Annotated in this window: 57 protein-coding genes (1 of these 57 cut by a window edge); 21 read left to right on the top strand and 36 right to left on the bottom strand. The window is 61.0% G+C overall.

Annotated elements, in window-relative coordinates; all coding sequences use genetic code 11:
* The 5 genes in view from AC07OJ_RS23860 to AC07OJ_RS23840 are tightly spaced (at most 11 nt apart) and all read right to left on the bottom strand, a layout consistent with a single transcriptional unit that may run on beyond the window.
* Window positions 1-238: the 5' portion of an STAS domain-containing protein gene (locus AC07OJ_RS23860; RefSeq protein WP_106805143.1), read on the bottom strand. It extends 68 nt beyond the left edge of the window; only the first 238 of its 306 coding nucleotides appear in the window; it begins with the start codon at window positions 236-238; its stop codon lies off the left edge, out of view.
* Window positions 235-882, bottom strand: coding sequence for an MlaC/ttg2D family ABC transporter substrate-binding protein (locus AC07OJ_RS23855; RefSeq protein WP_065900730.1), 648 nt, complete (start codon window positions 880-882; stop codon window positions 235-237). The genes AC07OJ_RS23860 and AC07OJ_RS23855 overlap by 4 nt, the downstream gene beginning before the upstream one ends.
* A gap of 11 nt (window positions 883-893) precedes the next feature.
* On the bottom strand, window positions 894-1,361 hold the full coding sequence (mlaD, locus tag AC07OJ_RS23850) for an outer membrane lipid asymmetry maintenance protein MlaD (RefSeq protein ID WP_003171814.1): 468 nt from the start codon (window positions 1,359-1,361) through the stop codon (window positions 894-896).
* Window positions 1,361-2,158: a lipid asymmetry maintenance ABC transporter permease subunit MlaE gene (gene mlaE, locus AC07OJ_RS23845; RefSeq protein ID WP_060754952.1), complete on the bottom strand. Its 798-nt coding sequence runs from the start codon at window positions 2,156-2,158 to the stop codon at window positions 1,361-1,363. The genes mlaD and mlaE overlap by 1 nt, the downstream gene beginning before the upstream one ends.
* Complete coding sequence (locus AC07OJ_RS23840) at window positions 2,158-2,967, bottom strand: ATP-binding cassette domain-containing protein (protein WP_065900728.1); 810 nt, start codon at window positions 2,965-2,967, stop codon at window positions 2,158-2,160. Before AC07OJ_RS23840 ends, mlaE begins: the two co-directional genes overlap by 1 nt.
* Before the next feature lie 311 nt (window positions 2,968-3,278).
* Between AC07OJ_RS23840 and AC07OJ_RS23835 the strand changes: the two genes are divergently transcribed.
* The 10 genes from AC07OJ_RS23835 (at window position 3,279) to AC07OJ_RS23790 (ending at window position 10,343) form a co-directional block, all read left to right on the top strand.
* Window positions 3,279-4,253, top strand: a complete 975-nt coding sequence (locus tag AC07OJ_RS23835) for a KpsF/GutQ family sugar-phosphate isomerase (protein ID WP_065900727.1) — start codon at window positions 3,279-3,281, stop codon at window positions 4,251-4,253.
* Window positions 4,254-4,778, top strand: coding sequence for a KdsC family phosphatase (locus AC07OJ_RS23830; RefSeq protein WP_034118123.1), 525 nt, complete (start codon window positions 4,254-4,256; stop codon window positions 4,776-4,778).
* A gap of 8 nt (window positions 4,779-4,786) precedes the next feature.
* A complete protein-coding gene (gene lptC / locus AC07OJ_RS23825) occupies window positions 4,787-5,359 on the top strand; it encodes an LPS export ABC transporter periplasmic protein LptC (RefSeq protein ID WP_065900725.1) in 573 nt (190 codons plus the stop codon).
* Window positions 5,346-5,921: a lipopolysaccharide transport periplasmic protein LptA gene (lptA, locus tag AC07OJ_RS23820; RefSeq protein ID WP_106805144.1), complete on the top strand. Its 576-nt coding sequence runs from the start codon at window positions 5,346-5,348 to the stop codon at window positions 5,919-5,921. The genes lptC and lptA overlap by 14 nt, the downstream gene beginning before the upstream one ends.
* Window positions 5,921-6,646 carry an LPS export ABC transporter ATP-binding protein gene (lptB, locus tag AC07OJ_RS23815; RefSeq protein ID WP_016974288.1) on the top strand — a complete coding sequence of 242 codons (726 nt, stop codon included), beginning with the start codon at window positions 5,921-5,923 and terminating at the stop codon, window positions 6,644-6,646. The genes lptA and lptB overlap by 1 nt, the downstream gene beginning before the upstream one ends.
* Window positions 6,647-6,844: 198 nt before the next feature.
* Window positions 6,845-8,338 (top strand): RNA polymerase factor sigma-54, encoded by a 1,494-nt coding sequence (locus tag AC07OJ_RS23810; RefSeq protein ID WP_065900722.1) that lies wholly within the window; start codon window positions 6,845-6,847, stop codon window positions 8,336-8,338.
* A gap of 75 nt (window positions 8,339-8,413) precedes the next feature.
* Entirely contained in the window at window positions 8,414-8,719 is a 306-nt protein-coding gene (hpf, locus tag AC07OJ_RS23805; protein WP_003171804.1) for a ribosome hibernation-promoting factor, HPF/YfiA family, read from the top strand.
* Window positions 8,720-8,729: 10 nt separating this feature from the next.
* A complete protein-coding gene (ptsN, locus tag AC07OJ_RS23800; RefSeq protein ID WP_065900720.1) occupies window positions 8,730-9,194 on the top strand; it encodes a PTS IIA-like nitrogen regulatory protein PtsN in 465 nt (154 codons plus the stop codon).
* Window positions 9,195-9,196: 2 nt separating this feature from the next.
* A complete protein-coding gene (gene rapZ / locus AC07OJ_RS23795; protein ID WP_025856309.1) occupies window positions 9,197-10,054 on the top strand; it encodes an RNase adapter RapZ in 858 nt (285 codons plus the stop codon).
* A 16-nt stretch (window positions 10,055-10,070) separates the two neighbouring features.
* Entirely contained in the window at window positions 10,071-10,343 is a 273-nt protein-coding gene (locus tag AC07OJ_RS23790) for an HPr family phosphocarrier protein (protein ID WP_016974292.1), read from the top strand.
* A gap of 87 nt (window positions 10,344-10,430) precedes the next feature.
* On the opposite strand, the gene AC07OJ_RS23785 is transcribed toward AC07OJ_RS23790, so the two are convergent.
* From AC07OJ_RS23785 to pmbA, 6 genes are all read right to left on the bottom strand, one after another.
* Window positions 10,431-11,324 (bottom strand): ZIP family metal transporter, encoded by an 894-nt coding sequence (locus AC07OJ_RS23785; RefSeq protein WP_065900716.1) that lies wholly within the window; start codon window positions 11,322-11,324, stop codon window positions 10,431-10,433.
* A 34-nt stretch (window positions 11,325-11,358) separates the two neighbouring features.
* Window positions 11,359-11,970 (bottom strand): superoxide dismutase, encoded by a 612-nt coding sequence (locus AC07OJ_RS23780; protein WP_065900714.1) that lies wholly within the window; start codon window positions 11,968-11,970, stop codon window positions 11,359-11,361.
* A 1-nt stretch (window position 11,971) separates the two neighbouring features.
* Window positions 11,972-12,415, bottom strand: a complete 444-nt coding sequence (locus AC07OJ_RS23775; RefSeq protein WP_065900711.1) for a DUF2753 family protein — start codon at window positions 12,413-12,415, stop codon at window positions 11,972-11,974.
* A gap of 27 nt (window positions 12,416-12,442) precedes the next feature.
* Complete coding sequence (locus AC07OJ_RS23770) at window positions 12,443-13,819, bottom strand: class II fumarate hydratase (RefSeq protein WP_106805146.1); 1,377 nt, start codon at window positions 13,817-13,819, stop codon at window positions 12,443-12,445.
* A complete protein-coding gene (locus AC07OJ_RS23765) occupies window positions 13,812-14,207 on the bottom strand; it encodes a FagA protein (RefSeq protein WP_065900706.1) in 396 nt (131 codons plus the stop codon). Before AC07OJ_RS23765 ends, AC07OJ_RS23770 begins: the two co-directional genes overlap by 8 nt.
* A gap of 145 nt (window positions 14,208-14,352) precedes the next feature.
* Window positions 14,353-15,699, bottom strand: a complete 1,347-nt coding sequence (gene pmbA, locus AC07OJ_RS23760; RefSeq protein ID WP_065900704.1) for a metalloprotease PmbA — start codon at window positions 15,697-15,699, stop codon at window positions 14,353-14,355.
* A 108-nt stretch (window positions 15,700-15,807) separates the two neighbouring features.
* Between pmbA and yjgA the strand changes: the two genes are divergently transcribed.
* Window positions 15,808-16,329 carry a ribosome biogenesis factor YjgA gene (gene yjgA / locus AC07OJ_RS23755; protein WP_065900703.1) on the top strand — a complete coding sequence of 174 codons (522 nt, stop codon included), beginning with the start codon at window positions 15,808-15,810 and terminating at the stop codon, window positions 16,327-16,329.
* 45 nt (window positions 16,330-16,374) lie between these two features.
* Here the strand turns inward: yjgA and tldD are convergent, their stop codons facing one another.
* The 8 genes from tldD to mreB all read right to left on the bottom strand — a co-directional run bounded on the left by tldD (window position 16,375) and on the right by mreB (window position 27,609).
* Window positions 16,375-17,817 carry a metalloprotease TldD gene (gene tldD, locus AC07OJ_RS23750; protein ID WP_065900701.1) on the bottom strand — a complete coding sequence of 481 codons (1,443 nt, stop codon included), beginning with the start codon at window positions 17,815-17,817 and terminating at the stop codon, window positions 16,375-16,377.
* 16 nt (window positions 17,818-17,833) lie between these two features.
* Complete coding sequence (locus AC07OJ_RS23745; RefSeq protein ID WP_106805147.1) at window positions 17,834-18,682, bottom strand: carbon-nitrogen hydrolase family protein; 849 nt, start codon at window positions 18,680-18,682, stop codon at window positions 17,834-17,836.
* A 48-nt stretch (window positions 18,683-18,730) separates the two neighbouring features.
* A complete protein-coding gene (locus AC07OJ_RS23740) occupies window positions 18,731-22,546 on the bottom strand; it encodes a YhdP family protein (protein WP_495095309.1) in 3,816 nt (1,271 codons plus the stop codon).
* 76 nt (window positions 22,547-22,622) lie between these two features.
* A complete protein-coding gene (gene rng, locus AC07OJ_RS23735) occupies window positions 22,623-24,080 on the bottom strand; it encodes a ribonuclease G (protein WP_010213134.1) in 1,458 nt (485 codons plus the stop codon).
* Window positions 24,081-24,151: 71 nt separating this feature from the next.
* Window positions 24,152-24,748, bottom strand: coding sequence for a Maf family protein (locus AC07OJ_RS23730; RefSeq protein ID WP_495095308.1), 597 nt, complete (start codon window positions 24,746-24,748; stop codon window positions 24,152-24,154).
* A gap of 51 nt (window positions 24,749-24,799) precedes the next feature.
* Window positions 24,800-25,288, bottom strand: a complete 489-nt coding sequence (mreD, locus tag AC07OJ_RS23725) for a rod shape-determining protein MreD (RefSeq protein WP_003171788.1) — start codon at window positions 25,286-25,288, stop codon at window positions 24,800-24,802.
* On the bottom strand, window positions 25,289-26,431 hold the full coding sequence (mreC, locus tag AC07OJ_RS23720) for a rod shape-determining protein MreC (RefSeq protein WP_495095334.1): 1,143 nt from the start codon (window positions 26,429-26,431) through the stop codon (window positions 25,289-25,291).
* Between the two features lie 140 nt (window positions 26,432-26,571).
* On the bottom strand, window positions 26,572-27,609 hold the full coding sequence (gene mreB, locus AC07OJ_RS23715; RefSeq protein WP_002555108.1) for a rod shape-determining protein MreB: 1,038 nt from the start codon (window positions 27,607-27,609) through the stop codon (window positions 26,572-26,574).
* 210 nt (window positions 27,610-27,819) lie between these two features.
* Here mreB and gatC point away from each other — a divergent pair, with 210 nt between their 5' ends.
* The 6 genes from gatC (at window position 27,820) to AC07OJ_RS23685 (ending at window position 33,032) form a co-directional block, all read left to right on the top strand.
* Window positions 27,820-28,107 (top strand): Asp-tRNA(Asn)/Glu-tRNA(Gln) amidotransferase subunit GatC, encoded by a 288-nt coding sequence (gene gatC / locus AC07OJ_RS23710; RefSeq protein ID WP_495095307.1) that lies wholly within the window; start codon window positions 27,820-27,822, stop codon window positions 28,105-28,107.
* A 16-nt stretch (window positions 28,108-28,123) separates the two neighbouring features.
* Window positions 28,124-29,575, top strand: coding sequence for an Asp-tRNA(Asn)/Glu-tRNA(Gln) amidotransferase subunit GatA (gene gatA, locus AC07OJ_RS23705; RefSeq protein ID WP_065900689.1), 1,452 nt, complete (start codon window positions 28,124-28,126; stop codon window positions 29,573-29,575).
* A 10-nt stretch (window positions 29,576-29,585) separates the two neighbouring features.
* Window positions 29,586-31,031: an Asp-tRNA(Asn)/Glu-tRNA(Gln) amidotransferase subunit GatB gene (gene gatB / locus AC07OJ_RS23700; RefSeq protein ID WP_106805151.1), complete on the top strand. Its 1,446-nt coding sequence runs from the start codon at window positions 29,586-29,588 to the stop codon at window positions 31,029-31,031.
* Window positions 31,032-31,175: 144 nt separating this feature from the next.
* On the top strand, window positions 31,176-31,547 hold the full coding sequence (locus AC07OJ_RS23695; protein ID WP_213550577.1) for a septal ring lytic transglycosylase RlpA family protein: 372 nt from the start codon (window positions 31,176-31,178) through the stop codon (window positions 31,545-31,547).
* Between the two features lie 58 nt (window positions 31,548-31,605).
* Window positions 31,606-32,652, top strand: a complete 1,047-nt coding sequence (locus tag AC07OJ_RS23690) for a calcium/sodium antiporter (protein ID WP_177343924.1) — start codon at window positions 31,606-31,608, stop codon at window positions 32,650-32,652.
* Window positions 32,649-33,032: a carboxymuconolactone decarboxylase family protein gene (locus AC07OJ_RS23685; RefSeq protein ID WP_065900684.1), complete on the top strand. Its 384-nt coding sequence runs from the start codon at window positions 32,649-32,651 to the stop codon at window positions 33,030-33,032. The genes AC07OJ_RS23690 and AC07OJ_RS23685 overlap by 4 nt, the downstream gene beginning before the upstream one ends.
* Window positions 33,033-33,295: 263 nt before the next feature.
* Here AC07OJ_RS23685 and AC07OJ_RS23680 read toward each other — a convergent pair whose 3' ends face one another.
* From AC07OJ_RS23680 to kdgD, 5 genes are all read right to left on the bottom strand, one after another.
* Window positions 33,296-34,237 (bottom strand): AEC family transporter, encoded by a 942-nt coding sequence (locus AC07OJ_RS23680; RefSeq protein ID WP_021491890.1) that lies wholly within the window; start codon window positions 34,235-34,237, stop codon window positions 33,296-33,298.
* 187 nt (window positions 34,238-34,424) lie between these two features.
* Window positions 34,425-35,978, bottom strand: coding sequence for a galactarate dehydratase (garD, locus tag AC07OJ_RS23675; protein ID WP_106805154.1), 1,554 nt, complete (start codon window positions 35,976-35,978; stop codon window positions 34,425-34,427).
* Window positions 35,979-35,989: 11 nt separating this feature from the next.
* Window positions 35,990-37,354, bottom strand: coding sequence for an MFS transporter (locus AC07OJ_RS23670; protein ID WP_065900680.1), 1,365 nt, complete (start codon window positions 37,352-37,354; stop codon window positions 35,990-35,992).
* A 182-nt stretch (window positions 37,355-37,536) separates the two neighbouring features.
* On the bottom strand, window positions 37,537-38,982 hold the full coding sequence (locus AC07OJ_RS23665) for an aldehyde dehydrogenase family protein (protein WP_065900678.1): 1,446 nt from the start codon (window positions 38,980-38,982) through the stop codon (window positions 37,537-37,539).
* Between the two features lie 54 nt (window positions 38,983-39,036).
* On the bottom strand, window positions 39,037-39,948 hold the full coding sequence (gene kdgD, locus AC07OJ_RS23660) for a 5-dehydro-4-deoxyglucarate dehydratase (protein WP_034102171.1): 912 nt from the start codon (window positions 39,946-39,948) through the stop codon (window positions 39,037-39,039).
* Window positions 39,949-40,193: 245 nt separating this feature from the next.
* On the opposite strand from kdgD, the gene AC07OJ_RS23655 reads away from it, so the two are divergent.
* Complete coding sequence (locus tag AC07OJ_RS23655) at window positions 40,194-41,351, top strand: phospholipase (RefSeq protein ID WP_495095306.1); 1,158 nt, start codon at window positions 40,194-40,196, stop codon at window positions 41,349-41,351.
* 128 nt (window positions 41,352-41,479) lie between these two features.
* Here AC07OJ_RS23655 and AC07OJ_RS23650 read toward each other — a convergent pair whose 3' ends face one another.
* The 8 genes from AC07OJ_RS23650 to rplM form a co-directional block, all read right to left on the bottom strand.
* The gene (locus tag AC07OJ_RS23650; RefSeq protein ID WP_025856285.1) at window positions 41,480-42,229 is read right to left on the bottom strand and encodes a FadR/GntR family transcriptional regulator; all 750 of its coding nucleotides are present in this window, start codon (window positions 42,227-42,229) and stop codon (window positions 41,480-41,482) included.
* Between the two features lie 158 nt (window positions 42,230-42,387).
* Window positions 42,388-42,807 (bottom strand): ClpXP protease specificity-enhancing factor, encoded by a 420-nt coding sequence (locus AC07OJ_RS23645; protein ID WP_065900671.1) that lies wholly within the window; start codon window positions 42,805-42,807, stop codon window positions 42,388-42,390.
* A 17-nt stretch (window positions 42,808-42,824) separates the two neighbouring features.
* Entirely contained in the window at window positions 42,825-43,442 is a 618-nt protein-coding gene (locus tag AC07OJ_RS23640; protein WP_010213164.1) for a glutathione S-transferase N-terminal domain-containing protein, read from the bottom strand.
* Window positions 43,443-43,588: 146 nt separating this feature from the next.
* Complete coding sequence (locus AC07OJ_RS23635; RefSeq protein ID WP_065900669.1) at window positions 43,589-44,368, bottom strand: cytochrome c1; 780 nt, start codon at window positions 44,366-44,368, stop codon at window positions 43,589-43,591.
* Window positions 44,368-45,579 (bottom strand): cytochrome b, encoded by a 1,212-nt coding sequence (locus tag AC07OJ_RS23630; protein WP_065900667.1) that lies wholly within the window; start codon window positions 45,577-45,579, stop codon window positions 44,368-44,370. The genes AC07OJ_RS23635 and AC07OJ_RS23630 overlap by 1 nt, the downstream gene beginning before the upstream one ends.
* Window positions 45,579-46,175: a ubiquinol-cytochrome c reductase iron-sulfur subunit gene (gene petA, locus AC07OJ_RS23625; RefSeq protein ID WP_065900662.1), complete on the bottom strand. Its 597-nt coding sequence runs from the start codon at window positions 46,173-46,175 to the stop codon at window positions 45,579-45,581. Before petA ends, AC07OJ_RS23630 begins: the two co-directional genes overlap by 1 nt.
* Before the next feature lie 266 nt (window positions 46,176-46,441).
* Window positions 46,442-46,834 carry a 30S ribosomal protein S9 gene (rpsI, locus tag AC07OJ_RS23620; RefSeq protein ID WP_002555064.1) on the bottom strand — a complete coding sequence of 131 codons (393 nt, stop codon included), beginning with the start codon at window positions 46,832-46,834 and terminating at the stop codon, window positions 46,442-46,444.
* Between the two features lie 14 nt (window positions 46,835-46,848).
* A complete protein-coding gene (gene rplM, locus AC07OJ_RS23615) occupies window positions 46,849-47,277 on the bottom strand; it encodes a 50S ribosomal protein L13 (protein WP_003171742.1) in 429 nt (142 codons plus the stop codon).
* 248 nt (window positions 47,278-47,525) lie between these two features.
* Here rplM and AC07OJ_RS23610 point away from each other — a divergent pair, with 248 nt between their 5' ends.
* Window positions 47,526-48,566 (top strand): NADP(H)-dependent aldo-keto reductase, encoded by a 1,041-nt coding sequence (locus tag AC07OJ_RS23610; protein ID WP_101266500.1) that lies wholly within the window; start codon window positions 47,526-47,528, stop codon window positions 48,564-48,566.
* 183 nt (window positions 48,567-48,749) lie between these two features.
* On the opposite strand, the gene AC07OJ_RS23605 is transcribed toward AC07OJ_RS23610, so the two are convergent.
* A complete protein-coding gene (locus tag AC07OJ_RS23605) occupies window positions 48,750-49,886 on the bottom strand; it encodes an acyl-CoA dehydrogenase family protein (protein ID WP_065900659.1) in 1,137 nt (378 codons plus the stop codon).
* A 220-nt stretch (window positions 49,887-50,106) separates the two neighbouring features.
* Here AC07OJ_RS23605 and AC07OJ_RS23600 point away from each other — a divergent pair, with 220 nt between their 5' ends.
* Complete coding sequence (locus AC07OJ_RS23600; RefSeq protein WP_177343923.1) at window positions 50,107-51,027, top strand: GlxA family transcriptional regulator; 921 nt, start codon at window positions 50,107-50,109, stop codon at window positions 51,025-51,027.
* 191 nt (window positions 51,028-51,218) lie between these two features.
* Here AC07OJ_RS23600 and zapE read toward each other — a convergent pair whose 3' ends face one another.
* The 3 genes from zapE to AC07OJ_RS23585 all read right to left on the bottom strand — a co-directional run bounded on the left by zapE (window position 51,219) and on the right by AC07OJ_RS23585 (window position 54,402).
* Complete coding sequence (zapE, locus tag AC07OJ_RS23595; protein WP_065900657.1) at window positions 51,219-52,313, bottom strand: cell division protein ZapE; 1,095 nt, start codon at window positions 52,311-52,313, stop codon at window positions 51,219-51,221.
* A 79-nt stretch (window positions 52,314-52,392) separates the two neighbouring features.
* Window positions 52,393-53,748, bottom strand: coding sequence for a tryptophan--tRNA ligase (locus AC07OJ_RS23590; protein ID WP_495095305.1), 1,356 nt, complete (start codon window positions 53,746-53,748; stop codon window positions 52,393-52,395).
* A gap of 24 nt (window positions 53,749-53,772) precedes the next feature.
* Entirely contained in the window at window positions 53,773-54,402 is a 630-nt protein-coding gene (locus AC07OJ_RS23585) for an alpha/beta hydrolase (RefSeq protein ID WP_495095304.1), read from the bottom strand.
* 147 nt (window positions 54,403-54,549) lie between these two features.
* Here AC07OJ_RS23585 and AC07OJ_RS23580 point away from each other — a divergent pair, with 147 nt between their 5' ends.
* Window positions 54,550-54,987 carry a Z-ring associated ZapG family protein gene (locus AC07OJ_RS23580; protein ID WP_017138275.1) on the top strand — a complete coding sequence of 146 codons (438 nt, stop codon included), beginning with the start codon at window positions 54,550-54,552 and terminating at the stop codon, window positions 54,985-54,987.
* The last annotated feature ends 377 nt before the right edge of the window (window positions 54,988-55,364 follow it).

Genomic DNA, 55,364 nt, shown 5'->3' with positions numbered 1-55,364 from the left:
CACGGATGCTGACCGGCTTTTTGGCCGCCTCGGCATCGCGCATGAAGCACAGCAGCAACGACAAACCGACACTGCTGGACTTGGTCACCGCCGAACAATCCAGCACCAGTGCAGGCGCGGTGCTGGTCTTGATCAGCGCCTGGCCCTGCTTGCGCAGGTCAGGCCCGGTGCGGTAATCCAGCACGCCGCTGATGAACAGCTCGCCAGCGTCGCCGAGACGAACAGCCGACTCGGTCATTGCGCGGGCTTCCCGGCGGCTTTGTCGGTCTCTTCCTTGGCCTTGGCGACTTCACCGGCCCAACCATTGATGGTTTTGTCCAGGTCGTTGCCATTGCGCTGCATCGCGTCAGCGAACTGGTCACGGAACAGCTTGCCGATGTTGATACCGTTGATGATCACGTTGCGCAGTTTCCACTCGCCGTTGACCTTCTCCAGGGTGTACTGCACAGGATAGACCGCGCCGTTGTTGCCCTTGACGGTCATGCCAACGCTGGTGCGATCGCCCGACTCATCCTTGGCTGGATCAACGGTGATGCCCTGGTTGTTGTACTCAAGCAGTGCATTGCCGTAGAACTGGAACAGGCCTTTCTTGAAGTTTTCCTGGAACGTCTGCATCTGCGCAGGCGTCGCCTTGCGCGAATACTTGACGGTCATGATGCTGCGCGAAATACCTTCGGCGTCGACAACCGGGCCGACGATGGTGTTGAGCGCGTCGTAGAACTTGCTGGGATCCTGCTTGTACTGCTCTTTATGGGCAGTCAGGTCGGCCAGCATCTTGTTGGTCGTGTCCTGCACCAGATCGTGCGCAGAACCCGCCGCGTTAGCCATCAACGGCAGCGCCGCCAGCAGTACCAGGAGGCCACGTCGCAAGGTAGAGATCATGTACAGATTCCTCATTTGGCGTCTTTATTGACCGTATTGAGCAGGAATTTACCGATCAGGTCTTCAAGTACCAACGACGACTGTGTGTCGTGGATTGTCGAGCCATCCTTGAGCAAGGCTGTTTCCCCGCCCACGCTGACACCGATGTACTTCTCGCCCAGCAGACCCGCAGTGAGGATAGATGCAGTGGAGTCGGTCGGCAGATTATCTACCTTCTTGTCCAGTTGCATCGTCACTCGACCGGTGAAGCTGTCGCGATCCAGATCGATTGCCGTGACCTTGCCGATGGTGACACCGGCCATGGTCACTTTAGCTCTGACAGTCAAACCGGCGATATTGTCGAAGTACGCGTAAAGTTTATAAGTGTCGGCGGTGGGGCTCGCCGAAAGACCACTGACTCGCAGGGCCAGCAACAATAAAGCCAGGATGCCAGCCAGCAAGAAAAGGCCGACACCGATTTCCACAGTGCGGTTTTGCATCAGAAATCTCCAAACATCAAGGCGGTCAAAATGAAGTCAAGGCCCAGTACCGCCAGCGAGGCGTACACAACGGTCTTGGTGGTGGCGCGACTGATCCCTTCTGAAGTGGGCTCACAGTCGTAGCCTTGGAATACGGCGATCCAGGTCACTACAAAGGCGAAGACGATGCTTTTTATGATGCCGTTGAGCACGTCGCCGCTGAAGGTCACGCTGTTCTGCATGTTGGCCCAGTAGGAACCGTCATAGACGCCCAGCCAGTCCACCGCCACCCACGAACCGCCCCAGATACCCACCACGCTGAAGATCATCGCCAGCAATGGCAGGGAAATGAAGCCGGCCCACAGGCGCGGGGCAACAATGTACTTGAGCGGGTCCACGCCGATCATTTCCAGGCTGGACAACTGCTCGGTGGACTTCATGTTGCCGATTTCAGCCGTCAGCGCCGAACCCGCACGCCCCGCGAACAGCAGCGCGGTAACCACCGGCCCGAGTTCACGCAGCAACGTCAGGGCAACCATCTGCCCTACCGCCTGCTCCGAACCGTAGCTGGAGAGGATATTGAAGCCCTGCAGCGCCAGCACCATGCCGATGAACACACCGGAGACCACGATGATCACCAGGGACATGACGCCCACGGCATGCAGTTGCTTGACCAGCAGGCCAAAGCCGCCACCGATGCCGCCGCGGCCGAGCAAGGCGTGGAACAGGAAAATCGTCGAGCGGCCCAGGACTTCGACAATGTCGATGCCGGAGCGACCGAAAAGGCGGACCTTTTCGATAAGAGATGTCTTGCGCATCAGCGCTTCCCCAGAAGATCTGAGCGGTAATCCGCTGCCGGAAAGTGAAAAGGCACCGGGCCATCGGGATCGCCGGTCATGAATTGGCGAATGCGCGGATTGTCTGCGTTCATCAGTTCTTCTGGCGTGCCCTGGCCCAGTACCTGGCCATCGCCAACTACATAGAGGTAATCGGCAATGCTCGCGGTTTCTGCAAGGTCGTGGGACACCACGATGCTGGTGATGCCGAGGGCGTCGTTGAGCAGGCGAATCAGGCGTACCAGCACCCCCATGGCGATCGGGTCCTGGCCGACGAAGGGCTCGTCGTACATGAGGATCTGCGGATCGAGGGCAATCGCGCGCGCCAGGGCGACCCGGCGCTTCATGCCGCCGGACAGTTCGTCGGGCATCAGGTCGATGGCACCGCGAAGGCCGACGGCCTGCAGCTTCAGCAACACGATGTCACGAATCATTTCGTCAGACAGCTGCGTATGCACCCGCAGCGGAAAGGCCACGTTCTCGAACACATCGAGGTCGGTGAACAGCGCGCCGCTCTGGAACAGCACCCCCATGTGCTTGCGCGCATCGAACAGATCGCTGCGCGACAGCGTCGGCAGATTCTGGCCGTTGACCCACACTTCGCCGGCGCTGGGACGCAATTGCATGCCCATCAGGCGCAACAGGGTGGTCTTGCCGCAACCGGAAGGCCCCATGATGCCCGTGACCTTGCCGCGGGGAATGCGAATATCGACGTTCTCAAAGATGCTGCGCGTCCCGCGCTTGAAGGTCAGTCCCTTCAGCTCGACCGCGTAGGCGTTATCGGCACTCATCTAAACTCCTTGGGATGCAGCCTCTCACTCAGACACCACGCTTGCGACAAACGTTTGCAACGATTGCGCAATTGATAGCCACATGGGCTGGGCGGACCGAACTGGCGGCGAACTATATCACTGCTGGTACAACGCGCCCAAGGCCGGAACTGCGCTTGTTCAGATTGGGGACAGCGAAAAAACGTTGCCGGCTGTGTTACTGAAGAAGGAATCTCAGGCATCAGGTGAATAAAGCCTGACGAACTTGCGTGAGGGAATCGATCATTACCGTTATAATCGCCGACTTTTCGTCAGGCTATACGATTTCAGACATGAGCCAATCCAGCGACCTTATTCAATCCGCACAACGCACCATCCGCCTAGAGCTTGAAGCCGTGGAAGGCTTGCTGGCGCATATCGACGCGGATTTCGTACGCGCTTGCGAGATGATTCTGGCCAGCAAGGGCCGCGTTGTCGTGGTCGGCATGGGCAAATCGGGTCACGTCGGCAACAAGATCGCCGCGACCCTGGCCAGCACCGGGACCACCGCATTTTTCGTGCACCCGGCCGAAGCCAGCCACGGCGACATGGGCATGATCACCAAGGATGACATCATCCTGGCACTGTCCAACTCCGGCACCACCAACGAAATCGTGACCCTGCTGCCGCTGATCAAGCGCCTCGGCATCCAGATGATCAGCATCACCGGCAACCCGGAGTCGACGCTGGCCAAGGCCGCCGAAGTGAACCTCAATGTTCACGTGGCCCATGAAGCCTGCCCGCTGAACCTGGCGCCGACCTCCTCCACCACCGCGGCCCTGGTGATGGGCGATGCGCTCGCCGTGGCATTGCTCGAAGCACGTGGTTTTACCGCGGAAGACTTCGCATTTTCCCACCCAGGCGGCGCCCTGGGCCGGCGCCTGCTGCTCAAAGTGGAAAACGTCATGCATTCGGGCGATGAATTGCCCCACGTCCCGCGCGGCACTCTGCTGAAGGACGCGCTGATGGAAATGACCCGCAAGGGCCTGGGCATGACGGTCATCCTGGAAGCCGACGGGCGCCTGGCCGGGGTCTTCACCGACGGCGACCTGCGCCGCACCCTGGACCGCACCATCGACATCCATACAGCGACCATCGATGCCGTGATGACACCCCATGGCAAGACCGCGCGCCCTGACATGCTGGCCGCCGAAGCCCTGAAGATCATGGAAGACCACAAGATTGGCGCACTGGTGGTGGTCAATGCCGACGACCGCCCGATCGGCGCCCTGAACATGCACGACTTGCTGCGTGCAGGAGTGATGTAAATGACCAGCGACCTGTTGCAACGCGGCAAAAACATCAAGCTCGCGATTTTCGACGTTGACGGCGTGCTGACCGATGGCCGCCTGTACTTCCTCGAAGACGGCAGCGAATTCAAGACGTTCAACACCCTCGACGGCCAAGGCATCAAGATGCTGATGGCAGCGGGCGTGCAAACCGCGATTATCAGCGGCAGAAAGACTCCCGTTGTGGAACGCCGCGCACAAAACCTGGGGATTCCTCACCTGTATCAGGGCCGCGAGGATAAACTGGTGGTCCTGGACGAGCTTCTTGGCCAACTCAACCTAAGCTATGAGCAGGTCGCCTACTTGGGCGATGACCTGCCTGACCTGCCGGTCATTCGCCGAGTGGGCCTGGGCATGGCCGTCGCCAATGCGGCGGCCTTTGTCCGCGAGCACGCCCATGGCATCACCACCGCGCGTGGTGGCGAAGGTGCCGCCCGCGAGTTCTGCGAGCTGATCCTGCGTGCCCAGGGCAGCCTTGAAGCGGCCCACGCCGCCTACTTATAGAGCGTTTTATGCTGAGTAAAAAGATTCGCAACTTCCTGCTATTCGGGGTCATCGCCGCGCTGTTCCTGGCGGTGGGCTACTGGAATATCAGCCCGGAGCGCTTTCTCGACCAGCCTGCTGCGCAGGTCGACGAAGGGGCTATCGACTACTACGCCATCAATGCCAAGAGCGTGCAGTTCCTGCCCGATGGCAAGGTGCAGTACGAGATGACGTCGGACAAGGTCGAGCATTTGAAGGCCACCGAAGTGACCCTGCTGACCAACCCGGACATGAACATCTACCGTGGCACCGAGTTTCCATGGCACGTCACCAGCAAGCGTGGCGAGGTCAACCCGGACGGCACCCAGGTAGAACTGATCGACTCGGTACGTGTTGCACGCACCGATGCGAAAAACCGCGACACCGTGATTACCAGCAGTCGCATGACCGTATTCCCGCAGAAGCAATATGCGCAGACCGAGCAAGACGTTAGAATCGACGGCGCTGGCGGTGTATCGACTGGCAAGGGAATGAAAGCGTATTTGAAAGAAAGCAGGATACACCTGCTATCGAACGTAAGAGGACAGTATGAGGCTCGTTAAAACTCTCCCTATTTTGCTCGGTCTGGGCGCAGCACTGGGAAGCGTGAGCGCCTGGGCTCTGCCGAACGATAGCCAGCAACCGATCCACATCTCGGCCGACGATGCGCAACTGGATGACAAGCAAGGCGTCGCCACCTACACCGGCGGCGTGATCATCACCCAAGGCTCGATGAAGATCACCGGCAACACGGTGACGCTGACTCGCACCCAATCCGGCGACATCGACGTGGTGACGTCAGTGGGCAACCTGGCTTACTTCGAACAGAAGCAGTCCGCGACCGATACCGGCCCGATGAAAGGCTATGGCAAGACCATCCAGTATCACGCCCAGCAGAATCGCATCGTGCTGATCGACCAGGCCAAGGTGCTCAGCCCTGACGGCAACTCCACGGAAGGTGAAAAAATCACCTATGACACCGTGAAGCAGGTCGCCAACGCCGGCCGCGCCACGGGCAGCAAGCTCAGCGCACCGCGTCCACGCATCGACATGGTTATCCAGCCGAAGAAGAAAGACGGCGCTGCCCAGCCTGCGCCTAAACCCGATGCGAAGAAGGCGAACTAATGGCAACCCTGAAAGCCCAGCATCTGGCCAAGGCTTATAAAAGCCGCCAGGTCGTGCGCGACGTCAGCCTGTCGATCGACAGCGGCCAGATCGTCGGCTTGCTCGGCCCCAACGGCGCCGGCAAGACTACCTGCTTCTACATGATCGTCGGCCTGGTCCAGGCGGACCAGGGTCGCGTCCTGATCGACGACCTCGACGTCAGCCACCAGCCGATGCACGGCCGCGCCCGTGCGGGCATTGGCTATCTTCCGCAAGAAGCGTCGATCTTCCGCAAGCTGTCGGTCTCCGACAACATCATGGCGATCCTCGAGACCCGCAAGGAACTCGACCGTGACGGCCGTCGCAAGGAGCTGGAAAGCCTGCTGCAGGAATTCCATATCAACCACATCCGCGACAACCTCGGCATGAGCCTGTCCGGTGGTGAGCGTCGCCGCGTGGAAATCGCCCGGGCGCTGGCCACTGCACCCAAGTTCATCCTGCTGGACGAACCGTTTGCCGGTGTCGACCCGATCTCGGTGGGTGATATCAAGCAGATCATCCACCACCTCAAGGCCAAGGGCATTGGCGTATTGATCACTGACCACAACGTCCGTGAGACCCTCGATATCTGCGAAACCGCGTATATCGTCAACGATGGCCAGCTGATCGCCGAAGGCGACTCCGCCACTATCCTGGCCAACGAACTGGTCAAGGAAGTGTACCTGGGTCACGAGTTCCGCCTGTAAGCCTGCCTGTTTGAAAAAGGCGGTGGCAGGCCGTTCGCCAAGGTGCGCGGGAGTCAATGAAAACCTCCGGATTTTTATTGTTACCGCGCTCTAGGCAAAGCCCCCGATATCAGGCATATAATTTGCTTATGTTTGGCGCTCACGCGCCCTGTCGTGGATGGCGCATTGCGCCGGCGAATAAGGTGTTAAGCCCCTGCCATGAAACCATCGCTAGTCCTGAGAATGGGCCAGCAGCTGACGATGACACCGCAGCTGCAACAGGCCATCCGCCTGCTCCAATTGTCGACCCTGGACCTGCAACAGGAAATCCAGGAGGCCCTGGAGTCCAATCCGATGCTCGAACGCCAGGAAGAAGGCGACGACTTCGATAATGCAGACCCGCTGGCCGACAACATCGAGCAAAAACCCAATTCCGACGTGCAGGAACCCTCCTACCAGGAAACCGCCCCAACGGTGGATAACCTTGAGGAAGGCGACTGGAACGAACGCATCCCCAACGAACTTCCCGTGGACACCGCCTGGGAAGACGTCTACCAGACCAGCGCCAGCAGCCTGCCCAGTAACGACGATGACGAATGGGACTTCACCACGCGCACCTCAGCCGGCGAGAGCCTGCAGAGCCATCTGCTGTGGCAACTGAACCTGGCGCCGATGTCGGACACCGATCGCCTGATCGCCGTGACCCTGATCGACTGCATCAATAACCAGGGTTATCTGGACGAAACGCTCGAAGAGATCCTCGAAGCCTTCGATCCGGAGCTGGATATCGAGCTGGACGAGATTGAAGCCGTCCTGCACCGCATCCAGCAGTTCGAGCCCGCCGGCATTGGCGCGCGCACCCTCAGTGAATGCCTGTTGCTGCAACTGCGCCAACTGCCAGCCAAGACCCCTTGGCTGGTCGAGGCCCAGCGCCTGGTGACCGACTATATCGACCTGCTCGGCAGCCGCGACTACAGCCAGCTGATGCGCCGCATGAAGCTCAAGGAAGACGACCTGCGCCAGGTCATCGAGCTGGTGCAGAGCCTCAACCCGCGTCCGGGCTCGCAGATCGAGTCCAGCGAAGCCGAATACGTGGTGCCTGACGTGATCGTGCGCAAGGACAACGAGCGCTGGCTGGTGGAGCTGAACCAGGAATCCGTGCCACGCCTGCGGGTCAACCCGCAATATGCCGGTTTTGTGCGCCGCGCCGACACCAGCGCCGACAACACCTTCATGCGCAACCAATTGCAGGAAGCGCGCTGGTTCATCAAGAGCCTGCAAAGCCGCAACGAAACCCTGATGAAAGTCGCCACCCAGATCGTCGAGCATCAGCGCGGCTTCCTGGAATATGGCGACGAAGCAATGAAACCGCTGGTCCTGCACGACATCGCCGAGGCGGTGGGCATGCACGAATCGACGATCTCGCGGGTGACCACGCAAAAATTCATGCATACCCCACGCGGTATATATGAGCTGAAATACTTTTTCTCCAGCCATGTCAGCACCTCTGAAGGCGGCGAATGCTCGTCCACGGCGATTCGCGCGATCATCAAAAAACTGGTTGCCGCGGAAAATCAGAAAAAGCCGTTGAGTGACAGCAAGATCGCTGGTTTACTGGAGGCACAAGGCATTCAGGTCGCCCGTCGAACCGTCGCCAAGTACCGCGAATCCCTTGGGATCGCGCCTTCCAGCGAGCGAAAGCGTTTGATGTGACGGGCGGGCCAAAGCGTTCCAGTGGCAGGCACCCCGGCCTGCCGCTTTATGCACTGGCAACGAAGGAGAAGCTGTATGCAAGTCAACATCAGTGGACACCAGCTGGAAGTCACCAAGCCCCTGCGTGAGTACACCGAGAGCAAGTTGAACAAACTTGCGGGGCATTTTGACAAGATCACCAACGTGCAGGTCATCATGGAGGTCGATAAGCTCAAGCAGAAAATCGAGGCCACCCTGCACGTACCGAATGCCAAGCTCGTCGCCAATGCGGAACATGAGGACATGTACGCGGCGATCGACTCGCTCTACGACAAGCTGGACCGCCAACTCATAAAGCATAAGGAAAAGAATCTGCACCTGATGCAAGGTACAGGTCGTTAACTCTCCCCCCATGATCCGACTTGAAACCATCCTGACCCCCGGCCGTTCCCTCGTGAACGTGCCGGGCGGCAGCAAAAAGAAAGCCCTCGAAGAAATTGCCAAACTGATCCATGGCCAAGTGCCTGAATTGGATGAGCAAGTTGTCTATGAGTCGCTGATCGCCCGTGAAAAACTGGGTTCGACCGGTTTTGGTAACGGCATCGCCATTCCACACTGCCGCCTGCAAGGCTGTGAAACACCTGTCAGCGCCTTGCTGCACATGGAAAAACCTATCGATTTCGACGCCATCGACGGCGCCCCGGTCGACCTGCTGTTTGTACTGCTGGTCCCACAGGCTGCCACCGATGCGCACCTGGAGCTGCTTCGGCAGATCGCCAGCATGCTCGACCGCAAGGAAGTACGCGACAAACTGCGCAGCGCTGCCACCAGTGAGGCGCTCTATCAGGTTGTCCTGGATGAACAAAACGGGCAGTAATCATGCGTTTGATCATCGTCAGCGGCCGCTCCGGCTCGGGTAAAAGCACCGCCCTCAATGTTCTTGAGGACAACGGTTTCTATTGCATCGACAACCTGCCCGCCGGCCTGCTGCCGGAATTGGCGGAACGTGCGTTGATCCACACCGAACTGGCGCAACCCCTGGTCGCTGTTTCGATTGACGCCCGCAACCTGCCCAGCCACCTTGAGCGCTTCCCGCAATTGCTCGAGGAAGTGCGCGCCAAACACATTCATTGCGATGTGCTGTACCTGGACGCCGACGAAGAGACGCTGCTCAAGCGCTTCTCCGAAACCCGCCGACGCCACCCGCTCAGCAGCCCTCATCGCTCGCTGGCTGAAGCCATCGAAGATGAGACCACGTTGCTGGGGCCGATCATCGACCTCGCCGACCTCAAGATCAACACCACCAGCCTCAACCTGTACCAGCTGCGCGATGCCATCAAGCTGCGCCTGCTGAATCAGCCGGAGCCTGGCACCGCATTTCTCGTGGAGTCTTTTGGCTTCAAGCGGGGCATGCCGGTGGACGCCGACCTCGTGTTCGATGTGCGTTGCCTGCCCAACCCCTATTGGAAACCGGAACTGCGTGATCAGTCCGGGCTGGATCAGCCGGTGGCCGATTACCTGGCAGCGCAGCCGGATGTGGAGGAGATGTTCCAGGACATCTCCAGCTACCTGCTCAAATGGCTGCCGCGCTTTGCCGCGAGCAACCGCGCCTATGTCACCATCGCCATCGGCTGCACCGGCGGCCACCACCGTTCCGTCTACCTGACCGAGCGCCTGGGCCAGGTGCTGCAACAAACCCTCAAGAACGTCCAGGTTCGCCACCGCGACCTTAGCTGAAAGGAACACCCCCGCGATGCCCGCTCTGGAAATTGAAATCATCAACAAGCTGGGCCTGCACGCCCGCGCCTCGGCCAAATTCGTCGGTGTTGCCGGGCAGTTTCCCTGTCAGATCCGCGCCGGGCGCACCCCGGAATCCATGGTCGACGGCAAGAGCATCATGGCCATGATGATGCTGGCTGCCGGCAAGGGCACCAAGATTCATCTGAAGACCGAAGGTGAGCAGGAAGACGAAGCAATGGCCGCACTGGTGGCATTGATCAATAACTTCTTCGACGAAGGCGAATAACCTTCCGTAGGAGCCCGGCTTGCCGGCGATAGCGTCCTTCAAGACCGCGACCGAGCGCCGGCGAGCCAGCTCTTAACAGGGAGCGGTTTACCCCAGGGCTGTATCCATCACCATCATCAAGCAGAACCCGATGCACAACCCCAGGCTGGCGAGCTTCTCATGACCATTGCGCCGCGACTCCGGGATCACTTCGTGGGTCACCACTAACAGCATCGCGCCAGCAGCCAGGGCCAGGCCCAACGGCAACAGCACCTCGGCCAAACTCACCAGCCATGCGCAAAGCACTGCAAATACCGGCTCCACCAAGCCTGACGCGGCTCCGATCAGGAAGGCCTTGACCCGCGACATCCCGGCCCCGGCCAATACCAACGCAATCACCAGCCCTTCGGGCACGTCCTGCAAGGCAATGCCCATGGCCAAGCTATCGGCGTCCGGCATGCCGCCGCCGGCGGAAACGCCCACCGCCATGCCTTCCGGAATGTTGTGGGCAATAATGGCAAACACGAACAGCCAGATGCGCGGCGGGATCACCGGGTTGTCCGGCGTGCCCACCAACATTTCCGGGCTTGCGCCGGAGACCTTGCGGTCAACCAGATACAACCCGAATGCACCCAGCATGATGCCGAAGCTGATCAAGCCACTGGCGCCCCAGGGCGAGAGCCCGAGGCCTTCAGCCGCGGCAATGCCCGGCACGATCAGCGAAAACGCCGTCGCCGCCAGCATTACCCCGGCGCCAAAGCCCAGCAATGTATCGCTCAACGCCACCGGCATGCGCCGAATCACCAACACCGGCACCGCGCCGAGTGCCGTGCCGAGTGCACAGATTGACCCGCCCTGCAGGGCGCGCAAGATACGCGGCTCCAGGTCCAGCCAGGCCAGCCCATGGGCCACCAACAATGCAGTACCTGCCAATAGCAGCAGCGAGCCAAACGCATAACGAAACATTCGTCCGCTGCTGATCGCCAGTGTTTGCGTGCCCATAGTCGGCCTTAGATCGGGTTATGAAGGGTGAAGATCAGGCCAGGGCGGCCTGATAGCGCGCGGCAACTTCCGGCCAGTTGATAACACTGTAGAAGGCATTGATGTATTCCGGGCGACGGTTCTGGTACAGCAGGTAGTAAGCGTGTTCCCAGACGTCCAGGCCCAGGATCGGCGTATTGCCGTTCATCAGCGGGCTGTCCTGGTTACCACTGCTTTCCACCACCAGGGTCTTTTGCGGTGTCACGCTCAGCCAGGCCCAGCCACTGCCGAAACGCGTCAACGCGGCTTTGGTGAACGCCTCCTTGAAGCTGTCGAAACCGCCCAGTTGCTCGTCGATGGCCTTGCCCAGAGCGCCTTCTGGCTTGCCGCCGCCCTTGGGCGACATCACTGCCCAGAACAACGAGTGGTTGGCGTGGCCACCGCCTTGGTTGATGACCGCCGCACGCAGTTTTTCCGGCAGTTGTTGCACGCTGGAGACCAGTTTCTCTACCGGCCAGCCGGCGAACTCAGTGCCCTCGACCGCAGCATTGAGGTTATTGATGTAGGTCTGGTGGTGCTTGGTGTAGTGAATCTCCATGGTTTGCGCATCGATATGCGGTTCCAGGGCATCGTAGGCGTAAGGCAAGGCAGGCAAGGTGTAGGACATTTCAATGTGCTCCGTAATAAGGACTGTTGCGAGTCGACGCATCCGAGGGCGCCGCCGTGCTGCCCAGCAGCCGATGAGTACGCGGGTACTCGCCGTGGTCGCTGATGAAATTCAACAGCTCAACGTAGGTCTTGCTGCTCTGGCGCAGGGCCGCTTCACGCAATTGCGGGCTCAGGCGCGGGTCCTGCATGGTCTGCAAGAGGCGCTGGTGGATGGCGCAAAGGTATTCGGCGCTCTCCTCCGGCTGGTTCAGGCGCAGGTGCAGGTCCGCCAGGTTGTGATGGGAAATGACGCAAGCCGCCACCGCTTCGTCGGCATCCGCCCAGCGCTCGAACAACACCTGAGCCAGGGCCAGGGCCTGCAGATAGGCCTCGCGAGCGTCTACCAGCTCGCCCTGCATAAAGCAGCGATTGGCCCGTTCGATCGTGCGTTTCCAATGCTCCATGGTGAGCCTCCAAAGCAGTGTCGGTGATTACACGCCGCCGGCCGTGAGCTTTTCCGGGTCCAGCAGGACCTCCAGTTGGCTGCGCGGCAAGTCGGTGTGCTCGAGGGCGACATCAATCACCGGGCGGCCTTGCTGATAGGCCTTCTTGGCGATTTCAGCGGCCTTTTGGTAACCAATGATCGGGTTGAGTGCGGTGACCAGGATCGGGTTGCGCGAGAGCGCTTCCTTGAGCTTGGCCTCGTTGACCTTGAAGCTGGCGATGGCCTTGTCCGCCAACAGGCGACTGGAATTGGCCAGCAGCTCCAGGCTGCCGAGCAGGTTCTGCGCGATGATCGGCAACATCACGTTCAGCTCGAAATTGCCCGACTGGCCGGCGATGGTGATCACACTGTCGTTGCCGATCACCTGCGCGGCGACCATCGCAGTCGCTTCCGGGATCACCGGATTGACCTTGCCGGGCATGATCGACGAGCCAGGCTGCAGGCCCTCCAATTCGATTTCACCGAGGCCGGCGAGCGGGCCGGAGTTCATCCAGCGCAGGTCATTGGCGATTTTCATCAGCGAGACGGCAACGGCTTTCAACTGGCCCGAGACGGCGACGGCGGTGTCCTGGGAGCCAATCAACGCGAACAGGTTCTTGCCCGGGGTGAACTTCACGCCGGTCAGGCTGCTCAGTTGCTGGCTGAAGCGCGCAGCAAATTCCGGGTGCGCATTGATCCCCGTGCCCACCGCCGTACCGCCCTGGGCCAGAGCCTGCAGGCTCGGCAGCAGGTCCTGCAAATGACCGATATTGGCCTTGAGCTGCTGCGCCCAACCGTTGAGCACCTGGCTCATGCGCACGGGCATGGCGTCCATCAGGTGAGTACGGCCAGTCTTGATGAACGGATGGACTTCTTCGGCCTTCTGCTCAATCACCTGTACCAGGTGCAGCAGTGCCGGCAGCGTTTGCTCGTGCAGCACCAGCGCGGCGCTGACGTGGATCGTGGTCGGGATGATGTCGTTGCTGCTTTGCCCGCAGTTGACGTGATCATTGGGATTGACCGCTTCGCCGAGCAAACGGCTGGCGAGGGTCGCGATCACTTCGTTGGCGTTCATGTTGGAGCTGGTGCCGGAGCCGGTCTGGAAGATGTCCACCGGGAAGTGCTGCATGAAATCGCCTTCGAGCAAGCCCTGGGCGGCATCGACGATGGCCTTGCCCTGCCCTTCGCTGATTTGCTTGAGGTCGACGTTGACCTTGGCGGCCGCGGTCTTGGCCAGGATCAGGGCGCGGATGAACTGCGCCGGCATGCGCTGATGGCTGATCGGAAAGTTGTTCACCGCGCGCTGGGTTTGCGCACCGTACAAGGCCTCGGCCGGCACCTGCAGTTCGCCCATGCTGTCGCGTTCGATACGGGTGTTACTCATCGTTAGATCCTTGCACCAGGTCGGAGTGAGAAATAGACGGCAGCAATTCGCAGGTCGCCAATTGCCAGGCAAAGGTCTGCCAGCGCTTGAGGCGGCAGGCACAGCGGGAGAGTTTTTCCAGGTCGCGCAGCGGGCGCCAGGCTTGGTCCAGGCACAGGGAACGCCAGTGCCAGGGCAAGGCGATATCGCTGGCGGTGTCGATCAGCAGCCGGAACGACGTTTCAGCGATCGTCCACGGATGGGTGGCCGTGCAACAGGCCAGGTATCGACCTTCGTTGAGGTAATGTTCGATCAGGCGAGGTTCATTCGGATCCAGGCCACAGCGAATCTGACGACTCATCCAGCGCCAGCTCTCCAGGTACGGATCCTCATGCAGGACAGAACTCATGATCGACACTCATTCGGTAATGATATTTATTATTAAATGATATTGAGAATCAACGCAATGGCGGCGGAGTAATCCACCTGTCAGGCAGGCATAAAAAAAGCGCGCTATCCGTGGGATAACGCGCTTTGGTTGAACCTCGCTACGGTCAGCTGCCGGCGACGGTCATCCGTTCGATCAATACCGAACCCGTGCGAATGTTGCTGCGCAGTTCCAGATCATTGCCGACCGCCACGATCTGCTTGAACATGTCGCGCATATTGCCGGCAATGGTGACTTCCTGGACGGCAAATTGAATCTCGCCGTTTTCGACCCAGAACCCCGCCGCACCGCGCGAATAATCCCCGGTGACCATGTTCAGGCCCTGTCCCATCAACTCGGTCACCAGCAGGCCACGGCCCATGCGCCGCAACAACGCCGCCTGATCTTCGTCGCCGTGGGTGACGAACAGGTTGTGTACGCCACCGGAGTTTGCAGTGCTCGGCAGGCCGAGTTTGCGGCCCGAGTAGGTGCCCAACACGTAGGACACCAACTCACCTTTCTCGACGAACGGCTTGGCATAAGTCGCCAGGCCATCGCCGTCGAACGCCGAACTGCCCATGGCCCGCATCAAGTGCGGACGTTCGTCGATGGTCAGCCACTCCGGAAACAGCTGCTGGCCGATCGCGCCTTCCAGGAACGATGATTTACGGTACAGGTTGCCACCGGAAATCGCCCCCAGGAAACTGCCGAACAAGCCGCCGGCCAGCTCCGCGGAAAACAGCACTGGCACTTCGCACGTCGGCACCGGGCGCGCGCCCAGGCGGCTCGCGGCACGTTGTGCAGCGCGCTGGCCAATACTGGCAGGATCCGCCAACAAATCGCCCTGGCGGTTCACGTCGTACCAGTAGTCACGCTGCATCTGGCCATTGGCCTCGGCGATCATCACGCAGCTCAAGCTGTGTCGAGTGGATGCATAACCGCCGATAAAACCATGGCTGTTGCCATACACGCGGCAGCCCTGATGGGTGCTCAACGTGGTGCCATCAGCGTTCTTGATGCGGGCATCAGCGTCGAACGCCGCCGCCTCACAGGTCAGTGCCTGCTCGATGGCTTGCTCGGGGGTGATGTCCCAGGCATGGAACAGATCGAAGTCCTTCAGGTCCTTGGCCATCAGCGCTTTATCGGCCAGGCCCGAGCTTTCATCCTCGGAGGTGTGCTTGGCGATTGCCAAAGCGGCGGCCACGGTTTCGCGAATCGCCTCCGGGCCACTCGCCGAAGTGCTGGCCGAACCCTTGCGCTGGCCCACGTACAAGGTGATGCCAAAGCCCTGGTCACGGTTGAATTCGACGGTTTCGACTTCCCGCTGGCGTACCGAGGTCGACAGCCCCTGCTCCAGCGACACCGCAACTTCACAGGCGCTGGCCCCCTGGCGCTTGGCCTCGGCAAGGATCTGCTCGACTTGTTCCTGCAGTGCCGGTAACGCTTGCGGACCGACGCTTTGGGCTGCACTCATGGTTTTCTCCACTCAAATTCTGCTTTCGGTTAAGGCCATCGAGCGACCGGGCCGGACAAGCGGCCCCCGACTGGTTATCATGGCGGCGTTTCTTTGCGGACTGCCACCATGGTTGATTCTTACGACGACTCCCTCGATGGGGAGAAAAGCAAATCCCAGGTCAAACGTGAGCTGCATGCTCTGGTTGACCTCGGCGAGCGCCTTACAACGCTCAAGCCGGACTTGATTGCAAAACTGCCACTGACCGACGAAATGCGCCGGGCCCTGGCGGATGCGCCCAAGCACACCGCGAATATCGCGCGTAAACGGCACATCTCGTTTATCGGCAAACTGATGCGCGACCAGGACACTGACGCCATTCTGACCTTGCTCGATCAACTCGATGCCTCCACTCGCCAGTACAACGAACGTTTCCATAACCTGGAACGTTGGCGTGACCGCCTGATCTCGGGCGATGACGCAGTACTGGAGAAGTTTGTAGTGGATTATCCGGACGCGGACCGCCAGCAACTGCGCTCCCTGATTCGTCAGGCCCAGCACGAACTGGCGCAAAACAAGGCTCCGGCCACCAGCCGTAAAATCTTCAAGTACATCCGTGAGCTGGACGAGACTCAACGCGGCCTGCGTTGATCCTCTTCCCCGGGTGGCGACCTTCGCCACCCGGCGCTTCACGGCTTACGACCCCGTGCCACCCACGGTGATCGCATCAATCTTCAGCGTTGGCTGGCCGACACCCACCGGCACCGACTGCCCATCTTTCCCGCACGTGCCCACGCCGCTGTCCAGCGCCAGGTCGTTGCCGACCATCGACACCTTGCTCATGGCTTCCGGGCCGTTGCCAATCAACGTTGCCCCCTTGACCGGCGCCGTAATCTTGCCGTCTTCGATCAGGTACGCCTCGCTGGTGGAGAACACGAACTTGCCACTGGTGATATCCACCTGGCCGCCACCGAGGTTGGCGCAGTAGATACCGCGTTTAACCGAGGCGATGATTTCCGCCGGATCGCTTTCGCCACCGAGCATGTAGGTGTTGGTCATGCGCGGCATTGGCAGGTGCGCATAGGACTCGCGACGGCCGTTACCGGTGCGCGCCACGCCCATCAGGCGGGCGTTGAGCTTGTCTTGCATGTAGCCCTTGAGCACGCCGTTTTCGATCAGGGTGGTGCACTCGGTCGGAGTGCCTTCGTCGTCGACACTCAGCGAGCCACGGCGACCGGCCAGGGTGCCGTCATCGACAATCGTGCACAGCTTGGACGCGACCATCTCGCCCATGCGCCCGCTGTAGGCGGAGCTGCCCTTGCGGTTGAAGTCGCCTTCCAGGCCATGGCCGACCGCTTCGTGCAGCAACACACCGGACCAGCCCGACCCCAGCACCACCGGCAACGTGCCGGCCGGTGCCGGAATCGCCTCCAGATTGACCAGCGCCTGGCGCAGCGCCTCGCGGGCATACCCCATGGCGCGGTCATCGGTGAGGAAATATCGGTAGTCGGTACGCCCGCCGCCGCCATGGCCGCCGCGCTCGCGACGGCCGTTCTGCTCGACGATCACACTGACATTGAACCGCACCAGCGGGCGCACATCCGCCGCCAGGCCGCCGTCGGTGGAGGCCACCAGGATGCGCTCCCACACACCGGCCATGCTCACGGTGACTTGCTGGATACGCGGGTCGAGGGCGCGGGTGGCCGCATCGATACGCTTGAGCAAATCGACTTTTTCCGCGCGGCTGATCACTTCCAGGGGGTTATCCGGCGCATACAATTGCGCCACATCCTGGGTGCTGAACGCCTGCACCGTGCCGTTCTGGCCGGCGCGGGAAATCGAACGCGCAGCACGCGCGGCCAGGCCGAGGGCCTCCAGGGTGATTGCGTTGCTGTAGGCGAAGCCGGTTTTCTCACCGGACTGCGCACGTACGCCCACGCCTTGGTCGAGGTTGAAACTGCCTTCCTTGACGATGCCATCTTCAAGCGCCCAGGACTCGGAAATCTGCCCCTGGAAATACAGGTCGGCGGCGTCGATGCCGGGTCCGGCCAGATCGCCGAGCACGGTTTGCAGACTTTCGATGGTCACGCCACCGGGTGCCAGGAGGTGTTCACTGACTGAGGACAACAACTCGCTCATAGGTTTGGCCTTAAATTCATCGTTCTGAAGCAGGTCGCTGCGCGCCCTGCGAGAAAAAGCGCCGATGGTTGACCACCGGCATGCGCGCCCGTATCGACGCCTGTTCACTGCTGTCGCGTGCGGCCAGCAACACCGCTTCGCCTTGATCCTGTTGTGTCAGCACTCGCCCCCACGGGTCGACGATCGCCGCGTGGCCGTAAGTTTCCCGAGGGCCCGGATGTACGCCCCCCTGGGCTGCCGCCAGCAAGTAGCACTGGGTCTCGATGGCGCGTGCGCGAATCAGCACGTCCCAGTGCGCGGCGCCGGTCACTGCGGTGAAGGCCGAGGGCGCCGTAATCAATTCAGCCCCCGCCGCACGCAACTCGCTGTACAACTCCGGGAAGCGCAGGTCGTAGCACACAGTCAGGCCCAACCGGCCCACCGGCGTATCCGCCACCACCACGTTGCCACCGAAAGCATAGTCGTCGGATTCGCGATAACGACCCCGGGCATCCGCCACATCCACATCGAACAGGTGCAACTTGTCGTAGCGGGCAACGATCTCGCCCTGATCATCGATCAGCAGCGAGCAGGCATTGACCTTGGCATCCGGATGGTCCCTGGGCGGCAACGGCACAGTGCCGGCCACTATCCATAAGGTGAGGTCGCGGGCGGTCTGTTTCAACCATGGCAGGATCGGGCCTTCACCCAATGCCTCGGCGCGACCGATAGCGGCCACGTCGCGGCGGCCCATGGCGGCAAAGTTTTCCGGCAATACCGCCAGCTTCGCACCGCCTGCCGCCGCTTGCTCCAGCAAACGCCGGGCCTGGGCGAGATTGGCCAGCACATCACTCTGGCTGACCATTTGAATTACCGCAAAGGACATGGGCCGCTACTCCATAGAAGGCATGCGGCCATGCTACTCCACAGGCTCTCAGTTTGGTTTTTCAAATGGCTTGTCGAAGGTGATTTTTGGATCCTTCCACGGGCCTTCCACCTTGTATTGAACGCTGGCAAAGCGCGCCACACGGTCGCCGATCAGCTTGTCGATCAGGAACAACGCGCCGCCAATGGCCGGCGCCCCCACGATCAGCGCAGCAATCGGCAGGTTATTGGTGACGGGCAGGGTCACCAGCAACTTGGCGTCGACCCGATCGGCCACCAGGTCCAGGGTGCCGTTGAGCTCCAGGTTGGTCGACGGCCCGGTCATGGTGATGGGCTCACGGGTCACGAACACGCCATTGCTGGCGGCCAACAAGCCTTTGACCCGGTCATAGCTCAGGCCTTTGCCGAGCAGGTCGGAGAAGTCCAGGCGCAAACGGCGGCCGATGGAGTTGAAGTTAAGCAGGCCGAACACCCGCAGCGCCTGGGCGCCGCCTTCCACTTCAACGAACTGGCCGGTGCGGAAAGCCGCGTCCAGGCTGCCGGAGAAACGCTTCGGCCCGACATAAGCCGGCGAACCGGGCCAGCGACCGTCCACATCCAGGTGAAAGTCCTTGCTGGTGACCGTCGGCGCGTAGCCCCAGCCCTTGAGCACATCACCGATGTTCTTGCCATCCAGGCGGCCCTTGTACCAGCTGCCGCTGGCTCCCGGCGCACCTTCCCAGCCACCGGCGCCCTTGAGCTGCATGCCCTTGAGCCCCAGGTCCAGGTTGTTGAAGGCCAGGCCCTTGGCGGTCGGACGAATTTTCAGTGACCACGCCCCGACAAGGTCGGGCCCTTGGAACAGTTGATCAATCGCGATATCCAGGGCCGGAATGTCCTTGGGGTCGACGTCGGCCAATGGGTCCGGGGCGTTCTCGTCGGCCTGCACCGTCGGGTCCACCGCCGGCAGTTTCACGTATTGCAGGTTGACCGCAATCGGAGCGCCCTTGGCGTCCGGCAGGTTCACCGTGCCTTTGGCTTGCTGGCTGTCGAGCTGCAGGCCCCAAGCGGCAGGCTTGCGGTCCAGTTGCAGGATGACCTGATCAAACTGGGTGCCAAAGCCGGTCAGTTTGCCCACCTTGAAGTCTGCGCCGCTGAGCAATTGCTTGGCGCTGCCGCCCGGGTCCTTGCCCGCATAGCGGTCGACCAGTTTTTTCCACGGGTCGATATCCAACTCGGAGAGCACACCGCGAATCCGCAGGCCCTTGCCTGCGGGCAGCACCGCATCGCCATCGCCGAGGAACAACTCGCCGCGCCCGTCATTGAATTTTTCCGGCGGCGCGGCAAAGGTAAAGTTCGCCAACTCGCCATAGTCAAACCAGTAGCGCCGCTCGGCACCCTGCAAGGTCATGCGGAACGTGCTGTCGCGGCCCTGGCTGGCCGGCATGCCGAACGGGGCCGGCAGGTCCACCACCACGCCCTTGAGGTTGGAACTGACCATCAACTGGCTGTCGGCGCCGTCCAGGTTGACCTGCAGCTGGTACGGGATATCCCCGGATACCGGCAATGGCTGGCTGATTTTCAGCCAATCGGTCAGCCGCTTGACCGTGACCTGCCCCTTGGCCGTCACACGGGTGCTGATACTACCCGGCTTGCCATCGGCGAAAATCTGCGCGGTGATCGGCCGGTCGAACGCCTGCGCCGTGATGTTCTGGCCGCTCAGGCCCTTGGCACTGTCAAAACGGAAATCGCCCTTGAGCTGGGTCAGGTCCAGGGTCGGCTCAGCCAATTGCAGGCGCGCCTTGTCGGTCTGGAAATCCACCACGATCTTGGGCTCGGTGCCCTTGGCCAATGGAATATCCAGGTCGAGCTTGCCTTTCAGGTCGCCCTCGCCTTTCCAGCCGGCAAAGGTCGATGCCGTACCGATCGGAGCTTCCTGCAGGATCTTCAGGCCATCGCCAAGCCCGCCGGCAAATTCGCCGGTGAGCAACAGGTGGCTGTCCTTGCCCTCAGGCGCGTGCGGAATATTGACGTAGACGTCCTTGACCTTGGTGTCGAGCAGTTGGCCCTTGCTGGCCAGGATGCGCACCCCGCTCTCTTCGACGAACACTTCGCCCTTGACCTTGCTCACATGCGGCCAGCCAGGCTGGAACGCCAGCTCGGCGTCGTGCACCTTGAAGAACAGGCTGATGTTGCGTGAAGCCGGCAATGCGTCGTGGTTCAGCGAACCCTGGTACTGGAAGAAACCCTGGTCGACCGCGCCCTTGAGAATCGCCGTGCGCAGCCATTCGTCCAGGGCCGGGCTCAGCACCGCGGGCAAATACTTGGGGGTGAAACGCCCATCGCCGTCGACCATGCCGACCCGCAGGTCCATGTAGTCTTCCTGGGTATGGTCGAAATGCAGGCGAATCAGGAAATCCGCCGCGATCTTGCCCTCCTCACCCAGCACCTTGATATACGGGGCGATCAGGGTGAAACCCTGCTTGTCGAGTTTCCAAGTCAGGCGTGCATTGGCCTGGAGGTATTGCCAGGGCTTGGCGAAAATCGGGTCGAGGTGCAGGGAAAAGTCCTTGCTGTCCATGCGCAGCTCGCCATGGCCCAAGTCACCGCTGATGCTGCCGGACACGTTGCGCGCAGCCGGCGCGCCGAAGTACGCATCAAAACCCACACGTTCGAGATTGGCGGCGAAGCTGACCTTCTGGTCGGTGCTGTCCTGGGGACGGAAATCCACCAGCACATTACGCAGCAAGCCGGTGGCCTTGAGGTGTTCGATAGTCTTGGCGAAGCCTTCGGGCAGCGGCGCCAGGGCATTCAACAGTGGGGTGATCGGCGTGAGGTCCAGGCGGTCAGCCTGCAGCTTCCAGACCTCCTGCGCCGTGTCGGTGGGCAGGCTTTGCTGCAGCTGCAGGCGCGACTCCCAGCGGGTGTCCCCCAGGTTCATGGCCAGCGAGTCGAACAACACCTTGAGACCGCTCTCGCTGCGTTGCACGTACGCTGTCAACGCGAGGTTTTCGATATGCACGGGCTTGCGGTCGGCGTAGCTGCCCTTCACCTGTGGCGAGTTAAGGCGCACCACCGCGCTCTGCACGGTGCGCTGGCCCCAGCTCAACCAGAATTCGCCGCCGGCCTTGAATTGGGTGAGTTTCCACTGCTGGGTCAGCCGGGCCGGAATCCACTTGGCCCAGTCGCTTTGTGGCAGGCTCAGGTAGGCATCGACGGCACCGTCTTTCCACTGGCTCGCGCGAATGCGACTGCGCAGGCTCAGGGCCAGCGGCTGGCCGTCGGGCAGTGTCAGGCGGGCATCCAGGCGCTGGCGTGTGGCACCCGTGTGCAGGCTCAGACCTACGTACGTCAGGGTCAGCGGTGCCTGGCCGTACGGCTGCAACGTGACCTGGCTGTCGAGCAAAGACACGCGCTTGACCCTTTGCATGCGCGTGAGCACCTGCTCCGGGTCCAATGGCTGGTCATCCTGCACCGGCAAGCCTTGCAAGGCCCAATGGCCGTCCTTGTCTTCCTTGACGCTCAATTGCAGGCCACTGACTTCCAGATGGGCAATGCGCACTTCGCGCGCCATCAGGCTGGCCCAGAGGTCCGGCACCACTTCGACCTGGTCCAGGCGCAAGGCACTGCTGCCCTCGCCGACCATCACGTCATGGGCCAGCAGCACCGGCGCAAAACCGCTCCAACGCCCTTCGAGGCTGCCGATCTGCAGCGGCATGTCCACCGCGGCCTGGGCCTTGGCTTCAATTTCTGCGCGGTATTCAGCCACCAACGGGGTCAATTCACGACCCAGGCTCACGTACACCGCCGCCAACACCAGCAGCAAAGCGCACAGGCCCAGGCCCCAACGGGTCAAAGCGGCAAAAAAGCGTATCAGACGCTCCATGTCAGGCGACCCTCAAGGCAGTAGACGGACAGCAGATCAAGGTCTGCAGGTCTCGTAAAAAGAAAACGATTGGGGATCAGAGCAGCACCACGTCGTATTGTTCCTGGGAATACATGGTTTCAACCTGGAAGCGGATCGTGCGCCCGATAAAACCTTCCAGTTCTGCCACGTTGCCGGACTCCTCGTCGAGCAACCGGTCGACCACTTTCTGGTTGGCGAGCACTCTATAGCCTTCGGCCTGGTAGGCACGCGCCTCCCGTAGGATTTCGCGGAAAATCTCGTAGCAAACCGTTTCCGGGGTCTTTAACTTGCCGCGCCCCTGGCAACTGCTGCAAGGCTCGCACAGCACTTGCTCCAGGCTTTCGCGCGTGCGTTTGCGGGTCATCTGCACCAGGCCCAGCTCGGTAATGCCGATGATGTTGGTCTTGGCGTGATCGCGTTCCAGCTGTTTCTCCAGGGTGCGCAACACCTGGCGCTGGTGCTCTTCGTCCTCCATGTCGATGAAGTCGATGATGATGATGCCGCCCAGGTTGCGCAGGCGCAGTTGACGGGCAATCGCGGTGGCCGCTTCGAGGTTGGTCTTGAAGATGGTTTCTTCGAGGTTGCGGTGACCGACAAACGCCCCGGTGTTGACGTCGATGGTGGTCATGGCTTCCGCCGGGTCCACCACCAGGTAGCCGCCCGACTTGAGCGGGACCTTGCGCTCCAGGGCTTTCTGGATTTCGTCTTCGACGCCATACAGGTCGAAGATCGGCCGCTCGCCCGGGTAATGCTCCAGGCGGTCGGCAATTTCCGGCATCAATTCGGCAACAAATTGCGTGGTTCGCTGGAAGGTTTCCCGCGAGTCGATGCGAATTTTCTCGATCTTCGGGCTGACCAGGTCGCGCAAGGTCCGCAGGGCCAGACCGAGGTCTTCGTAGATAACGCTCGGCGCACCGATGGTCTTGATCTGCGCGCCGATCTGGTCCCACAGGCGCCGCAGGTAGCGGATATCCATGAGGATTTCATCGGCACCGGCGCCTTCGGCAGCCGTGCGCAGGATAAAACCGCCGGCTTCCTTGATACCTTCGGCCGCCACACAGTCGCTGACCACCTTTTTCAGGCGCTCGCGCTCGGCTTCGTCTTCGATCTTCAGGGAAATGCCGACATGCGCGGTACGCGGCATGTACACCAGGTAGCGCGACGGGATCGACAGCTGGGTTGTCAGCCGTGCGCCCTTGGAGCCGATGGGGTCCTTGGTGACTTGCACCACCAGGCTCTGCCCTTCGTGCACCAGGGCGCTGATGCTTTCGACTGCCGGGCCCTCGCGCAGGGAAATTTCCGAGGCGTGGATAAACGCAGCACGGTCCAGGCCGATGTCGACGAATGCGGCCTGCATCCCCGGCAGTACTCGCACCACCTTGCCTTTGTAGATATTGCCGACGATCCCGCGCTTCTGGGTGCGCTCGACGTGCACTTCTTGCAGAACACCGTTCTCTACCACCGCCACGCGCGATTCCATCGGCGTGATATTGATCAGAATCTCTTCACTCATGGCTGGGTCTCGTTCAGGCATTTTCACAATAGTGACCGATCGCTTAAGGCTGGGCGCGCAATTAAAGGCGTTCAGCGCGCGGTAAGGTGTTGCCAACAGGGTATGCCGAATTCGGCGAGCAGTTGCGCGGTTTCGCACACCGGCAGGCCCACCACGGCGGAATAACTGCCATTGAGACCGGCAACGAACACCGAACCCAGGCCCTGGATAGCATAGCCGCCCGCTTTGTCCTGGGGTTCGCCACTGTGCCAGTAGGTTGTAGCCTCTTCGACAGAAATCCCGCGAAACCGTACGCGACTGCTTACACAGTGGGTTTCGCAGCGCTGGCCGTCAGTCAGGGCAATGGCGGTCAGCACTTCATGCTCACGCCCCGCCAGGGCCATCAGCATCGCCAGCGCGTCGGCCTGGTCTACCGGCTTGCCGAGGATCTTGCCGTCCACAATCACGGCGGTGTCGGCGCCCAGCACACAAGCGCCGGTGGTGTGTTCAAGCGCAGCAAAACCCGCCGCTGCCTTGCCGCGAGCAAGACGCTCGACGTAGGCAACGGCGGTTTCGTTGGTAAGAGGGGTTTCATCAATGGCGGCGCTGACCACGGTGAAAGGCACACCGATCTGGGTCAGCAGTTCACGCCGCCGCGGGGAGCCCGAGGCCAGGTAAAGCGAATTCATTGCAGACTCTCCCTGTAGAGTTCGATAACCAGGCAGAGCCTCGCAATCCATTCAATTGATTTTATAGCGACGACGTAACCCACGCAGGCCGAAACTGATCCACGGCCACAACAAGGCGCTGACCAGGGCCGGCAGCACCAGTGCCAGGGTTGGCTGGCGATTGCCGGTCAGGGCGCTCAGCCAGAGTTGCACCAGCTGCGCCAGACCGAAGATCACCAGGATCACCAGGCATTGCTGCCACATGGGAAACATGCGCAGGCGTTGCTGCAACGACAGCACCAGGAAAGTGATCAGCGTCAGGATCAATGCGTTCTGGCCCAGCAAGGTGCCATACAGCACATCTTCCGCCAAGCCCAGAAACATGGCCGTGACCATGCCGACTTTGTGCGGCAGGTTCAGCGACCAGAAAGCCAGCAACAACGCCAGCCAGAGCGGACGCAGGATTTCCATGAATTGCGGCAGTGGCGAAACACTGAGCAACAAGCCGATGGCGAACGTCAGCCAGACGATCCAGCCATTGCGCGAATGAGTACCGGCCATTTATTCCTCCCTCTGCCGTGTGGTCGCCGGAGCGGTGGTCGCTGGGCGGGCGGCCGGTGCCGTCACGGGCGGCTTGGTCGCCGGTGCAGCAGCTGGCGCTGACGCAGGGGGTTTGGTCGCCGCCGGTTTAACCGGGTGCGCGGTGTGCGTCGCGGGCTTCACGGCGGTCGCCACAGGCGCTGCAGCCGGGGCCACCGCGGGCGTAACCGGTGCAGCAGCGGCAGGCTTGGGCACGGTCGCAGGAATGATGGGCGTGGTGCCATTCTTCTTGTCTTCCGCTTCCTGGGCCTGGGCAGCTTCGTTGGCGCGCTCTTCCGGGGTACGGTTGTCGCTGAACACCAGCAGCAGGTAGCGGCTGCGGTTCAAGGCGGCAGTCGGCACCGCGCGCACAATGGCGAAGGGCTGGCCGGAATCGTGGATCACTTCCTTGACCGTCGCCACCGGGTAACCCGCCGGGAAGCGCTGGCCCAGGCCGGAACTGACCAGCAGGTCGCCTTCCTTGATGTCGGCCGTATCGGCGACATGGCGCAATTCAAGGCGTTCCGGGTTGCCGGTACCGCTGGCAATCGCGCGCAGGCCGTTACGGTTGACCTGCACGGGAATGCTGTGGGTTGTGTCCGTCAGCAACAGCACCCGCGAGGTGTAGGGCATCAACTCGACCACCTGCCCCATCAGGCCACGCGCATCGAGCACCGGCTGACCGAGCACCACGCCATCGCGCTCACCCTTGTTGATGATAATGCGGTGGGTAAAGGGGTTGGGGTCCATGCCAATCAACTCGGCCACTTCGACCTTTTCGTTGACCAGTGCGGAAGAATTGAGCAACTCGCGCAGCCGAACGTTCTGCTCGGTGAGGGCCGCGAGCTTTTGCATGCGCCCCTGCAACAGCAGGTTTTCAGTCTTGAGTTTTTCGTTCTCGGCGACCAGCTCGGTGCGGCTGCCAAATTGGCTGGCCACGCCCTGATACAGACGTTGCGGCAGGTCGGTGATCCAGTATGTCTGCATCAACACCAGCGACATCTGACTACGCACAGGCTTGAGCAGTGCAAAGCGGGCATCGACCACCATCAGCGCGACCGAAAGCACGACCAGCACCAGCAGGCGCACGCCCAATGAGGGGCCTTTGGCGAAAAGCGGTTTAATAAGCCGCTCCTCCCAGGCAAATGTTCTCTTTATTCATACGGCATCTAACCGGCCTGGATGCAGATTGAAGAAGATAAACGCCAACAGGCAGCACTGCAAAGTGCTGCCTGCGGGCGAAACATGGGCAAACCAGCAAACTCTTATTCGCTGGAGAGCAGGTCCATGGTGTGTTTATCCATCATTTCCAGTGCACGGCCACCGCCACGGGCGACGCAGGTCAGCGGGTCTTCGGCAACGATCACCGGCAGGCCGGTTTCCTGGGCCAGCAGCTTGTCGAGGTCGCGCAGCAAGGCGCCACCACCGGTCAGCACCAGGCCACGCTCGGCGATGTCGGAAGCCAGTTCCGGCGGCGATTGCTCCAGGGCGCTCTTCACAGCCTGAACGATGGTGGCCAGGGACTCTTGCAGAGCTTCCAGCACTTCATTGGAGTTCAGGGTGAAGGCACGTGGAACGCCTTCGGCCAGGTTGCGACCGCGAACATCGACTTCGCGAACTTCGCCGCCCGGGTAAGCGGTACCGATTTCCTGCTTGATGCGCTCGGCGGTGGATTCGCCGATCAGGCTGCCGTAGTTGCGACGCACGTAGGTGATGATCGCTTCGTCGAAGCGGTCGCCGCCAACCCGCACGGATTCGGCATACACCACACCGTTCAGGGAGATCAGGGCGATTTCAGTGGTACCGCCACCGATATCCACCACCATCGAACCGCGGGCTTCTTCAACCGGCAGGCCGGCACCGATCGCAGCGGCCATTGGCTCTTCGATCAGGAACACTTCGCGGGCACCGGCACCGAGCGCCGATTCACGGATGGCACGACGCTCCACCTGGGTGGACTTGCATGGAACGCAGATCAGCACACGAGGGCTGGGCTGCAGGAAACTGTTTTCGTGAACCTTGTTGATGAAGTACTGCAGCATCTTCTCGCAGACACTGAAGTCGGCGATCACGCCGTCTTTCATCGGACGAATGGCAGCAATATTGCCTGGTGTACGGCCGAGCATGCGCTTGGCCTCGGTGCCAACGGCAACGACACTTTTCTGATTACCATGGGTCCGAATGGCCACAACCGATGGCTCATTCAGGACGATACCGCGCTCGCGCACGTAAATAAGGGTGTTGGCAGTGCCCAGGTCAATGGAAAGATCGCTGGAAAACATGCCACGCAGTTTCTTGAACATGGGAAAGGGACCCTAGGCAACGCGTGGGTAAAAAAGTGCGGCAAACTCTAACAACGACAGGGATTTTGGGCAAGGCGCCAATGTGCTAAATTGGCCGACTTTCTGTGCACCAACCCCCACAATCGCGGCCGTAAGACCGTAGAAATGCGGTAGTGTTCCGACAATCTAACACACGGACAGCCTCCGTTCTGTTTTCCACTGGAGATTCCCATGGCGCTTGAACGCTCCGACGTGGAAAAAATCGCTCATCTGGCCTCGCTTGGCCTGAATGAAGCCGATCTTCCACAGACCACCGCAGCCCTGAACAGCATTCTCGGGCTGGTTGACCAAATGCAGGCCGTGGACACCAACGGCATCGAGCCCCTGGCTCACCCGCTGGAAGCCAGCCAGCGCCTGCGCGCAGACGTCGTGACCGAGAGTAATAATCGCGAGGCCTACCAGTCCATCGCGCCAGCGGTCGAAAACGGCCTGTACCTGGTTCCGAAAGTCATCGACTAAAGGGAAAGAGCCTGCAATGCATCACATGACTCTGGCCGAGATCGCCCGCGGTCTCGCCGATAAAAAGTTTTCTTCCGAAGAGCTGACCAAGACCCTGCTGGCGCGCATCGCCGAGCACGATCCAAAGGTCAACAGCTTCATCAGCCTCACCGAGGAACTGGCCCTGAGCCAGGCCAAGGCCGCCGACGCACGTCGCGCCAACGGTGAGAACGGTGCCCTGCTGGGCGCGCCGATCGCCCACAAGGACTTGTTCTGCACCCAGGGCATTCGCACCAGCTGCGGCTCGAAGATGCTCGACAACTTCAAGGCGCCCTACGACGCCACCGTGGTGTCCAAGCTGGCTGCCGCCGGGGCCGTGACCCTGGGCAAGACCAACATGGACGAATTCGCCATGGGCTCGGCCAACGAGTCGAGCTACTACGGCGCGGTGAAAAACCCGTGGAACCTGGAGCACGTGCCCGGCGGTTCGTCCGGTGGTTCGGCTGCGGCCGTGGCGGCTCGCTTCCTGCCGGCTGCCACCGCCACCGATACCGGCGGCTCGATCCGCCAGCCGGCGGCCTTCACCAACCTCACCGGCCTGAAACCGACCTACGGTCGTGTTTCCCGCTGGGGCATGATCGCCTACGCATCCAGCCTCGATCAGGGCGGCCCCCTGGCTCGCACCGCTGAAGACTGCGCGATTTTGTTACAAGGCATGGCAGGCTTCGATAAACAGGACTCCACCAGCATCGATGAGCCGGTGCCGGACTACAGCGCCAGCCTCAATACCTCGCTCAAGGGCCTGCGCATCGGCGTACCGAAGGAATACTTCAGCGCAGGCCTCGACCCGCGTATCGCCGAGTTGGTGCACAACAGCGTCAAGGAGCTGGAAAAGCTCGGCGCCGTGATCAAGGAAATCAGCCTGCCGAACAACCAGCACGCGATTCCTGCGTACTACGTGATCGCGCCCGCTGAAGCCTCCTCCAACCTGTCGCGCTTCGACGGCGTGCGTTTTGGCTATCGCTGCGAAAACCCGAAAGACCTTACCGACCTGTACAAACGCTCGCGCGGCGAAGGCTTCGGTGTCGAAGTACAACGCCGGATCATGGTCGGTGCCTACGCGCTGTCGGCCGGTTACTACGACGCGTACTACCTCAAGGCGCAAAAAATCCGTCGCCTGATCAAGAACGACTTCATGGCGGCCTTTGAAGAAGTCGACGTCATCCTCGGCCCAACCACGCCCAACCCGGCCTGGAAGATCGGCGCCAAGACCGGCGACCCGATCGCCGAATACCTGGAAGACCTGTACACCATCACCGCAAACCTCGCGGGCCTGCCGGGCTTGTCCATGCCCGCCGGTTTCGTCGATGGCCTGCCGGTCGGCGTGCAACTGCTCGCCCCGTATTTCCAGGAAGGCCGCCTGCTCAATGTGGCGCACCAGTACCAGTTGCACACCGACTGGCACACCCGCACCCCTACCGGCTTCTGAGGAGAACACTATGCAATGGGAAGTTGTGATCGGGCTGGAGATTCATACCCAGCTCGCCACCCAATCGAAGATTTTCTCCGGTAGCGCCACCACGTTCGGCTCCGAGCCCAATACCCAGGCCAGCCTGGTCGACCTGGGCATGCCCGGTGTCCTGCCGGTGCTGAACCAGGAAGCGGTGCGCATGGCGGTGATGTTCGGCCTGGCGATCGACGCCGAGATCGGCCAGCACAACGTGTTCGCGCGCAAGAACTACTTCTACCCGGACCTGCCCAAGGGCTACCAGATCAGCCAGATGGAGTTGCCGATCGTCGGCAAGGGCCACCTGGACATCCCGCTGGAAGACGGCACCATCAAGCGTGTCGGCGTAACCCGCGCGCACCTGGAAGAAGACGCCGGCAAGAGCCTGCACGAAGAATTCCCGGGCGCCACCGGTATCGACCTGAACCGCGCCGGCACGCCGTTGCTGGAGATCGTGTCCGAGCCGGACATGCGCAGCGCCAAGGAAGCCGTGGCCTACGTCAAGACCATCCACGCGCTGGTGCGCTACCTGGGCATCTGCGACGGCAACATGGCCGAAGGTTCGCTGCGCTGTGACTGCAACGTGTCGATCCGGCCCAAGGGCCAGGTCGAGTTCGGCACCCGTTGCGAGATCAAAAACGTCAACTCGTTCCGTTTCATCGAGAAGGCGATCAACAGCGAAGTGCGTCGCCAGATCGAGCTGATCGAAGACGGCGGCAAGGTCATCCAGCAGACCCGCCTGTACGACCCGAACAAAGACGAAACCCGCGCCATGCGCAGCAAGGAGGAAGCCAACGACTATCGCTACTTCCCCGATCCGGACCTGTTGCCGGTCGTCCTTGAAGACTCGTTCCTCAACGACATCCGCGCCACGTTGCCGGAATTGCCACAGCAGAAACGCGAGCGCTTCCAGGAGCAGTTCGGCCTGTCGGTCTACGATGCCAGCGTCCTGGCTTCCAGCCGTGAACAAGCCAACTACTTCGAGAAAGTCGTGAGCATCGCCGGTGACGCCAAGTTGGCGGCCAACTGGGTGATGGTTGAGCTGGGCAGCCTGCTGAACAAGCAAGGCCTGGAAATCGACGAAGCGCCGGTGTCCGCCGAGCAATTGGGCGGCATGCTGCTGCGCATCAAGGACAACACCATCTCCGGCAAAATCGCCAAGACCGTGTTCGAAGCGATGGCCAGCGGTGAAGGCAGCGCCGACGAAATCATCGAGAAGCGTGGCCTCAAGCAAGTCACCGACAGCGGCGCGATCTCGGCCGTGCTGGATGAAATGCTGGCGGCCAACGCCGAGCAGGTCGAGCAGTACCGTGCGGCAGACGAAGCCAAGCGCGGCAAGATGTTCGGCTTCTTTGTCGGCCAGGCCATGAAAGCCTCCAAGGGCAAGGCCAACCCGCAACAGGTGAACGAATTGCTGAAGAGCAAGCTCGAAGGCTGACACGTGTAGGACCCGGCTTCTGTGGGAGCCGGGCTCGCCCGCGATGCCGGCGCCTCGGAGCATCAGTTACACCGAGGTGAAGCCATCGCCGGCAAGCCAGCTCCCACGCAAGCCAACTCCAACATTTGTAATGGGACTCCTTGCATGAAGCGTCTACTCGGCCTGCTGGCCCTGTTCTCCCTACTGGCCGGTTGCGCCAGCGGCATCATCAACCCCAACGGCTACGACGAAACCGGCACCGCCTCCTATTACGGCGCCAAACACCATGGCAACAAGACCGCCAGCGGTGAACCCTTCAACCAGAACGCCCTGACCGCGGCCCATCGGCAACTGCCCTTCGGCACCCAGGTCAAGGTCACTAATCTGGACAACGACAAATCCGTCGTGGTCCGCATCAACGATCGCGGCCCGCATACGCGTGGGCGCTTGATCGACCTTTCACGCAAGGCTGCCGAACAACTGGGCATGCTCGGCAGTGGCACTGCGCGCGTGCGCGTGCAAGCCTTGGGCAACTGAAGGCGCCGCCGTGGCCATTTTCGGATTGACCGCCCTCTCGCCCTGGAGCCTGCTCGAACTGGTCAGCGGCCTGCTGCTGCTGATCGTTGGCGCCGAGGTCCTGGTGCGCGCCGCCGTGCGCCTGGCCGCGAGCTTGAAAGTGCGGCCGCTGATCATCGGCTTGAGCATCGTCGCCTTTGGCAGCAGTGCGCCACAGATGACCGTCAGCCTGCAGGCCACCCTGGCCGGCAACACCGATATCGCCGTGGGCAGCGTGATCGGCAGCAGTATCTTCAACATCCTCGTGACCCTGGGCCTGTCGGCGCTGATCATTCCCCTGCGTGTCTCACGCCAACTGGTACGCGTGGATATCCCGGTGATGATCCTCGCCGGGCTGCTGGTATTCACCCTGGCGGCCAATGAAGAACTGACACCCGTCGACGGCTTGTGGTTGCTGTTGGCGCTGGTCGCCTACCTGGGCGTGCTGCACTACCAGACGCGCCATTCCCGCCGCCCGCGCACCCTCGACACCGTGGCCCGCGCGCCGTGGCTCAGCAGCGTTCTGCTGATGCTCGCAGGCCTGCTGGTGCTGGTCCTGGCCGGGCACTTGCTGCTGGGCGCGGCGGTGGATGTGGCAGCGGACCTGGGCCTCTCGGAACGCATCATCGGCCTCACGTTGATCGGCGTCGGTACCTCGCTGCCCTGCCTCGCCACCTCACTGATCGCCGCCCTGCGGGGGCAGCGGGAAATTGCCGTGGGCAACGTGATCGGCAGCAACCTGTTCAACCTGCTGGGCGTGCTGGGGATCACCGCCCTACTCGCGCCCTCGCCGCTGTCAGTGTCGCCCAATGCGCTGGATTTCGACCTGCCGGTGATGCTCGGTGTAGTGGTGCTGTGCCTGCCGGTGTTCTACACCGGTTATCGCGTGACCCGCGCCGAAGGCCTGGTGCTGCTGGGCCTGTACCTGGCGTACGGGCTGCACGTGATGTCGTTCACCACCGGCATGCCCCTCGCCAACAAACTTGAACAACTGATGTTGTATTACGTCCTGCCAGTGCTGGTGGCTTTCCTGTTGTTCAGCACGCTGCGAGCCTGGCGCCGCCAACACAAGAGGGATTCGCAATGACCGATCAGAAAAAGCCCGGGGTTGAGATGCGTCGCCAGGTGATGGGCGATGTGTTCGTCGACCGTGCCCTGGGCAACGCCACCGAGTTCACCCAACCGCTGCAGGATTTCGTCAACGAGCATGCCTGGGGCAGCGTGTGGAACCGCGAAGGCCTGCCGCTGAAAACCCGCAGCCTGATCACCCTCGCCGCCCTGACTGCGCTCAAGTGCCCGCAGGAACTCAAGGGCCACGTGCGTGGCGCGCTGAACAATGGCTGTACCGTGGAGGAAATTCGCGAAGCACTGCTGCACTGCGCGGTGTACGCCGGCGTCCCGGCGGCGATTGATGCGTTCCGCGCGGCGCAGGAAGTGATTGAGGCGTATCAGGCCGATCAGCCGTGACGGCGAGCTAGCTTTCGCAGGCAAGCCAGCTCCCACATTTGATCTCCATATGCCCGCGTGCCTGAGCCATACCTCAATTCCTGTGGGAGCGGGCTTGCTCGCGAAGGCCGCCTGTCAGCTGATGCATTCGTTGCCTGACCCACCGCCTTCGCAGGCAAGCCAGCTCCCCCATTTGGTCTCCATATGCCCGGGTGCCTGAGTCAAACCTCAATTCCTGTGGGAGCTGGCTTGCCTGCGATTGGCCCTCAAGAGCCCTGCAACCTTCAGATCCAACCCCCCGCCTGCAACACGAAAATCCCAATATTGGTGGTCACCGCCGCCATCAGCGTGGTGATCACGATAATCGCCGCCGCCAGTTCATGATTGCCCTCGGCCGCCCGGGCCATGACAAAGCTGGCCGCTGCGGTCGGCGCGCCGAAGTACAGGAACAAGATCCCCAACTCCGGCCCGCGAAAGCCCAGCAGCCATGCGCCCAACGTCGCCACCACAGGCAAGCCGATCATCTTCACCAGACTCGCACTCAGCGCCATGCTGCCGCTTTTGCGCAGAGCCGCCAGCGACAGCGTGCCACCGATGCAGATCAGCGCCAGGGGCAGCGTCATGTCCGCCAGGTACTGGCCCGACGACTCCAGCCAACCCGGCAGGCCAATCTGGAACACCGCGAACGGCGTGGCGGCGATCACGCTGATGATCAGCGGGTTGGCCACCACACTCTTGCAGATACTCCACGGGTCGGACTTGATCACCGGGCTGTACACCGCCAGCACGATGGTCGACAGGGTGTTGTAGAACAGGATCACCAGCGCCGCGAGAATCGCACCGAGGGAGATACCGTAGTCGCCGTACATGCTGGCGGCCAGCGCCAGGCCGATCACACCGTTATTGCCGCGAAACGCGCCCTGGGTGTAGATGCCACGGTCTTCACGCGGGCAGCGAAAAATCGCCCAGCCCCAGGCGAGGGCAAAGCTCAACAGCGTGGCGACAGCGAAGTAGATCAGCAGGCCCGGCTTGAGCGCCGAGTGCAGGTCGGCATGCAGGATGCCAAGAAACAGCAGCGCCGGCATGGTGACGTTGAACACCAGGGACGAGGCCGTGTGGATAAAGTTGTCGTTGATCCAGTTGACGCGCTTGAGCAACACCCCCAGAAACAGCATGGCAAACACCGGCGCGGTGATGGTGAGGGTGGTGAGGAAAATTGCCAGCATGCCGGGGAGAACCTTGGTGAGCGTCGTCAGGTGGCTAATGATAAGCCAGTACGAACCGGTTCGTCTGGTTGACACTCGCTCAATGTGAGAGCCGGCTTGCCTGCGATGGCGGTGTGTCAGGCGTTACATCGGTTACTGATACACCGCTATCGCAGGCGAGCCAGCGCCTACAAGGTCCGCGCCAGTCTCAGGTAATCGGCGCGGGGTTGAACAAGGTGATGTCGTTATGCAGCTTATGCTGCTCGGCCCACGTCTGCTTCTTGCCGCTGGCCACGTCCAGGTAGAAATGGAACAACTCCCAGCCCAGCTCCTCGATGGTCGCGCGCCCGGTGGCAATGCGCCCGGCGTCGATATCGATGAGGTCCGGCCAGCGCTGTGCCAGCTCCGTACGTGTGGAAACCTTCACCACCGGCGCCATCGCCAGCCCATACGGCGTGCCGCGTCCGGTGGTGAACACATGCAAGTTCATCCCCGCCGCCAGTTGCAAGGTGCCACAGACAAAGTCGCTGGCCGGTGTCGCGCAGAAGATCAGGCCCTTGCTCTTGAAGCGTTCGCCCGGACCCAGCACGCCGTTGATCGCGCTGCTGCCGGACTTGACGATAGACCCCAGGGACTTCTCGACAATATTCGACAACCCACCCTTCTTGTTACCCGGCGTGGTATTGGCGCTGCGATCCGCCTCGCCCTTGGCCAGGTAGCGGTCGTACCAGTCCATTTCCCGGACCAATTCCTCAGCGACTTGCCGGGTCTGCGCGCGGGAGGTGAGCAGGTAGATCGCGTCGCGCACTTCGGTGACTTCGGAAAACATCACCGTTGCCCCGGCCCGCAACAACAGGTCCGACGCATACCCCAGCGCGGGGTTGGCGGTGATGCCGGAAAACGCATCACTGCCGCCGCACTGCATGCCCAGGATCAACTCGGATGCCGGCACGGTTTCGCGGCGGCGCTGGTCGAGCTTTTTCAAACGGGTTTCGGCCAACGCCATGATCTGCTCGATCATCTCGGTAAAGCCGTGGCTGGAATCCTGCAATCGATACAGCCACGGCTCACTCAGGTCGACGGAGCTGTCGTTGTCGTGCATCACCTGCCCGGCCTGCAATTTCTCGCAGCCCAGGCTGATCACCAGGGCTTCGCCGCCCAGGTTTGGGTTGCGTGCCAGATTGCGCACCGTGCGGATCGGGATGTAGGCATCCGTCGCGGTGATGGCCACGCCACAGCCATAGCTGTGGGTCAGCGCGACCACGTCATCCACGTGCGGGTACTTGGGCAGCAATTCGTCCTTGATGCGCTTGACCGCATGGTCCAGCACACCGGTCACGCATTGCACCGTGGTGGTGATGCCGAGGATATTGCGCGTGCCCACGGTGCCGTCGGCATTGCGGTAGCCCTCGAAGGTAAAGCCTTCGAGGGGTGCCTGGGTTTCGGGCACATCGGTGGACAGCGGCAGGCTGTCCAGCGGCGGCGCGGTCGGCATGCGCAGTTGATCTTCCTGGACCCAACTGCCGCGCGGAATCGGCGCCAGGGCGTACCCGATGGTCTGGCCGTAGCGAATAATCTGACCGCCCTCGGGAATATCTTCCAGGGTCACCTTGTGGCTCTGGGGGATGAAATCCACGGTCACCAGGCCGTCCGGGAACTCGGTCCCGGCCGGTACGCCCTGGTCATTGACCACGATCACCACATTGTCGCGCTCGTGCAAACGAATCGAGCGCGGCGAGTCGGCATGTTCAATCAACTGCATTACATCGCCCCTCAGGAATGCGCTTCGGTAAGGTTAGTCAACTCAGGCCCTTTGCTTGGCGGCTCCTTGAGTACCACACGTTTGATCGGACCCACGATCACCAGGTAGCTGAACACCGCCAGCAGCGCGTTGGCGCCCACAAACACCAGTGCCCACTTGAACGAGCCGGTGGTGCTGATGATGTAGCCGATCACGATCGGCGTGCTGATCGACGCCAGGTTGCCAAACATGTTGAACAAGCCGCCACTGAGCCCGGCGATTTGTTTCGGCGAAGTGTCGGACACCACCGCCCAACCCAGTGCGCCAACGCCTTTGCCGAAGAAGGCCAGGGCCATGAAGCCCACCACCATCCATTCGATGTCCACGTAGTTGCACGCCACGATGCTGGAAGACACCAGCAACCCGCCAATGATCGGCGCCTTGCGCGCGAAGGTCAGCGAGTGGCCCTTGCGCAACAGGTAGTCGGAAATCACCCCGCCCAGTACCCCGCCGATAAAGCCGCAGATCGCCGGCAACGAGGCAATGAAACCGGCCTTGAGAATGGTCATGCCACGGTCCTGCACCAGGTACACCGGGAACCAGGTCAGGAAGAAATAGGTGATGCCGTTGATGCAGTACTGGCCCAGGTACACGCCGAGCATCATGCGGTTGGTCAGCAGTTGGCGGATGTAATCCCACTTCGGACCGTCAGTTTTCTTACCCTTGACCTTGTCCTGGTCCATATCGACCATCGCACCGTTGGCGGCGATGTGATTGAACTCGGCCTCGTTGATCATCGGGTGCTGGCGCGGGCTGTGGATAACTTTGAGCCAGATCAGCGAGAACACGATGCCGATCCCGCCCATCACGATAAACACGTGCTGCCAGCCGAAGCTGTAGACGATCCAGCCCATCAACGGCGCGAACAGCACCGTGGCGAAGTATTGCGCCGAGTTGAAGATCGCCGAAGCCGTGCCGCGCTCGGCGGTTGGGAACCAGGCCGCGACGATTCGCGCGTTGCCGGGAAAGGACGGCGCTTCGGCCAGGCCCACCAGGAAGCGCAGCATGAACAGCGCAACCACTGCGGTGGAGACGCCGAACTCACCGACATAGCCTTGCAGCACGGTGAACAGTGACCAGGTGAAGATGCTCAGGGCATAGACTTTTTTCGAGCCGAACCGATCCAGTAGCCAGCCGCCGGGGATTTGCCCGGCCACGTAGGCCCAACCGAATGCGGAGAAGATATAACCGAGGGTGACCGCGTCGATGCCGAGGTCTTTTTGCAGGCTGGAGCCGGCGATAGCGATGGTGGCCCGGTCGGCGTAGTTGATCGTGGTCACCAGGAACAGCATGAGCAGGATCAAATAGCGGACGTGGGTCGGCTTGGTCGCTTGCATGTAGAAGTACTCCCACTAATTATTTTTTTTGCGGGTAATGGTCTATTTGTCGGTGGGACCGCTTTCATGTGGGAGCCGGGCTTGCCCGCGATACAGGCACCTCGGTGTGTCAGGCACACACCGGTGATGCTATCGCAGGCAAATCAGCTCCCACACAAAACAGGCGCCACGGGTGTCGCGTATTACGAACCGATGTAGCTGGTTTTCACCACGGTGTAGAACTCTTGCGCATAGCGACCCTGCTCGCGCGAACCATAGGAGGAACCTTTGCGGCCACCGAACGGCACGTGGTAATCCACGCCGGCGGTCGGCAGGTTGACCATCACCATCCCGGCCTGGGAGTGGCGCTTGAAGTGATTGGCGTACTTCAACGACGTCGTGGCAATGCCCGCCGACAAGCCGAACTCGGTGTCGTTGGCCATGGCCAGCGCCGCCTCGTAGTCCGCCACGCGCACCACGTTGGCCACTGGGCCGAAGATTTCTTCACGGCTGATGCGCATGGCGGCTTCGCTGTCGGCAAACAGCGTCGGCGCCAGGAAGTAGCCTTCGGTGTCACAAGTGACCAGGCCGCCACCGCTGACCAGCCGCGCGCCTTCGCTCTGGCCGATGTCGATGTACTTGAGGTCCTGGTCCAACTGGGCCTGGGACACGACCGGGCCGATATCGGTGCCGCTTTTGAGGGCGTGGCCGACCTTGATCGACTTCATGCGCTCGGCCATGGCCGCGACGAACTGGTCGTGAATCCCGGCGGTCACGATCAAGCGGCTCGAGGCCGTGCAACGCTGGCCGGTGGAGTAGAACGCACTCTGCACCGACAACTCGACCGCCTGCTTGAGGTCGGCGTCGTCGAGGATGATCTGCGGGTTCTTGCCGCCCATTTCCAACTGCACTTTGGCCTGGCGCGACACGCAGCTGACGGCGATCTGGCGACCTACGCCGACTGAACCGGTGAAGCTGATGCCATCGACTTTCGGGCTGTTGACCAGCACGTCGCCGACCACGCGGCCGCTGCCCATCACCAGGTTGAACACACCGGCGGGGAAGCCTGCGCGAGAGATGATTTCGGCCAGGGCCCAGGCGCAGCCCGGTACCAGTTCAGCCGGCTTGATCACCACACAGTTGCCGTAGGCCAGGGCCGGAGCGATTTTCCAGGCGGGGATCGCAATCGGGAAGTTCCACGGGGTGATCAGACCGACCACGCCCAGGGCTTCACGGGTGACTTCGACATTGACGCCCGGGCGTACCGACGGCACGTAGTCACCGGACAGACGCAGGCATTCACCGGCGAAGAATTTGAAAATGTTACCGGCGCGAGTCACTTCGCCAATGGCTTCGGGCAGGGTCTTGCCCTCTTCCCGGGCCAGCAAGGTGCCGAGTTCTTCGCGGCGGGCGAGGATTTCGCTGCCGACTTTATCCAGCGCGTCGTGACGCGCCTGGATCCCGGAAGTGGACCAGGCCGGGAACGCGGCGCGGGCGGCGTCGATGGCAGCATTGACTTGGGCTACGTCAGCCTTGGCGTATTCGCCAATGACATCAGACAACTCCGACGGGTTGAGGTTAACGCAGTAGTCGGCACCGGCCACCCACTGGCCATTGATGTAGTTTTCATAACGCTGAGCTTGGGACACAAATCTTCTCCTGACGCAAAAGGCCGCTGATTACTCAGCGGCCTTGTAGATAAGTTATTGCGCGCCTTGCTTGTCGATCAGCGCGGCCAGGGCTTCGTATTCTTCCGGCAGCAGGTCGGTCAGCGGCGTGCGCACCGGGCCGGCGTCGTAGCCAGCGATTTTCGCACCGGCCTTGACGATGCTCACCGCATAGCCCGCCTTGCGGTTGCGGATGTCCAGGTACGGCAGGAAAAAGTCGTCGATGATCTTGGCGACGGTGGCGTGATCGTCCTTGGCAATGGCGTGGTAGAAATCCATCGCGGTCTTCGGAATGAAGTTGAACACCGCCGAGGAGTACACCGGCACGCCCAGGGCCTTGTAGGCAGCGGCGTAAACCTCTGCAGTCGGCAGGCCGCCCAGGTAGCTGAAACGGTCACCGAGACGACGGCGAATCGACACCATCAACTCAATGTCGCCCAGGCCGTCTTTGTAGCCGATCAGGTTCGGGCAGCGCTCGGCCAGGCGTTCCAGCAAAGGTGCAGTCAGGCGGCAGACGTTGCGGTTGTAGACCACCACGCCGATTTTGACCGACTTGCACACTGCTTCGACGTGGGCGGCAACCCCGTCCTGGCTGGCTTCGGTCAGGTAGTGCGGCAGCAGCAGCAAGCCTTTGGCGCCAAGGCGCTCGGCTTCCTGGGCGTACTCGATGGCCTGGCGAGTCGAACCGCCCACACCCGCGAGGATCGGCACGCTGGTGGCGCAGGTATCAACGGCAGTCTTGACCACCTGGGAATATTCGCTGGCGGCGAGGGAGAAAAACTCACCGGTACCACCGGCGGCGAACAAGGCAGTGGCGCCGTACGGGGCCAGCCATTCCAGACGCTTGATGTAGCCCGCCTGGTGGAAGTCACCCTGGGCGTTGAAATCGGTCACCGGGAAAGACAGCAGACCGTGGGAGAGGATGGACTTCAGTTCTTGTGGATTCATTATTCGAACACCCTGGGCGAAGACTTTCGATGGAAAGGTTGTTGTTGGTTTTGATGATGTCGTACGTCATCGTACAACTATAAATAATTTCGTCAACTGCAATTCATCGCCATGGTGCACGTGCGGGTGGGCGACACCTCATGCAGAGGCGTTCTTGACGTAGGAATTTATTCCTCTATGATCGTAATAACTGTATATGCATACAGTTATTACGGAAGATTCCTACGACATAGCAAGGAGCTAACATGTCAGGTCCAGAACTCGCAGCACCCGAAAAGAACCCTCCTACCCTGCGCTTCGAAGGGGGTGAACACACCGCCATCGGCGACGACACCCTGTTGCGCTTTGCCAAGGACGCCCCGGCGATTCCTGCGCGACAGGTCGAGTTGCACCTGCCCAACGGGCTGGCCCTCACCTACGGCCAAGTGATCGCCCTGGGCGGCGACTTTTATGGCATTCCCGGCCAATCCATCAGCGACGGCGCCTCCCCCGCCGAGCGCATCCAGCGCTTTACCGCCGCGTTCAACTCCCTGGCCGTGTTGCCCGCTTCACGCGAGGAAGCGCACAAGATCCTCGCGGTCATGCAAAAGGAAATCAACGCGGTCAACCAGGCGATCAAGGACGGCAAGCAAGCCCATGAAGCCTATGACGCGCTGGGTGATACGTTGTCCGAGGAATGGAACCGCATCACCGGCGGCGGCAGTGCGGTGTCGGCGCTGATTCCCCTGGGGCGCTATTTGAAACTGGCGGCGGACAATGCCGATCACTTCGGCGAATGGGCACTCTCGGCGTACCTGGCAGGCCATACGGCCGCGCTGCAGCAAGCCGTCGTGGCGCATCAGACCGGCACCGACCAGGCGCTGGAACTGGCGTATGCGATGAACAGTTTTGCCGATCACTTCCTGACCGACCTGTTTTCCGCCGGGCACCTGCGTGTGCCGCGCAAACAGCTGGCCGCCGTGGTCACGCCGGGCGAGTTGGGTTCGCTGATCAGCCGCTTCATGCACGATGAAGACAGCAAGTTCGGCCTTAAGGTGCGCAACGCCATGGGCGACCAATGGCACGCCTATGGGGACAAGCGCTACTTCGACGCCATCGACGCGGACAATCGGCTGCAGGTCAAACGCGCGGTACAGGCCTCGGCCGATGAGATCTTCGCGACCTTTATCAGCGGCGTGGCACCCTCCCCAGCCACCTTCAAGGCGCCGCTGTATGTGCCGGACCTGAATGCCGCGCAGAACCCGGCGAACAACTTCTCGCCGCTGTTCAAGGTGGAGGGAGACAAGGTGCTGCGGCGCAAGGATGTGAATGACCTGAACGACAGGCATTGGACCAATGATTGGTGGGGATGGAGTACGTACCTGCTGCTCAAGGACTACAAGCCCAACCAGCCCGCAAGCTAAGGACACGCATTGCTCCAGACAATGGAGATCAAATGTGCGAGCTGGCTTGCCAGCGATGGCGGAGTGTCAGTCAAACCTCACTGGCTGATACTCCGCTGGCGCCGGCAAGCCGGCACCTACAGGACCCTTCAGCCGCGCTGCGCTTCTGCCTCTTCGTGGGCATGGCGCAGCCGCTCACGGCTATTGGTCAGGTGCAAGCGCATGGCCGCCCGCGCCGCGTCCGAATCCTGGCGAGCAATCGCCTCATAAATCTCTTCGTGCTCGCGACTCAGGCGACTCATGTAGTGCTGCTGGTCATCGTGGGCCAGGCGCGCCGAATTCAGGCGGGTACGCGGAATGATGCTGGTGCCCAGGTGGGTCATGATGTCGGTGAAATAGCGGTTGCCGGTGGACAACGCGATTTCCAGGTGGAAGGCGAAGTCTGAGGCAACCGCATCGCCGGCGTGCGCGGCGCTTTCATTCAGGGCGTCGAGGGCGGCGCGCATGGCTGCCAGTTGCTCGTCGCTGCGGCGCAATGCGGCCAGGCCAGCGGATTCGACTTCCAGGCTGATACGCAACTCGAGAATCGCCAGCACATCACGCAGGGTCACCACCGTGGCCGGATCGATGCGAAAGCCGCTCGGGCTTGGCGTATCGAGCACGAAGGTGCCGATGCCATGCCGGGTTTCCACCTGCCCCGCCGCCTGCAAGCGCGAGATGGCCTCGCGCACCACGGTACGGCTGACACCATGGGCGTCCATGATGGCCGACTCGGTGGGCAGTTTGTCACCGCGCTTGAGTTGCCCGTCACGGATCTGCTCGGACAACACCGTGACCAATTCCTGGGCAAGGCTGCGACGCTTGCGGGGAAGACGAGGGGCGGTGTTGGCGTTTTCCATGATGGATCATCTTTCTCGGTGAACTTGAGCACGCATCATAGCCCATGGCGGTTGTACGATCACCGTCCTGTCACGACTTTCATCCATATCCTGCGCGCAAAAAAATGCCCCGACACAGGTCGAGGCATTTTCCCGGCTCATCCGAAGATGAAAGCCGCTTACTTCACCACTTTCAGGCTCGGCCGACCGCTTGGACGCGGTGGCTCGGCATCCGGTGGCGGCACATCATCACCGTCTTCGCTTTCGATCGCTTCGTCATCCTCGAAAGGCGACTCCAGATCGAACACCATGCCTTGGCCATTTTCCCGGGCATAGATCCCGAGGATGGCGCCAATCGGCACGAACAGCGTGTGCGGCACACCGCCGAAACGCCCTTCGAAACTGACCGCTTCATTGTCCATGTGCAGGTGGCGCACGGCACTCGGTGATACGTTCAGCACAATCTGTCCATCACTGGCAAAACCCTGCGGTACCTGAACCGCAGGAAATTCGGAATTGACCAGCATGTGCGGGGTGCAATCATTGTCCACAATCCACTCATAGAGCGCGCGGACCAGGTAGGGTCGACTGGAGTTCATCAGCGGCTCCTTAAGCCTTAGCGCATATCGCGTTCGACACCAGACAGACTCGCCTGGAAAGCCTCACGCGCAAACTGGCGCTCCATGTAATCAAGCAACGGCTTGGCCGGCCGTGGCAGTTCAATGCCCAGGATCGGCAAGCGCCAGAGTATGGGTAATAGGCAGCAATCCACCAGGCTTTGTTCCTCGCTGAGGAAAAAAGGTTTGTCGGCGAACAGCGGCGAAACACCGGTCAGGCTCTCACGCAATTCCTTGCGTGCCTGCACCCGAGCGGCTTCTTTGCTACGTGTATCCAGGATCACATCCACCAGCCCGCACCAGTCACGCTGGATCCGATGGATCAGCAGGCGGCTGTTGGCACGCGCTACCGGGTACACCGGCAGCAAAGGCGGATGAGGGTAACGCTCATCCAGATATTCCATCACCACAGTCGACTCCCACAACGCCAGGTCACGATCGACCAGGGTGGGCAAGCTGCCGTAAGGGTTCACTTCGATCAGTTTCGGCGGCTGACGGCCCGCCTCCACACTGATGATCTCGGCGCTGACACCCTTCTCTGCGAGCACGATACGTACTCGGTGGGAATAGTGGTCGGCGGGGTCGGAGTAACAGGCCAACCGGTTGGTCACGCCCATGGCGGTCCTCCTCGCTTGTTGAAATTATCGAAAGCTCAAAAACGAGCGCGCCCAGGGAGCATCTCTGTAGTGGGAGTTACCCGATCACTACGTGTTCAGAGATGCCGCTGGGCGCGCAAGATTAACAGCAATTGCTTACGGTTGGATCAATGCACATCCTTCCAGTATTCGCGTTTGAGCAGATAGGCGAATACGAAGAAGAAGGCCAGGTACAACAATACATAGGTACCAATGCGCTGGTGCTGCAGTTTGACCGGGTTGGCCGAGTAGGCCAGGAAGGTCACGAGATTCTTGACCTTCTCGTCGAACTGCTCGTCAGTCAGTGCACCGGGGGTGTCTATCTTCAGTTGATCGCACGCCTCATGCGTCAGCGGCGTGCCGGTCAACGGATCGTATTGCTTCTTGCCGTCTTCAACGACCTGGACCTGCTTGCATCCTACCACTTGCTTGCCTTGCAGGCTGACCAGAACGTTAGGCATACCGACGTTCGGGAATACCCGGTTGTTCACGCCCCAAGGGCGCGTCGGGTCTTCATAGAACGATTTCAGGTAGCCGTAGAGCCAGTCGGTGCCACGAACCCGCGCCACCAGGGTCAGGTCAGGCGGTGCAGCACCGAACCAGGCCTTGGCGTCTGCAGGCTGCATGCCGATGTTCATGTGGTCGCCGATCTTGGCGCCGGTGAACACCAGTTTTTCCAGCATCACTTCATGGGGAATCCCCAAGTCATCGGCAACACGCTCATAGCGCTGGAACTTGGCGCTGTGGCAGCCCATGCAATAGTTGGCAAACGTACGGGCGCCGTCTTGCATGGCGGCTTTGTCCGAGACGTCGATATCGACCGATTCCAGCTCCGGACCGCCGTGCTCGGCAGCGAAGGACAGTAGCGGCAGGGCCGCAAGCATCAATGCAACGAATAACTTTTTCATCAGCCAGTCACCCTTTCCGGAACCGGTTTGGTCTTCTCGAGCCGGGTGTAGAACGGCATCAGAATGAAGTAGGCGAAGTACAGGAAGGTGCAGACCTGCGACAGCAACGTCAGCTGCGGTGTCGGCGCCTTGACGCCCGTCCAGCCCAGCAGCACGAAGCAGATGCAGAACACCCATAGCCAGATCTTGCTCAGCCAGCCCTTGTAGCGCATGGACTTGACCGGACTACGGTCGAGCCAGGGCAGCACGAACAACAGCGCGATCGACGCCCCCATGGCAACCACACCCATGAGCTTGTCGGGGATCGCCCGCAAAATGGCGTAGAACGGCGTGAAGTACCAGACCGGTGCAATGTGCTCCGGCGTCTTGAACGCGTTGGCCTGTTCGAAGTTGGGTTTTTCGAGGAAATACCCGCCCATTTCCGGGAAGAAGAACACGATGGAGCAGAAGATGAAGAGGAACACCACCACACCGACGATATCTTTCACGGTGTAGTACGGGTGGAAGGGAATGCCGTCCAGCGGTACGCCGTTTTCGTCTTTATGCTTCTTGATGTCCACACCGTCCGGGTTGTTCGAACCCACTTCGTGCAGCGCCAGGATATGCAGCACGACCAGGCCGAGAATCACGATCGGCAGGGCCACGACGTGCAAGGCGAAGAAGCGGTTCAAGGTGATGCCGGAGATCAGGTAGTCACCCCGGATCCACTGCGTCAGGTCGTTGCCGATCACCGGGATCGCACCGAACAGCGAGATGATCACCTGGGCACCCCAGTACGACATCTGGCCCCATGGCAGCAGGTAGCCCATGAAGGCCTCGGCCATCAGCGCCAGGTAGATCAGCATGCCGAACACCCACACCAGCTCACGAGGCTTCTGGTACGAACCGTAGAGCAAGCCACGGAACATGTGCAGGTAGACCACGATGAAGAACGCCGACGCGCCAGTGGAGTGCAGCAGGCGCAGGATCGAGCCGTACTCGACATCGCGCATGATGCCTTCAACGGAGGCGAAGGCTTCTTCGGCTGACGGCGTGTAGCTCATCGTCAGCCAGACACCGGTGACCAGTTGGTTGACCAGTACCAGCAGGGCCAGGGAGCCGAAGAAGTAGAAGAAGTTGAAGTTTTTCGGAGCGTAATATTTGCTGAGATGGTCTTCCCACATCTTGGTGGCAGGAAAACGCGCATCCACCCAATCCATGAACTTGCTCATCAGGCTTTCTCCCCCTCGTCGACGCCAATGACAATGATGCTGTCAGTCTCGTAGTGATGTGGCGGAACTGGCAGGTTCAGTGGTGCGGGTTGTGACTTGTAGACGCGGCCAGCGAGGTCATAGTGAGAACCGTGGCAGGGGCAGAAATAGCCGCCGACCCAGTCCTTCCCCAGATCCGCAGGCGCAACTTCCGGGCGGAAGGTGGGGGAGCAACCCAAGTGGGTGCAGATACCGATCAGCAGCAGAATCTCAGGCTTGATCGAACGCATTTCCTTATCGACGTAGGCGGGCTGGTCGGAATTCTTCGAATCGGGATCAGACAAGCGATCTTCGATTTTCTTCAGATTCCCCAGGATCTCCTCAGTACGACGAACAATGAAGACCGGCTGACCGCGCCACTCAGCAATCATCTGCTGGCCTGGGTCGATCTTGCTGACATTCACTTTCACCGGTGCACCTGCGGCTTTCGCCTTGGCACTGGGAAACCATGACCCCACGAACGGGACCGCAGCCCCCACCGCTCCTGCAGCACCCACCACGGATGTGGCTGCTACCAAGAAGCGACGCCGGCCTGCATTCACGCCGTCATTGCTCATTCAGTCCTCTCCCATCAGCTTTTTGGCCTGTTAAATCAGGCGTCTACTAAGTGTTGAATCTTTACTTATAAAAATTTTGCCGAATGGTAATGAAAAGCCCCACGTATGACAAGGGAATTGCCCGGGCCTCCGCCTCCAGGCCTTGTAGTATAGGGGGTCTACGGATGTGGCAAGTTGTCACGCGCAAATTTGTGCATAAATCGCAGGCAATAAAAAACGCCCAGCTCCGTGAGGAGGCTGGGCGTTTTTGTGGAACGTAAAGCGAATTAACGCTTCGAGTACTGCGGACGCTTACGCGCTTTACGCAGACCGACTTTCTTACGTTCAACTTCACGGGCATCGCGAGTTACGAAGCCAGCTTTGCGCAGAGCGCCACGCAGGGTTTCGTCGTACTGCATCAGAGCGCGAGTGATACCGTGGCGGATTGCGCCAGCTTGACCACTTACACCGCCACCGATAACGGTGACGTAGATGTCGAACTTTTCAACGGTCTCGGTCAGTTCCAGCGGCTGACGAACTACCATGCGGGCAGTTTCGCGGCCGAAGAAGTTGTCCAGGGAGCGGTTGTTGATCGAGATGTTACCAGTGCCCGGACGCAGGAAAACGCGTGCGGTTGCGGTTTTGCGACGGCCAGTGCCGTAATTTTGAGTCGCCGACATAATGAACTATTCCGTTAAAACTTCAGTTCTTGGGGCTGCTGAGCAGCATGAGGGTGTACAGCGCCCGCATAGACTTTCAGCTTGCGAAACATATCGCGACCCAGTGGGCCCTTCGGCAGCATGCCTTTGACCGCGATTTCGATCGGGGCTTCAGGCTTCTTGGAAATCAGGCCTTCAAAGTTGGAAGACTTGATACCGCCTGGGAAACCGGAGTGACGGTAGTACATTTTGTCTTGCGCTTTGTTGCCGGTAACACGAACCTGCTCAGCGTTGATGATCACGATGTAGTCACCGGTGTCAACGTGAGGGGTGTACTCAGGCTTGTGCTTGCCACGCAGACGGCTGGCGACTTCAGTGGCCAGACGACCCAGGGTCTGACCAGCGGCGTCGACGACAAACCAGTCGCGCTGAACTGTTTCCGGTTTTGCAGTAAAAGTTGTCATTCTTTAATAGCCTCAGGGGCCGCCCTGTAAATTAGACGGCGGATCTTACTGAATAGTGCGTACTTTGACAAGTCAAAGGCAGCCGGATACAGACGCTATCGGGGGCTCGGGTCGGCGCGTCCGTTCAACGGCAAGATTCTTCGGCAGGCGGCGCATCACTTCCACTGCAGAAAGAGGTGGGCAATTATGCAGATTGCGAAAAAAAATTCAACCTGCTTTTATGATTGTTTTCCCCGAAGGAGTACCCGATGGATTATCGACAGCTGGGCCGCACCGACCTGAACGTGAGCGCGATCGCCTTGGGCACCATGACCTGGGGTGAGCAGAACAGCGAGGCAGAGGCCTTCGCTCAGATCGAACGGGCCAAGGCCGCGGGGATCAACTTCCTCGACACGGCGGAAATGTACCCGGTACCGCCCAAGGCCGACACCTATGCCACCACCGAGCGTTATATCGGTAATTACTTCAAGAGCCGCGGCGACCGTGCCGACTGGGTGCTCGCCAGCAAGATCGCCGGCCCCGGCAACACCATCGACTACATTCGCGACGGCCACCTGCGCCACAACCGCAAGCACATCGTCGAGGCTCTCGACGCCAGCCTCAAGCGCCTGCAAACCGACTGGATCGACCTCTACCAGTTGCACTGGCCGGAGCGCAGCACCAACTTCTTCGGCCAACTGAGCTACAAGCACAAGGATGAGGACGACCTCACCCCGCTGGAGGAAACCCTCGAAGCGCTGGACGAGCAAGTGAAGGCCGGCAAGATCCGCCACATCGGCCTGTCCAATGAAACGCCATGGGGCACCATGAAATTCCTCGCCCTGGCCGAAGCCCGTGGCTGGACCCGCGCGGTGTCGATCCAGAACCCCTACAACCTGCTCAACCGCAGCTTTGAAGTGGGCCTGGCGGAAGTCGCGATCCGCGAACAGTGCGGCCTGCTCGCCTACTCGCCCCTGGCGTTCGGCATGCTCAGCGGCAAATACGAAAATGGCGCACGCCCGGCCAAGGCGCGCCTGACGGAATACAGCCGCTTCAGCCGCTACTTCAACCCGCAGTCGGAAGCAGCGTGCAGCCGCTACGTGGCACTGGCGCGCGAGCATGGCCTGGACCCGGCGCAGATGGCCCTGGCGTTTGTGACACAGCAGCCGTTCGTGACCAGCAACATCATTGGCGCGACAAGTCTGGAGCAACTGGACAGCAACATTGCCAGTGCCGACCTGAAGCTGTCGAAGGAAGTGCTGGAAGGGATCGAGGCGATTCAGAAGGATCATCCGAACCCTGCCCCTTGATTAATTAACCAGCCCGACACCGCCCCCGTGGCGAGCGGGCTTGCCCCGCGTTGGGCTGCGCAGCAGCCCCAAAACCTCATCCCTCAATCCTTCTGAAGGAAAAAGGGGATGGGCGGGATCAGGGCTGCTGCGCACCCCAACGCGGGACAAGCCCGCTCGCCACAACAGCCCAGCGTTCCGTGGTCAAAGTGCGCGCGCAATAATCTCCTTCATGATCTCATTGGTCCCCGCGTAAATCCGCTGCACCCGCGCATCTGCCCAGGCCCGGGCAATCGGGTATTCCCACATGAAACCGTAGCCGCCGTGCAACTGCACGCATTCGTCGAGCACCTTGCATTGCAGGTCCGTGGCCCAGTACTTGGCCATCGCGGCGGTGGGCACGTCCAGCTTGCCTTCCAGGTGCAGCGCCAGGCACTTATCGACGAACACGCGGCCGATCTGAATCTCGGTAGCCATCTCCGCCAACTTGAACCGCGTGTTCTGGAAGTCGGCGATGGCCTTGCCGAACGCCTTGCGCTCACGGGTGTATTCCAGCGTCCACTGCAACGCCGCCTCGGCGGACGACAGCGCGCCAATTGCCACGGTCAGGCGCTCCTGGGGCAACTCCTGCATCAGGTACGCGAAGCCCATGCCTGCTTGCCCGAGCAGATTCTCCTTGGGCACGCGCACGTCCTGGAAGAACAGCTCCGAGGTGTCCTGGGCCTTCATGCCGACCTTCTCCAGGCGCTTGCCCTTGTCGAAGCCCGGCGTGTCGGCTTCCACCAGGAACAGGCTGGTGCCCTTGGCGCCGGCCTTGGGATCGGTCTTGGCGACCACGATCACCAGCTCGGCAAGAAAGCCATTGGTGATAAAGGTCTTGGAGCCATTGATCACATACTCATCGCCATCCAGCACGGCCGTGGTCTTGACGCCTTGCAGGTCGGAGCCGGCACCGGGCTCAGTCATGGCAATTGCGGTGACCATTTCGCCGGAGATCAATTTAGGCAGGTACTTGTGCTTCAGCGCCTCACTGCCGTAATGCAGGATGTACGGCGCGACAATGTCCGAATGCAGGGAAAACCCGATGCCGGTGAGCCCGAGCCGGCTGATCTCCTCGATCACCACCGCGCTGTAGAGAAAATCCGCCCCCAGGCCGCCGTACTCCTCCGGCAGATGGGAGCACAGCATCCCCGCCTCCCCCGCCTTGCTCCACAGGGCACGGTCGATGTAGCCCTGTTTCTCCCATTGCCCGTGAAACGGTGCGGCGTCTTTTTCAAGGAAGGTGCGCACGCTCTCGCGAAAGAGTTCGTGCTCCGGGCTGAACAAGGTTCTGGGGATCATGGGTCACCTGCTGGGATTGTCGGACAAGAACGAGCCCACAGAGCCTATGCCGCGAAGGCATCACAGGACACTGGACACATGCGACAAAAAATAAGACGATCCAGCCGTCTGGTGACCACTTTCCCCTATAAGAATAAATGAAATTATGTCTAACCAAATCTCCACGCCGTTGCGGCGCGTCAGCATTTTGGCCATTGATCGGGTATTCGCTTCAACCCTCATGCAAGCCAAGGATTTCTTCCACCTCGCCAGCCTGCGGTATGGCAAACAGCAAGGCCTGGGCCTGACCCCGGCATTCGAAACGCGCCTGGTCAGCCCCGACGGGCAGTCGGTGCGCAGCTTCAGTGATGTGATCATGCCGGTGGACGGCGGCCTCGAAGACGCCGACATCATTGTGTTGCCGGCCTTCTGGGATGACTTCGACGCCCTGTGCACGCGCTACCCGCAAGTGCTGCCCTGGCTACGCGAACAACACGCCCGTGGCGCCGTCCTCTGCGGCGAAGCCACCGGGGTGTTCTGGCTGGCCGAAGCCGGCCTGCTCGATGGCAAGGAGGCGACCACCTATTGGCGTTTCTTCAATGCCTTCGGCGAACGCTTCCCCAAGGTCCAGCTCAACCAGGACAAGCACCTCACCGACGCCGACAACCTGTACTGCGCCGGCGGCACCACCTCGGCGTGCGATCTTTATATCTACCTGATCGAGCGCTTCTGCGGTGCCAACATCGCCCAGGCCGTGGCCCGCGATATTCTCTACGAAGTGCAGCGCAGTTACTCGCCTGGGCGCATCGGGTTTGGGGGGCAGAAGCTGCACCAGGACGTGATCATCCTGCAGATCCAGCATTGGCTCGAAGAGCATTTCGCCGACAAGTTCCGCTTCGAAGACGTCGCCCGGGAACACGGCATGAGCATCCGCAACTTCATGCGCCGCTTCCAGACCGCCACCGGTGACAAGCCCCTGCATTACCTGCAGCGGCTGCGCATCGAAACCGCCAAGGGCCTGCTCTCGGCCAGCCGCAAGAGCATCAAGACCATCAGTTATGAGGTGGGTTACGACGATGCAAGTTTCTTTGCGCGGCTGTTCAGGCAGCACACGGAGCTGTCGCCCAACCAGTACCGCCAGCAGTTCCAGCAGGCCGCATAACCAAGGCTAAACGCGGTAGAAATTGTGGGAGCGGGCTTGCTCGCGAATGCGGAGTGTCAGCCGAAACATTCGTCACTGATACACCGCATTCGCGAGCAAGCCCGCTCCCACCTCTGATCTGCGCTGTGCGGGACACCCCCATAAAAAAAGGCCCGCATCGCTGCAGGCCTTTTTTATTTCGGGCACATCGACTACGGCTTGTGGCCGCGTGACAGGAACTCGTGGGACTGCATTTCCAGCAAGCGGCTCAGCGTGCGCTGGAACTCGAAGTTCAAGCGGCCGCCGGTATACAGGTCCTTGAGCTCGACTTCCGCCGAGATGATCAACTTGACGTTGCGGTCATAGAACTCGTCGACCATGTTGATGAAACGGCGCGCAATGTCGTCGGTGGTGACGCCCATCTGCTCGACGCCGCTCAAGATCACCGCGTGGAAGATCTTGCCCAGCTCGATGTAGTCGTTCTGGCTGCGCGGGCCGTCGCACAGTTGACGGAACTCGAACCAGGCCACGTCATCGCAGGTGCGCAACGCGATGATTTCGCGGTTCTCGATCATCAACTTGTCGTTTTCCACCGCCTTCGTGCATTCCGGCGTCAGCGCGCGGAAGCTTTTCTTCAGGCTGTCATGCGCCGCTTCGTTCAGCGGGAAGTGGAACAACTCCGCTTGCTCGAGGTGACGCAGACGGTAGTCGACGCCGCTGTCGACGTTGACGATCTCGGTGTTCTGCTTGATCAGCGCGATGGCCGGCAGGAAGCGCGCACGCTGCAGGCCGTCCTTGTACAAGCCGTCGGGCACGATGTTGGAGGTGGCGACCAGGGTCACGCCATTCTTGAACAGCTCTTCCATCAGGGTGCCGAGGATCATGGCATCGGTGATGTCGGAGACGAAGAACTCATCGAAGCAGATCACCCGTGCTTCTTCGGAGAAGCGCTTGGCGATGATCGTCAGCGGGTTCTTCTCGCCCGGCAGGGTCTTCATCTCTTCGTGCACACGCTTCATGAAGCGGTGGAAGTGCGTGCGGACCTTTTCCTTGAACGGCAGCGCCTCGAAGAACGTATCGACCAGGTATGTCTTGCCCCGGCCGACGCCACCCCAGAAATACAGGCCCTTGACCGGCACGTGGTCTTTCTTGCCAAACAGCTTGCTGAACATCCCTGGTTTGCTCTGCGAGGCCGCGACCAGGTCGTCGTACAGGCGCTGCAAATGACGCACAGCATTTTCCTGGGCGGCGTCGTGGAAGAACTCAGGGCGTTTCAGATCAGCTTGATATCGTTCTAGGGGCGTCATAATTTCGTTAGCAAGGCAACAAAAACGGGCCGTCACTGTAACGACGGCCCTGGATAATGGCAATCAACCCTTGGTCGGGTTAATCCTCGATTGGGGTCAACGCCACGCGCAGCGCTTCAACGGCGGCATCGCGCGCCGTGCTGTCGGCGAACTCGGCGCTGTCAGCGACAGCAGCGCCGTCCAGCCATAAGCTGAAGCTCAGGGCCTCGGTGCGTACGTCCAGCGCGGTGCCACTTTGCAGTTGCTTGGTCACGGCGCCCGCCGCCTTGCCATCGGCAAAGTTGCGCGACAGCAGCAATTGCTCGCCATCGGCGGCCAACAGGCGGAAGCGGAAGCTGCCGTCGTCTTCACGAAAGCTTACGAAGCGCGCGGCTTTCGCGGGTTTTTTCTTGGTAGCGACCGGCGCGGCCGCCTGGTTGACGAACGAGCGCAGGCCAACCGCTTCGCGCAACTGGGCGAGGAACGGCGCAGCGACGGCACGGGCTTTCTTGGCGCCGACCAGCAGCAGGTCTTCCATGTCCGAAGGGCGCGACATCAGCTGGTGGTAACGCTCACGCGGCTCGGCCAATTGGCTGTCCAGCAGCTGGAACAGACGGTTCTTCGCCTCGCCCCAACCCAGCCCTTGCAGCAGCTCGGCGCGGAACTCTTCTTCCTGGGCCTTGGTTGCAAAGGCCTGGTACAGGGTGAACAGGTGCGAGTTGTCCGGGTCCTTGGCTTCGCCCGGCGCGCGGGAGTCAGTGACGATCCGCGAGATCGCGTCCTTCATGTCCTTGGCGCTGGTGAACAGCGGGATGGTGTTGTCGTAGCTTTTCGACATCTTGCGGCCATCCAGGCCCGGCAAGGTGGCGACGCTTTCTTCGATCAACGCCTCGGGCATGGTGAAGAACTCCTGACCGTTGCCGAACAGGTGGTTGAAGCGCTGGCCGATGTCGCGGGCCATTTCCACGTGCTGGATCTGGTCGCGGCCGACCGGCACCTTGTGCGCGTTGAACATCAGGATGTCCGCCGCCATCAGCACCGGGTAGCTGTACAGGCCCATGCTGATGCCCGCATCCGGGTCTTCGCCGGCTTCGACGTTCTTGTCCACCGAAGCCTTGTAGGCGTGGGCGCGGTTAAGCAGGCCCTTGGCGGCCACGCAGGTGAGCAGCCAGGTCAGCTCGGGAATTTCCGGGATATCGGACTGGCGATAGAACGTTACCCGGTTCACATCCAGGCCACCGGCCAGCCAGGTCGCGGCGATTTCCATGCGCGAGCGCTGGATGCGCTGCGGGTCATCGCACTTGATCAGGGCGTGGTAGTCGGCCAGGAAGTAGAAAGAGTCGGCATTGGCGTCCTGGCTGGCGAGAATCGCCGGGCGGATCGCACCGGCGTAGTTGCCCAGGTGCGGCGTGCCGGTGGTGGTGATGCCGGTGAGGATACGGGTACGAGTCGTCATGGGTAATCGCTTATCAGACTGCTATCAATTCGAGAGACGCGGCAGCACCAGATCCTTGAGATCGGTCAGCTTGCCGTGAAAAAAGTGTCCGCATTCTGCCACTTTCAGCAGCTCATGGGGGCGTTTCAGGGCGGCGGACCAGTCGTAGACGACTTGCGGGTCGACCACTTCGTCGGTTTCCGGCTGGATCAGGGTCAATGGGCAACCCTGCGGCAGCACGTCGGAATCGCGCAGGCGCATCACCGCCGCGGCGACCATGAACAGGTGCGCGAGCTTTTCGCCCTTGGCTTCCAGGCGACCACCCAGGCTGGCGGCCACGTAGCCACCGAAGGAAAAACCCAGCAGCGTGATCGGCAGGTCGGGGTGCTTTTCCCGTAGCCAGGTGGCGGCCGCTTCGGCATCGTCCACTTCACCGGTGGCCATGTCGTGGGTGCCGGCACTCGTGCCGACGCCACGATAATTGAAACGCAAAGTAATCAAACCGGCATCGCGGGCGGTGCGTTGCAGGGTCGATACAACTTTATTGAGCATGGTCCCGCCTTGCACCGGGTTAGGGTGGCAGATCAGCGCCAGGCCACGTGGCTCGGGGTGATCAAGGTACAGGGCTTCCAGTTGGCCTACCGGGCCATCGATCAAAACGGGGGTTTCACGCATGAGCAAGGAATGAACTCCGTGACCTCTCAAAGGGTCGACTCGTCTAGCTAAAAGTCTGTGCATGGCATCATTGCGAGCTTAATCGCGGTATACAGCGCAGGTCCGAGCCGTTAACGTAAAGCAAAGCCGTTTATAGAGGAAGGACTCGTGGAACACTCGCTCTTAGTTTGGTTGTTGCCGACTCTTGCCCTGGTTGCCGGTGTCGCCATTGGTTTCCTGGTTGCTCGCTTGCTGCCGAATGCCGCGCCTAACCGCACGCAGCGTCAGCTGGATGACATCCAGGAACGTTTTGACAGTTATCAGAACGAGGTTGTTACCCACTTCAACAGCACCGCGACCCTGGTCAAGAAGCTCACCCAGAGCTACCAGGAAGTACAGGATCACCTCGCCGATGGCGCCAACCGCCTGGCCCTCGACGACATCACCCGCCAGCGCCTGCTGGCCGCGCTGCATTCCGATGCACCGCAAGCTCCACGCGAGCGCCTGACCCCACCCCGGGAAAACCAGGAGCCGCCACGGGACTACGCGCCAAAAACGCCAAACGCCCCGGGCATGCTGGATGAGCATTACGGCTTGAAGAAGTAAGTCATTTTCAAGCACTGAAAAAGCCCGGCTGATCGATGATCAGCCGGGCTTTTTTGTGGGTGCCAAATCCACCAGGCAACCCCGCTCAACTGTGGGAGCCGGCTTGCCGGCGATGGCGGTGGGTCATTCAGCATCTGTGTCACTGACACACCGCATTCGCGGGCAAGCCCGCTCCCACATTTAGATTGAGCCCAGGCTCGGGAGAGGCGTTGCTGCTGCAGCAATTCGCTTTCGATCTACACATGCTGCCCTTGGGTGCCAAATCCATCAGGCAACCGCGCTCAACTGTGGGAGCTGGCTTGCCGGCGATGGCGGTGGGTCATTCAGCATCTGTGTCACTGACACACCGCATTCGCGGGCAAGCCCGCTCCCACATT

This window comes from Pseudomonas sp. GW821-FHT09C08 (assembly GCF_059418125.1).
Note: the sequence above shows the minus strand (reverse complement) of the source record. Positions and strands in the feature narration are given on the sequence as shown.

Excerpts from the sequence above, each read along its gene's own strand:
- AC07OJ_RS23680 (WP_021491890.1), bottom strand. The coding sequence starts at position 34,237 with ATGCTGGCAATTTTCCTCACCACCCTCACCATCACCGCGCCGGTGTTT.
- AC07OJ_RS23765 (WP_065900706.1), bottom strand. The coding sequence starts at position 14,207 with ATGAGTTCTGTCCTGCATGAGGATCCGTACCTGGAGAGCTGGCGCTGG.
- garD (WP_106805154.1), bottom strand. The coding sequence starts at position 35,978 with ATGCAGTTGATTGAACATGCCGACTCGCCGCGCTCGATTCGTTTGCAC.
- AC07OJ_RS23695 (WP_213550577.1), top strand. The coding sequence starts at position 31,176 with ATGAAGCGTCTACTCGGCCTGCTGGCCCTGTTCTCCCTACTGGCCGGT.
- AC07OJ_RS23740 (WP_495095309.1), bottom strand. The coding sequence starts at position 22,546 with ATGGAGCGTCTGATACGCTTTTTTGCCGCTTTGACCCGTTGGGGCCTG.
- AC07OJ_RS23790 (WP_016974292.1), top strand. The coding sequence starts at position 10,071 with ATGCCCGCTCTGGAAATTGAAATCATCAACAAGCTGGGCCTGCACGCC.
- AC07OJ_RS23600 (WP_177343923.1), top strand. The coding sequence starts at position 50,107 with ATGCAAGCCAAGGATTTCTTCCACCTCGCCAGCCTGCGGTATGGCAAA.
- petA (WP_065900662.1), bottom strand. The coding sequence starts at position 46,175 with ATGAGCAATGACGGCGTGAATGCAGGCCGGCGTCGCTTCTTGGTAGCA.
- AC07OJ_RS23585 (WP_495095304.1), bottom strand. The coding sequence starts at position 54,402 with ATGCGTGAAACCCCCGTTTTGATCGATGGCCCGGTAGGCCAACTGGAA.
- AC07OJ_RS23810 (WP_065900722.1), top strand. The coding sequence starts at position 6,845 with ATGAAACCATCGCTAGTCCTGAGAATGGGCCAGCAGCTGACGATGACA.
- lptB (WP_016974288.1), top strand. The coding sequence starts at position 5,921 with ATGGCAACCCTGAAAGCCCAGCATCTGGCCAAGGCTTATAAAAGCCGC.
- mreB (WP_002555108.1), bottom strand. The coding sequence starts at position 27,609 with ATGTTCAAGAAACTGCGTGGCATGTTTTCCAGCGATCTTTCCATTGAC.
- AC07OJ_RS23645 (WP_065900671.1), bottom strand. The coding sequence starts at position 42,807 with ATGAACTCCAGTCGACCCTACCTGGTCCGCGCGCTCTATGAGTGGATT.
- rapZ (WP_025856309.1), top strand. The coding sequence starts at position 9,197 with ATGCGTTTGATCATCGTCAGCGGCCGCTCCGGCTCGGGTAAAAGCACC.
- AC07OJ_RS23685 (WP_065900684.1), top strand. The coding sequence starts at position 32,649 with ATGACCGATCAGAAAAAGCCCGGGGTTGAGATGCGTCGCCAGGTGATG.
- AC07OJ_RS23780 (WP_065900714.1), bottom strand. The coding sequence starts at position 11,970 with ATGTCCTACACCTTGCCTGCCTTGCCTTACGCCTACGATGCCCTGGAA.
- mlaE (WP_060754952.1), bottom strand. The coding sequence starts at position 2,158 with ATGCGCAAGACATCTCTTATCGAAAAGGTCCGCCTTTTCGGTCGCTCC.
- rplM (WP_003171742.1), bottom strand. The coding sequence starts at position 47,277 with ATGACAACTTTTACTGCAAAACCGGAAACAGTTCAGCGCGACTGGTTT.
- tldD (WP_065900701.1), bottom strand. The coding sequence starts at position 17,817 with ATGAGCGAGTTGTTGTCCTCAGTCAGTGAACACCTCCTGGCACCCGGT.
- AC07OJ_RS23855 (WP_065900730.1), bottom strand. The coding sequence starts at position 882 with ATGATCTCTACCTTGCGACGTGGCCTCCTGGTACTGCTGGCGGCGCTG.
- lptC (WP_065900725.1), top strand. The coding sequence starts at position 4,787 with ATGCTGAGTAAAAAGATTCGCAACTTCCTGCTATTCGGGGTCATCGCC.
- kdgD (WP_034102171.1), bottom strand. The coding sequence starts at position 39,948 with ATGAATCCACAAGAACTGAAGTCCATCCTCTCCCACGGTCTGCTGTCT.
- AC07OJ_RS23605 (WP_065900659.1), bottom strand. The coding sequence starts at position 49,886 with ATGATCCCCAGAACCTTGTTCAGCCCGGAGCACGAACTCTTTCGCGAG.
- AC07OJ_RS23785 (WP_065900716.1), bottom strand. The coding sequence starts at position 11,324 with ATGGGCACGCAAACACTGGCGATCAGCAGCGGACGAATGTTTCGTTAT.
- AC07OJ_RS23610 (WP_101266500.1), top strand. The coding sequence starts at position 47,526 with ATGGATTATCGACAGCTGGGCCGCACCGACCTGAACGTGAGCGCGATC.
- gatA (WP_065900689.1), top strand. The coding sequence starts at position 28,124 with ATGCATCACATGACTCTGGCCGAGATCGCCCGCGGTCTCGCCGATAAA.
- AC07OJ_RS23635 (WP_065900669.1), bottom strand. The coding sequence starts at position 44,368 with ATGAAAAAGTTATTCGTTGCATTGATGCTTGCGGCCCTGCCGCTACTG.
- AC07OJ_RS23775 (WP_065900711.1), bottom strand. The coding sequence starts at position 12,415 with ATGGAGCATTGGAAACGCACGATCGAACGGGCCAATCGCTGCTTTATG.
- gatC (WP_495095307.1), top strand. The coding sequence starts at position 27,820 with ATGGCGCTTGAACGCTCCGACGTGGAAAAAATCGCTCATCTGGCCTCG.
- lptA (WP_106805144.1), top strand. The coding sequence starts at position 5,346 with ATGAGGCTCGTTAAAACTCTCCCTATTTTGCTCGGTCTGGGCGCAGCA.
- AC07OJ_RS23670 (WP_065900680.1), bottom strand. The coding sequence starts at position 37,354 with ATGCAAGCGACCAAGCCGACCCACGTCCGCTATTTGATCCTGCTCATG.
- AC07OJ_RS23630 (WP_065900667.1), bottom strand. The coding sequence starts at position 45,579 with ATGAGCAAGTTCATGGATTGGGTGGATGCGCGTTTTCCTGCCACCAAG.
- zapE (WP_065900657.1), bottom strand. The coding sequence starts at position 52,313 with ATGACGCCCCTAGAACGATATCAAGCTGATCTGAAACGCCCTGAGTTC.
- mreD (WP_003171788.1), bottom strand. The coding sequence starts at position 25,288 with ATGGCCGGTACTCATTCGCGCAATGGCTGGATCGTCTGGCTGACGTTC.
- mlaD (WP_003171814.1), bottom strand. The coding sequence starts at position 1,361 with ATGCAAAACCGCACTGTGGAAATCGGTGTCGGCCTTTTCTTGCTGGCT.
- AC07OJ_RS23770 (WP_106805146.1), bottom strand. The coding sequence starts at position 13,819 with ATGAGTAACACCCGTATCGAACGCGACAGCATGGGCGAACTGCAGGTG.
- hpf (WP_003171804.1), top strand. The coding sequence starts at position 8,414 with ATGCAAGTCAACATCAGTGGACACCAGCTGGAAGTCACCAAGCCCCTG.
- AC07OJ_RS23650 (WP_025856285.1), bottom strand. The coding sequence starts at position 42,229 with ATGGAAAACGCCAACACCGCCCCTCGTCTTCCCCGCAAGCGTCGCAGC.
- yjgA (WP_065900703.1), top strand. The coding sequence starts at position 15,808 with ATGGTTGATTCTTACGACGACTCCCTCGATGGGGAGAAAAGCAAATCC.
- AC07OJ_RS23655 (WP_495095306.1), top strand. The coding sequence starts at position 40,194 with ATGTCAGGTCCAGAACTCGCAGCACCCGAAAAGAACCCTCCTACCCTG.
- rng (WP_010213134.1), bottom strand. The coding sequence starts at position 24,080 with ATGAGTGAAGAGATTCTGATCAATATCACGCCGATGGAATCGCGCGTG.
- gatB (WP_106805151.1), top strand. The coding sequence starts at position 29,586 with ATGCAATGGGAAGTTGTGATCGGGCTGGAGATTCATACCCAGCTCGCC.
- AC07OJ_RS23830 (WP_034118123.1), top strand. The coding sequence starts at position 4,254 with ATGACCAGCGACCTGTTGCAACGCGGCAAAAACATCAAGCTCGCGATT.
- AC07OJ_RS23840 (WP_065900728.1), bottom strand. The coding sequence starts at position 2,967 with ATGAGTGCCGATAACGCCTACGCGGTCGAGCTGAAGGGACTGACCTTC.
- AC07OJ_RS23730 (WP_495095308.1), bottom strand. The coding sequence starts at position 24,748 with ATGAATTCGCTTTACCTGGCCTCGGGCTCCCCGCGGCGGCGTGAACTG.
- AC07OJ_RS23640 (WP_010213164.1), bottom strand. The coding sequence starts at position 43,442 with ATGGGCGTGACCAACCGGTTGGCCTGTTACTCCGACCCCGCCGACCAC.
- AC07OJ_RS23590 (WP_495095305.1), bottom strand. The coding sequence starts at position 53,748 with ATGACGACTCGTACCCGTATCCTCACCGGCATCACCACCACCGGCACG.
- ptsN (WP_065900720.1), top strand. The coding sequence starts at position 8,730 with ATGATCCGACTTGAAACCATCCTGACCCCCGGCCGTTCCCTCGTGAAC.
- pmbA (WP_065900704.1), bottom strand. The coding sequence starts at position 15,699 with ATGAGTGCAGCCCAAAGCGTCGGTCCGCAAGCGTTACCGGCACTGCAG.
- rpsI (WP_002555064.1), bottom strand. The coding sequence starts at position 46,834 with ATGTCGGCGACTCAAAATTACGGCACTGGCCGTCGCAAAACCGCAACC.
- AC07OJ_RS23835 (WP_065900727.1), top strand. The coding sequence starts at position 3,279 with ATGAGCCAATCCAGCGACCTTATTCAATCCGCACAACGCACCATCCGC.
- AC07OJ_RS23745 (WP_106805147.1), bottom strand. The coding sequence starts at position 18,682 with ATGTCCTTTGCGGTAATTCAAATGGTCAGCCAGAGTGATGTGCTGGCC.